This is a genomic window from Bradyrhizobium sp. th-b2, from assembly GCF_000426785.1.
Taxonomy (GTDB): domain Bacteria; phylum Pseudomonadota; class Alphaproteobacteria; order Rhizobiales; family Xanthobacteraceae; genus Bradyrhizobium; species Bradyrhizobium septentrionale.
Genome location: NZ_AUGA01000033.1, coordinates 56,711 through 110,584 on the forward strand (window position 1 = coordinate 56,711; position 53,874 = coordinate 110,584).

Sequence of the window (53,874 nt, forward strand, 5' to 3'; positions counted from 1 at the left end):
GCGTTATCTCTGGACGCGCGGGCCGGCGGGTGAGTGACATCGATCGTATTGACTGACCGCAGGCAGGTCCCGGACGGGACGGAGTTTACGGTGAGGCGAAAGATCATCTGGCAATCCGCCACCTTTTGAGCACTTAATGCCTGTACCGACGAGCAAATGTACCCTTGAGCCTCGAAGCTGCGTGGTACGGACCGGAGCAACATGACGAGTCCCTGCCGCGTCCTCATGATCTATCCGAAGTTCGTTCCGGAATCGTTCTGGAACTACACGGAAGCTTGCGAACTCGTCGGCGCGAGGTATCCGGCGGCGCCACTCGGACTGATCACCGTCGCCGCCATGCTGCCGAAGCATTGGGAGATTCGTCTCGTCAACCGTAACACCGAGCCTTTGACGGACGCGGAGCTGACGGACGCGGAGCTCGACTGGGCCGATCTCGTCATGATCGGCGGTATGCTCAATCAGCAGCCTGATTTTCTCCATCTGATCGATCTCGCCCACCTGAACGGCAAGCCAGTATGCGTCGGTGGGCCTGATGTCTCCTCGAGCCCGCACCTTTACGCGGATGCGGACTTCCAGGTGATCGGTGAGGCCGAACATATCATCGCGGAATTCATCGCCGCTTGGGAGCGTGGCGAGCGCAAGGGCGTGTTCACCGCCGAGAAATTCAAGATCGACGTCACGCTAAGCCCGATGCCCCGCTACGATCTGATCAAGTTCGATCATTATCTCTTCATTGGCGTGCAATATTCGCGTGGCTGCCCGTTCACCTGCGAGTTCTGCGATATTATTGAGCTGTATGGTCGCGTGCCGCGGACCAAGACCCCCGATCAGATTCTCGCGGAGCTACAAGCGCTCTACGATCATGGTTATCGTGGGCATGTCGATTTCGTCGACGACAATTTCATCGGCAACAAGAAAAACCTCCGCATCCTGCTGCCGCGGCTCAAGGCCTGGCTGGAAGAGCGCGACTATCCGTTCGAGTTCTCGACCGAAGCCTCGATCAATATCGCTGATGACAGCGAGCTGTTGCAGGCAATGAAGGACGCGAACTTCTTCGGAATTTTCGTCGGCATTGAGAGCCCGGATCCAGAGACCCTCGTGCAGATGAAGAAAAAGCAGAACACCAGGCGCAACATCGCCGAGAGCGTTCACAAGATCTACGACTATGGCATGTTCGTCACCGCGGGTTTCATCGTCGGGTTCGATACCGAGAAAGTCTCGATGGCGCAGGCGATGATCGACTTCATCGAGGAGGCGAGCATTCCAGTCTGCATGGTTGGACTGCTCTATGCGCTGCCTGGCACACAGCTGACGCGGCGGCTGGCCCAGGAAGGCCGCCTGCACGAAGGTCATGATCTCATGAAGGTCGAGCAGGCCGGCGACCAATGCACGCTCGGCTGCAATTTCGACACCAAGCGTCCTCTTCGTGACATCCTTGTGGATTACAAGGCTGTGCTCGGGCACGTCTACAGCCCGGCGGCATATGCAGGACGGCTGTCGCGGCTTGCCGCCATGCTCGACCGCTCCGACCGGCGCCGCGACCTGCCGGATGGCGACGTGCGCACAAAGCTTGGCGGCATCGAGGGCGTGCACAAGATCATGCGGACCCTGCCGGAGGTCCGCGAGCCGTTCTGGAAGACCTTTGTCGAGGTCGCCAAGTCCAATCCAGGCGCGCTGCGCTACATCGTGATGCTGATGGCGCTGTACTTGCACTTCGGGCCGTTCTCGAAGCACGTGACCGGTGAGATCGACCGCCGGATTGCCGAGTTGGATGCTGCGCCTCCGGTGAGGGTCACTGCGCTTGCGCAGTGAGTTGTTCAAGGATGCCGTTTGATGGACGGCAGAGTTCGCTCGACTCTTGGGCGGCTGATGCAACTCAGGCAACGTCGGTAGAGAGCGAAACGCTCTTCCACGCATCGAATTCGGCCTGCAGCAGTTTCATTTTTTCCTCGACCAGCCGCACGGCATCGCTGCCGAGCAGCAGATGCGCCGGCGGATCGGCCGACATTGCGAGTTTCAGCATCGCCTCCGCGGCCTTTTTGGGATCGCCGACCTGCCAGCCACTCAGTTCCATACGACGTTTGCGGATCGGATCGATGACGGCGTCATAGTCTGCGATCGACCGTTCTGCTCGTACCATCGATCGTCCAGCCCAGTCGGTGCGGAAGCCGCCGGGCTCGACCGCGGTGACCTTGATGCCGAGGTCCTTGACTTCCTTGCCAAGGGACTCGGAAATCCCTTCCAGCGCGAACTTGCTGCCGTGATAGTAGCTAAGACCCGGCATCGTGATGATCCCGCCCATCGACGTGATGTTGAGGATATGCCCGGCGCGTCGTTTGCGCATGAAGGGCAGCACCGCCTGGATCATCGCCACCGCGCCAAACACGTTGACCTCGAATTGGCGCCGCAGATCGTCGATCGATGACTCCTCCAAGATGCCCTCGTGGCCATAGCCGGCATTGTTCACCAGAACGTCGATCGCGCCGATCCTGTTCTCGACCTCGGCGACCGCGGGCGCGATGGCTTCGGAGTTGGTGACATCAAGGATCACCGCGTGCAAGCCCGCGCCGAGCGCTTCGAACTTTTGCTTGTCGTTCTCGCTGCGCACGGTGCCGGTGACGGTATGACCGTCACGCAATGCGGCCTCGGCCAGTGCGCGGCCGAAGCCGGACGAAACGCCCGTGATGAGGAAAGTCTTTGCCATGGGAGATGCCCTTCAGAACCAGATTGCGGGCTCGATATAGTCGGTTTGATTAATGCAATAATCGGCATAGAGTGACATGACCTGATGCAGGAAATCGAACAATGCAGCATGCCGGTCTTTTCGAGCTGAACGCGGTCGTCGCGATCTCGGCGCATCGCAGCTTTCGCGCAGCCGCGACGGAACTCGGCATCTCGCCCTCGGCGTTGAGCCATGCCATCGCCGGGCTGGAAAAGCGGCTTGGCGTGCGTCTCATCAATCGGACGACGCGCAGCGTCGCGCTGTCGGAAGCGGGAGAGCGTTTCCTCGCCAGGGTCAGTCCCGCGCTGCGCGAGATTGCCGGCGCGATGGAGGATGTGAACGAGTTTCGCGACACGCCTGCGGGAACGCTGCGCATCAATCTGAAGGAGCGCGCCGCGCACCAGATCCTTCGCCCGGTCGTCGCAAAATTTCTGCGGCACTATCCTGACATGAACGTCGAGTTGACCCTGGAAGGACGTCCCATCGATATTGTCGCGGAAGGTTTCGATGCCGGCATCCGGCTGGCCGAAGCCGTGCCGCAGGACATGGTCGCGATTCCCTGCGGCCCGGAAACGCGCTTCATCGTCGTTGGCGCGCCCGACTATTTCGCACGTTGTTCGGTGCCGCGGTCTCCGCTTGATTTGCTCACCCATGAATGCATTCGCAGACGGATGCCGAGCGGCAAGCTCTATCACTGGGAGTTCGAAAAGCGCGGCGGCGAGCAGATGGTGCTGGATGTCCCGGGCAGGCTGACCCTCGACAATGACAGCTTGATGGTCGAAGCAGCCCTCGAAGGCGTGGGACTGGCGTTCGTGAGCGATTTCTGGGTAACCGGGCATCTCGCCGCCGGAACGTTGCGAGCCGTGCTGGACGCCTGGACGCCGCCATTTCCTGGCTTGCGTCTCTATTATCCGCGGCACCGGCACATGACCGCCGGGCTTCGCGCTTTCGTCGACATGATACGGGAGGAGACGAAGTTGGCCGCCAAGGGGGGCGGGGTTCATTCAACCTCAGCCAAGCCATCGGGCGATCATCGCGAACGCGCTTGAGCTGCCGGGTGCCGTCGAGGCCGCTCGGGGCGATACTTTGCGAGAGGCCGCGCTACCCGACGTCTTTTCATTCCGCGGCGGAAATCAGCGCGGATTGGTTCACCCGCGTCTCGCCCTTGAGGTTGTCGACGGTGATGTGCGTGTCGTACCAGGTCAACCGCGGCCGGGCTCCGAACCGTTCAGTCAGCTCGGCGATCTTGGCCTCGGTGAACCAGGCCTCGGCCGCCGCGCGGGTCTCCCACAGGTAAACACCGCCGGTGCCGGTCTCGCCGTTGAGATAGTCTTTGCGGATCAGCCCTGTTGTCGCGAGATTTCGATAAACAGGCGCGGAGCCCATGCCGCCCTTGATGGCTTGTTCCTCGGTTCGCTTCGGGAGGTCGAATTGAACGATGACGATGCACTGTGCCATCCTGGTTCTCCGATCTGTCACATGGTGTCAGGTTCGTTCGGCGGCACGCCGATCAGCCACGACCATACAAGATCGGCCGTATCCTTGTCCCGCATAGATCCAATCATCCCTCCGCTTCCGGCGGGGACGCGCGGGGAGGCTCGCGAAGTGCTCAACTCCCCCTGACACGGGACTTTTGGTGGACGCGTGGGAAGAGGCGGGCTAAAGCCCCACGACATTCCCTTGCATCCCGTGAATCCCGCTCGTGAGTGCCACGCAGAACAATTTCCTCGCTCAGGCGCTGCAACAAGGCGCAATGGCGTTGCGGGCGCGACAGTTTGCTCAGGCCGAGCAGATTGCCGCCAGCATCCTGAAATCCAACCGTACCGACAGGAACGCGGCGCTTCTGCTGGCGCATGCCCTGATGGGACAGGATCGGGGAGGCGAGGCGATCGGATCGCTGGAACGGATCGCGCGTCGCGGCGACGACGGCGAAGTCGAGACCCTGCTTGGCGCCCTGCTGTGCGGCGCCGGCCGCGCGGCCGATGGCATCGCGCAACTGCGCCGCACGGTCGCGCGTCGGCCGCCCTATTTTCCCTCGTTCCAGGAACTCGCGGGTCAGCTTGTCAAGGTCGGTCAACGTAGCGACGCCATCGGCATCGTCGAATCCGGCCTTGCGCTGGCGCCCGACAATGTCGACCTGAAGCTCAGCCTGGGACGCCTGTTTCACGAGAACGGTGAGCTCGGCAAAGCGCTCAGCATCCTGACCAGCGCCCGCAACAGCGCGCCGGGACGCCCTGACATCGTCAACGAACTTGGCCGGATCCTGATCCTGCACGGCGACTACGCGGCTGCGGCCGATGCTTTCCGCCAGGTGCTCGCGCAGTATCCGGACGACCGCTCGGTCCGTGCTCACCTCGCCACCTGCCTTCTCGAGCAGGGCGACCGCAATGCCGGTGAGGCGGCGTTGCGCTCGGTCACGCGTGGCCAGCCGCAACTGCTGGGCCGCGCGACATTCGTGATGGCCGCATCATCGCATGGCCGCTTCTTCTTCGACCGGAGCGCGGCGGCGAAATTCCTCGGCGTGGAATCGAGCTGAACGCTTTCTGCGACACGCTTTCGCCGCGCCTCAGGCCCGGAAGTTTCTCCGGTAGAGATTGGGCGTTCGCCGAAGCTCAGCGCGGAATTCGTCGACGCGTTTGGCTTCCTCCGCGGTGAAGGGCGATGCCTGCGCGGACCAGCTGTCGCGCTTGACTGGAATGCATTGCGCGATCGGAGTCCCTTTCGGCAGCACGCCTTTGAAATTACGGTCGTGCCAGTACGCCGGAAAGTGCACCCAGTTGTCGGCATAAAGGTCGGAATTGACCAGGCCGCTCAGCGTGGTGAACGGAAGGTCGAAGCGATTGACGGGATGCGTGAAGTAGACGGCGTAGCCTTCAGGGGCTTCGACGGTCCACAGATTGTGGAATTTGATGAAGAAGCGGCCTTCTTCAAACAACGGCGTGCCGCTGACCTGACCCGGGTCGTGGAAGCCGATCGGCGAACGCGGAAATTCGGGCGTGCCTCCCGGCGGCAGGTCCTGGTCCCAGGTGATTTCGCCGTTTTCGACCCTGAGGTCGCAAACCAGCGGCAGCAGGAATCCGCAGGTCATCGCATCCACGAACGGCGGACAGCGCTTGATGGTGTCCTCGTCGTGCAGGTTGATCGAAGAGTAGGCGGTCGCCGGCATCGTCTTGAGCCAGTCCGGAACGCCCTGCGCTGCCGGCACGGGCGGCGGTATCAGGCCTTCAAGCTCCGTGGGACAGCGAAACTTGAGCGTCAGCTTGTTGGTGTTGGACATGGGGCGCTCCGATGTCCTGACGGCCTACATGAATACGTCGCAAAGGTGAAGCGCACGATCGATCGATGGTGGGCGCGTAGAATGGGTAGAGCGCAGCGAAACCCATCACCTTATCGCGCCGAAAGACAGTTGATGGGTAGCGCTGCGCTCCACCCATCCAACCGGCGCGTGCTAGCTCACGAAATATTTCGCGACTGCCGGCTCGTTCCATTCGATGCCGAGCCCGGGACCGCGGGCGGTCATCGCGCCATCGGTGATCTCGGCGGGCTTTGCGAGGATCGCGCCGGCGAAGTCGAGGAATTCGAGCCAGTGCGCGGTCGGCGTCACCGCGAGCAGATGCGCGCTGACCTCCGCGAACAGATGGCTCGACATCGGGATCGATGCGGCATCGGCTTGTCCCGCGACCTGCATCCAGCCGGTGACGCCACCGACCTTCATCACGTCGGGCATGATGAAGTCGGATGCGCCGGCCGCGATCGCCTCGGCAAAGCCGCGCGGAAACCACCAGTTCTCGCCGGCCTGGATCGGGGTCGGTGAGGTCTCGCGGACTTTTGCGTGACCGGAGAGGCTCTCCTGCGGCACCGGCTCCTCGATCCAGTGCAAATCGTACGGCGCAAGCCGCGCGATGCGTCGTGTGGCCTCCGCTGGATCGAGCGACTGGTTGAAGTCGATCATCAGCGCGATGTCGGGGCCGAGCAGGGCGCGCACGCCCTTCACGACGCGCTCGTCATTGGCGGCGTCGCCGTCGCCGCCCTTGATCTTGATGCCCTTGAAGCCTTGGTCGAGCGAGCGGCGCAGCGCACGCTCGTCGGCAACGGGATCGACCGCGCCGTAGCTGTCATAGGCCTTGATCGGCTTCACCGAGCCGCCAAGCAGCTCGGCCAGGGGGCGGCCGGCGAGCTGGCCGAGCACATCCCAATAGGCCATGTCGAGCCCGGACACGGCCATGCCGACCAGACCCTGCGCGCTGAGCAGCCGGAATTTGGCGTCCATCGCCTTCATCAGGTCGAACGGCGCGACCGGCTTGCCGATCAGCTCGCGGCCGATCTCCTCGATCAGATAGACAAGTGGTTTAAGTGTGAGCTTGCTGTAAGCGAAGATGTAGGTGCGGCCGGTAACGCCTTGATCGGTCTCGACATCGATCAGGATCAGCGGGCCGGAATCGATCACGCCGAACGCGGTCTTCACGGGGCGCTTGAGCGGCACCACGACGCTTCGTGCCTTCACTCCGCGAATCGCTGCAACTGTCTGGCCCATGGGCGTTTCCTCGTTCTTGTTACTGGACACTGTACCATCGGACGAGCCGCGGCGCGGCCCAGTCGGTCGCGACTTGCTCGATCAGATAGCGGCCGGGATATTCGGCGAGGAAGGCGATGCGCTGGGTCTGGCCCGGTTCGACTGCGAGCGTGTCGAGCCAGAACGGCTTCCAGCCGTCGTCGAGCCGGTCGAGCAGGCGGAAGTGATGGCCGTGCAGATGAAACACGCTGGCGATCGTGCCGCGATTGGTCAGCGCCAGCACCACCGGCCGTCCGGCTTTGGCCTGAAAGGCCGGGGCGGCTGACGGTTTGAAATCGGCCGGCCGGAACCATTCGGTCGGCGTGCCCAATGCCAGATCGAACCGCGCCGCATTCCTGAGGTCGAGCTGGGCGGGCATGTCGTTGGCCGGAAGCGGCGGAGCAGGCGGGAACGGCGCCGGCCGGAGCGGCGGATCGTTCGAGATCGCGAGCCTGCCGACCGGGCGGGCCTGCTTGCCGTCGTGCAGCAGGATCGGGAAGCTGGTTCCCGGCGTCCCGGCCGCATCGACAAAGACATCGGTGCGGCTTCCGGGCGCCAGCACCAGCGCGCCGTTCCGGGCTGAAAACGGTTCGGCAGGCTGGCCGTCGATCGCCATTACCCGGACTTCGAGGTTCTCCAACTTGACCGCCAGCACGCTGCGTTGGCTGCCATTGATAAAGCGAAGTCTGAGCCGGGCATTGGCCGGTACCGAGATCTCGTATGAGGTTTTGCCGTTAATTGTTTGAATCGCCGAGCTATCTTTTGGATCATCCCCGGGCGGGATTGCGCTCCCATCCCCCCGCAGGCGCCACTCCTCGATCAGCAAGACCTCGTCGCGATCGACCGCAACCGGCGAGGTGCCGGTCACGATCAGCGGCCGCGGCCGCGCCGGGGCCGTGCCGCCATCGCCGAGCAGCGGCTCGCACAGGAAGGTGCCGGCATGCCGAAGCGGGAGCTGGAAGGTATCCTTTGCTCCCGCGGCGAGGGGCGCCCGGGAGGCGAGAGGCTCCGCGGCCGGGACGCCATCGAGCCCCCGGCAATCGAGTGCGGCCGCGACCGGCAATTCATTCCCAAACGTCACGTCCAGCACTTCGCCGCGCTTGAAGCGGAGGTCGCCGCTGCCCAGCGACCAGACCGCCGTTTCCGGACCGTCAGGACGAAGCCGGATGTGGTCGGTTTTGGCCTGCAGCGCGACCGCCGTCCGGCCCTGCGCCGAGCCCGCGGCCGGCAGAGCCGGGCACAACGCCGCGGCGCCGAGGGCGGCCATCAGGTCGCGCCGGGTGAGGGAAAATTCGGGAGGGAATTCGGGACTTGCCATCCGGCCGATGCGGACCATTTTCAAGTGGGCCTGTCCAGTCGCGATCGGTCGCAGGGTGGGCTGCACAGCGGCCATTTTTTTGCTGCGAACCGGTGGACGCATGTTATAAGCCCGCCGCCCGCGGCACCGCGGCCGAATTGGATGCTTTTCTCGCGGGCGTGGCGGAACTGGTAGACGCGCTGGATTTAGGTTCCAGTGACGAAAGTTGTGGGGGTTCGAGTCCCTCCGCCCGCACCAAGCGCTTACAGCGTTTGCATGACGATTCCTTGGAGAACCTTTGGCCCCGAAGGGGTGACGGTTCGCCGAACCCACAGACGTTAGGCCGCCAGGCTCCGCGTCGAACAGATTGAACACTGCAACGGCCGCTCGGGCCGCGGCAAAAGCGGAAGAAGATTGATACCATGCAGGTCACCGAGACCCTCAACGAGGGACTGAAGCACGAATTCAAGATCAGCGTTCCGGCATCCGATCTCGATGCCAAGGCGGGCGCCAAGCTGGTCGACCTCAAGGACAAGGTCCGTCTCAACGGCTTCCGTCCCGGCAAGGTGCCGGTGGCGCATCTGAAGAAGATCTATGGCCGCTCGGTGATGGCCGAGACCATCGACCAGACCATCCGCGACACCAACACGGAGATCTTCACCGAGCGCGGCTTCCGCCTCGCCGGCGAGCCGAAGATCACGATGCCGACCGAGAAGGACGAGGTCGAGGAACTGCTGTCCGGCAAGACCGACCTGACCTACACGGTCGCGATCGAGGTGGTGCCGCAGATCCAGCTCGCCGATTTCAAGTCGTTCTCGGTCGAGAAGCCGGTGGTCGACGTCTCCGACGCCGACATCGACGATGCCATCAAGCGCATCGCCGAAGGCAGCCGTCCCTATAATGCCAAGGCCGAGGGTGCGAAGGCGGAGAAGGGCGACCGTGTCACCATCAGCTTCAAGGGCACCATCAACGGTGAAGCCTTCGAGGGCGGCACCGGCGAAGGCATCCAGGTCCTGATCGGCGCCGGCCAGTTCATCCCGGGCTTCGAGGAGCAGCTGATCGGTATCGGCACCAACGAGACCCGCACGCTGAAGGTCCCGTTCCCGAAGAACTACCTCAACGAAAAGCTCGCCGGCCAGCCAGCCGAGTTCGAGACCACCGCGACCCTGATCGAGGCGCCCGGTGAAACCACGATCGACGACGAGTTCGCCAAGACGCTTGGGCTCGAGTCGCTCGACAAGCTGAAGGAGGCCGCGCGCGAGCGCCTGACGGCCGAGTTCGCCGGCGCGACCCGTCAGAAGGTCAAGCGCGCGCTGCTCGACCGGCTCGACGAGAGCCACAAGTTCGAGGCGCCGCCGTCGCTGGTCGACGAAGAGTTCAAGCTGATGTGGAACTCGATCAAGGCCGAGATGGACTCGTCCGGCAAGACTTTTGCCGACGAGAACACCACCGAGGATGCGGCCAAGGAGGAGTACCACAAGATAGCCGACCGCCGCGTCCGCCTCGGCCTCGTGCTGTCGGAGATCGGCGAGAAGAACAAGATCACGGTGACCGACGACGAGGTGTCGCGGGCCGTGATCGAGCGCGCGCGCCAGATGCCCGGCCGCGAGAAGGAAGTCTGGGATTATTACCGCAGCAACGCCCAGGCGCTGGCCCAGCTCCGCGCCCCGATCTACGAGGACAAGGTCGTCGACTTCGTCCTCGAGCTCGCCACTGTGACCGAGAAGAAGGTCACCAAGGATGAGCTGTTCAAGGATGAAGATGCCGAGAAAACTGCCGCTTAATTCCGGCACCTCGCGTTAATGATGAACCGCGAAAGCGCGCCTCGCAACGGATCCCGTCGCTATGCGCGCAGATGCGAATCAGCTTGAACTTCCGCGACCTGCCCGGATGGCTAGTGCCGGTCTTGTCGGCCGGAAATTGGCCCATATCTGGGTTAAGCCTTAAAGTTCTGCATCACCCCTAACCCCTGGGTTGTCCCAATGCGCGATCCCGTTGAAACCTACATGAACCTCGTGCCGATGGTCGTCGAGCAGACCAATCGCGGCGAACGCGCCTACGACATTTTCTCGCGTCTCCTGAAAGAGCGCATCATCTTCGTCACCGGTCCGGTGGAAGACGGCATGGCAACGTTGACTGTCGCGCAGCTGTTGTTCCTCGAGGCCGAGAATCCGAAGAAGGAAATCTCGATGTACATCAACTCGCCGGGCGGCGTGGTGACGTCGGGCCTTGCGATCTACGACACGATGCAGTTCATCCGCCCTCCGGTGTCGACGCTGTGCACGGGGCAGGCGGCCTCGATGGGCTCGCTGCTGCTGGCGGCCGGCGAGAAGGACATGCGCTTCTCGCTGCCGAATTCGCGCATCATGGTGCACCAGCCCTCGGGCGGCTTCCAGGGCCAGGCCACCGACATCATGCTGCACGCGCAGGAGATCCTGAATCTCAAGAAGCGCCTCAACGAGATCTATGTGAAGCACACCGGCCAGACCTACAAGGCGATCGAGGACGCGCTCGAGCGCGACAAGTTCCTCACCGCTGAGGACGCCAAGGCGTTCGGCCTCGTCGACAAGGTCATCGACAAGCGTCCGGAAGATCCGTCGGCGGCCAAGGCTGCCTAAGGCGGCTGCCTGACAAGGCCGCCTGATCGGAACAGGCCTCTGGAGGCGTCGGTGTGATCTCCACATTGACGCCTCACATAACCGGCAAAGCAGGACGGGCGGACCCGCCGGCAGGTGCATGCGCGTGGGCGGAAAGTTCCGGTTTCGTGCTCCTATGCTGGCGTGGTAATCCCGCAACGTTCCGTGGATTTCAGCGCGTATTCCACGTGCGATCGTTGAAAATCACGGTATTGTCACGGTCTTGAGCCGGCCATCCGATTAGCGAATTCTTGATAGTCGGGTGCCAGCATGGTTGGCTGTAATGCGCCGGCCGAGATCGCGGAGATTCGAATAAACCGTGATTCGCACGGTCAGTATTGCGTAGGCTCTTTTTTGGTACGGAATTTGCTCTATCTACCCTTAAGCTCCGGTTTGGTGCCGGATTGGGTCGATCTGGCAAATGATCGAACGGCGGACGGAGATAATGAATGAGTAAGGTCGGCACGAGCGACGCCAAGAACACGCTATACTGCTCGTTCTGCGGCAAGAGCCAGCATGAAGTTCGCAAGCTGATTGCCGGACCGACTGTCTTCATTTGCGACGAGTGTGTCGAACTGTGCATGGACATCATTCGCGAGGAGAACAAATCCTCGCTGGTGAAGTCGCGCGACGGCATCCCGACGCCGAAGGAGATTTGCAAGGTCCTGGACGACTACGTGATCGGTCAGAGCCATGCCAAGAAGGTGCTGTCGGTCGCCGTCCACAATCACTACAAGCGGCTTAACCATCAGACCAAGCACAATGACGTCGAACTGGCGAAGTCGAACATCCTGCTGATCGGTCCGACCGGTTCGGGCAAGACGCTGCTCGCGCAGACGCTGGCCCGCATCCTCGACGTGCCGTTTACCATGGCTGACGCGACGACGCTGACCGAAGCCGGCTATGTCGGCGAGGACGTCGAGAACATCATCCTGAAGCTGCTGCAGTCGGCCGACTACAACGTCGAGCGCGCGCAGCGCGGCATCGTCTATATCGACGAAATCGATAAGATCAGCCGCAAGTCGGACAATCCCTCGATCACCCGCGACGTGTCGGGCGAGGGCGTCCAGCAGGCGCTGCTGAAGATCATGGAAGGCACGGTGGCCTCGGTCCCGCCGCAGGGCGGCCGCAAGCATCCGCAGCAGGAGTTCCTGCAGGTGGATACCACCAACATCCTGTTCATCTGCGGCGGTGCGTTCTCGGGCCTCGAGAAGATCATCTCCGCGCGCGGCCGCTCGACCTCGATCGGCTTCGCGGCGCAGGTGCTCGCGCCGGAGGATCGCCGCACCGGCGAGATCTTCCGCCACGTCGAGCCGGAAGACCTGCTGAAGTACGGCCTGATCCCGGAATTCGTCGGCCGTCTGCCCGTCGTCGCGACGCTGGAGGACCTCGACGAGGCCTCGCTGAAGAAGATCCTGACCGATCCGAAAAACGCGCTGGTGAAGCAGTACCAGCGGCTGTTCGAGATGGAGAACATCGAGCTCACCTTCGCCGACGAGGCGCTTGGCGCGGTCGCCCGCAGGGCGATCGAGCGCAAGACCGGTGCGCGCGGCCTGCGGTCGATCCTGGAGAGCATCCTGCTCGAGACCATGTTCGACCTCCCGGGCCTCGAAGGCGTCGAGGAAGTCGTGATCTCGCGCGAAGTGGTCGAGGGAACGGCGCGTCCGCTCTACATCTACGCGGATCGTTCCGACCGCGCCGTCGAGAGCAGCGCGAGCGCCTAAAAGCGCTCGTCTCTTTCCGCCAAAAATGCAGGGCTGCCGGGCAATCCGGCGGCCGTTGCGGCGCACCAGCAGCGCCGTTGTGGCATCGCAGTAAATGCCTGTTTAGCCTGAATTTCCGGGCACTTCTCAGACTTGACACCCCCCGGCCTGATAGCCACCTAATGCTATCGGCGAGGGACCTCATGTGTTGAGATTCGTCGCTTTACGATGCGGAATAAGCGACTGCTGACGGTAATCTCTTTCCGGATCACCAAGGCACCTTGTGGCGGTTGCGCAAGCAGGCGGACTGCGTGCAAGGGGGCAAAACAAAAGGATAAGGCCATGACGACCTCAAAACCCCGGCCAACGATCGTCCACGGCGAAAGCCATTCCTATCCGGTGCTGCCGCTCCGCGACATCGTCGTCTTCCCGCACATGATCGTGCCGCTGTTCGTCGGCCGCGAGAAATCGATCCGCGCGCTCGAAGAGGTGATGAAGAACGACGCGTTGATCATGCTCGCGACGCAGAAGAACGCGTCCGATGACGATCCGGCACCCGATTCAATCTACGAGACCGGTACGCTCGCCAGCGTCCTGCAGCTCCTGAAACTGCCCGACGGCACCGTGAAGGTGCTGGTCGAGGGCCTCGAGCGCGCGCGTGTCGAGAAGTATTCCGATCGCAGCGAGTATTACGAGGCGACCGCGGTCGCGCTCGCCGACGCTGACGCCACCTCGGTCGAAGCCGAGGCGCTGTCGCGTTCGGTCGTGTCCGACTTCGAGAGCTATGTGAAGCTCAACAAGAAGATCTCCGCCGAAGTCGTCGGCGTGGTTCAGGCGATCACCGATTTCGCCAAGCTCGGCGACACCGTTGCCTCGCATCTGGCGGTCAAGATCGCCGATCGTCAGGCCATCCTGGAGACGTTGTCCGTCACGCAGCGCCTGGAGAAGGTGCTGGGCCTGATGGAGAGCGAGATCTCGGTGCTGCAGGTCGAGAAGCGCATCCGCTCGCGCGTCAAGCGCCAGATGGAGAAGACCCAGCGCGAGTATTACCTGAACGAGCAGATGAAGGCGATCCAGAAGGAGCTCGGCGACGACGAAGGTCGCGACGAGCTGGCCGATCTGGAGGAGAAGATCTCCAAGACCAAGCTGTCCAAGGAAGCGCGCGAGAAGGCACAGCACGAGCTGAAGAAGCTGCGCCAGATGTCGCCGATGTCCGCGGAAGCGACCGTCGTGCGCAACTATCTGGATTGGCTGCTGTCGATCCCGTGGGGCAAGAAGTCCAAGGTCAAGAAGGACCTCGAGGCCGCGCAGGCGGTGTTGGACTCCGATCACTACGGGCTCGAGAAGGTCAAGGACCGGATCGTCGAGTATCTCGCGGTGCAGTCGCGCGCCAACAAGCTGACCGGACCGATCCTGTGCCTGGTCGGGCCTCCCGGCGTCGGCAAGACCTCGCTCGGCAAGTCGATCGCCAAGGCGACCGGGCGCGAGTTCGTGCGCGTGTCGCTCGGCGGCGTGCGTGACGAGGCCGAGATCCGCGGTCACCGCCGCACCTATATCGGCTCGATGCCCGGCAAGATCATCCAGTCGATGCGCAAGGCGAAGACCTCGAACCCGCTGTTCCTGCTGGACGAGATCGACAAGATGGGCGCCGATTTCCGCGGCGATCCGTCGTCGGCGCTGCTTGAGGTTCTGGACCCCGAGCAGAACTCGACCTTCAACGACCACTACCTGGAGGTCGATTACGACCTGTCCAACGTGATGTTCATCACGACAGCGAATACGCTGAATATTCCGGGCCCGCTGATGGACCGCATGGAGATCATCCGGATCGCCGGCTACACCGAGAACGAGAAGGTCGAGATCGCGCGCAAGCACCTGATCCCGAGCGCGATCTCCAAGCACGGTCTGGACTCCAAGGAATGGTCGATCGACGACGCGGCCTTGCTGTTGATGATCCGCCGCTACACCCGCGAAGCGGGTGTGCGCAACCTGGAGCGTGAGCTCTCCACACTCGCCCGCAAGGCGGTGAAGGAGCTGATGATCTCCAAGAAGAAGTCGGTGAAGGTCACCGAGGCGAATATCGAGGAGTTCCTCGGCGTTCCGAAGTATCGCTACGGCGAGATCGACGAAGAGGACCAGGTCGGTATCGTTACCGGCCTGGCTTGGACCGATGTCGGCGGCGAGTTGCTCACCATCGAAGGCGTCATGATGCCCGGTAAGGGCAAGATGACGGTCACGGGCAATTTGCGCGACGTGATGAAGGAGTCGATCTCGGCGGCGGCGTCTTACGTCCGCTCGCGCGCGATCGTCTACGGCATCGAGCCGCCGCTGTTCGATCGCCGTGACATCCACGTTCACGTGCCGGAGGGCGCAACGCCGAAGGACGGTCCGTCCGCCGGCGTGGCGATGGCCACCGCGATCATCTCGGTCATGACCGGCATTCCGGTCCGCCACGATGTCGCGATGACCGGCGAGATCACGCTGCGTGGTCGCGTGCTGCCGATCGGCGGTCTGAAGGAGAAGCTGCTGGCTGCCGCGCGCGGCGGCATCAAGACGGTGCTGATCCCGGAGGACAACGCCAAGGATCTCACGGAGATATCCGATGCGATCAAGGGCGGCATGGACATCATTCCGGTCTCGCGGCTGGATGAGGTCGTCGCCAAGGCGCTGACCCGCGTGCCCGTGCCGATCGTCTGGGAAGAGGAGGCCAGCAAGGTCGACGTCAAGCCCGATGCTTCGGACGAAGCGTCCGGCGGCCTGACGGCGCACTAAGTGAGCTCCAGTCGAAATAATAAAACGGCGCCTTCGGGCGCCGTTTTTGTTTTGGTTGCTTGCAAGTGGGGTCAGGAAGCAGACGGCCTCAGTCGCCACCGGGAGCGGGGCGGGCGCCGGACTACTTCTTCTTCTCGACGACGAAATTGCCGATCGCCCCGAGCGCCATCAGCACGCTGGTTCCCAAAAACACCGCGCGCATGCCGATATGGCCGCCGATGAATCCGCCGGCGAGCGGGCCGATCACCTGACCGGCATATTGCGCCGAGATCGAGTAGCCCAGCATGCTGCCGGTGACGGCGTCGGGCACGTTGTGCCGGATCACGCTGGCGATGCAGGGCAACAGGCCGCCGAGCGCGAGCCCCATCAGGAAGCGCAGCAGGATCAGTTGCCAGCCGCTGACCACGAAGGCCTGCGGGATCAGCAGCAATGCCGAGACCGCCAGGCAGATGATGATGATCCGCCAGTGGCCGACGCGATCGGCGAGCTTGCCGAGATGCGACGACGACAGCAGGCTGCCGAAGGCCGCTGCCGACATCACGAGGCCGGCGACGAAAATCACCTGCGGCGCCTCGACCAGCTGAGCGACATAGACCGTGATGATCGGCTCGATCGACATGTTGGCGATCATCAAGAGCAGGCCCGTTCCCCACATCGCGACCACCGGGCGCTTGTCCGGGACCAGCGACCAGCCGCCGCGCGATTTGGCGCCTTTCGCGGTCTTCGGGCGTGCCTCCTCGCGGATCAGGAAGGTGGTGCCGAGGAAGGTGATGAAGATGACGCCGCCGATCAGGAAGAAGGTCGCGCGGATGCCGATCAGCCCGGGCAGCACGCCGCCGATCAACGGACCAACCAGGCTGCCGGCCATGATGCCGGCCGACAGCACGCCGATCGCCCAACCGGACCGCGCCTTCGGCGTTTGCGCCGCGACCAGCACGGTCGAGCCCGAGGCGTAGCCGCCGAGCAGGCCGGTCAATAGCCGCAAGCCGACCAGCTCATAGACATTGTGCGCCATGCCGATCAGCGACATCGCAATCGCCATGCCGAGGCTGGCGCGGATCAGCATCAGCTTGCGGCCGTAACGATCGGCGAGCCGTCCCCACAGCGGTGCCGTCAGCGCCGCGCTGAAGAAGGTTGCGCCATAGGCGACGCCCGACCATTGCACGATGGCAGCATGATCTGTGACGCCGAGCTGCTCGACATAGAGCGGCAGGAACGGCAGCAGCAGCGTCATTCCCACGATGGTGGTGAACGAGCCGACCACGCAAACGATCAGGTTGCGCTTCCAGGGGCCGGCGTCGAGGATGGCTTCGCGATCGACTTCGGCGTCCATGATTTGAGCGTCCAATACTTTAACGTCCAACACTTTAGCGTCCATGTCAGCGCAGCCCGATCACGGCGAAGCCGCGCGCGCGCAGGCCGCGGCGATCCTCGTTCAGCGAACGCAGCAGCCGATCGCGGGTGGCGGTGATGTGATCGGCAGCCTCGCGCGCGGCAGAATCCGGATCGTTGTCCTTGATGAAGCCGAGGATGCGGCGGTGCTCGCGCCAGGCCTGCTCGCGCGAGGGTTCGGTCCACACTTCGAGCCAGCGTGCCCGCGACAGCCGGGTCATCGCACCGGCGATCGCCTTGACGATGAACGGATTGCCGGAGAGCCGCGCGATCTCGACATGGAAATCGGTGCCGACGCGGTGCCATTCCTCGCGCAGCGCGCCGGACTGGCAGGCATCCAGCATCTCCTCGACGCCGGCGATGTCGGCCGCGCTCGCCCGCGCGCAGGCGAGGCGGACGGCTGTCGTTTCCAGTGGACTGCGGAACTCGGCCAGCGCCTCCAGCTCGCCGAGATCGATCGGCGCCACGATCCAGTTGCGGCCGTCGCGACGGACCAGCTCTTCGCCTTCGAGCCGCACCAGGGCGGCACGGATCGGCGTGCGCGACCCCTCGAACCGGCTCTCCAGCCAACGTTCGGTCAGCCGCTCGCCGGGGCCCAGGTCGAGCGAGAGGATCATCTCCCGGAGCTGGTCGTGGATCTGGAGCATCTGCGACATGGGGGGCCTCGGCGGGTGCACGGGATCGAGTTTGTGGTGGTTAGCGTATCCCGGTTTGGTATCCCAAACTAGGCCGATCCGGGATACCAGCATTGCTCCCAAGGAGCAGGCCGGCAGCCGAGCCGCACACGATGGAACGGCGCCCAGGGAGCCGCTTTGTTTGACGGAATTGGGAGAACGCGGATGCACATCGACGGGCAATGCCATTGCGGGGCCGTCACCTATCAGGCCGAGATCGATCCCGAACGAGTATCGATCTGCCATTGCACGGACTGCCAGGCGCTGACCGGCTCGCCCTATCGCGTCACGGTGATCTGTGCCGCCGAGCAGGTCCGGCTGACCGGAGGTGCGCCGAAAGTGTACGGCAAGCGGGGCGACAACGGCCGGATCCGCTTCCAGCATTTCTGCGGCGATTGCGGTTCCCCGTTGTTCACAAGCAGCGAGGACGGCGGTCCCGACGATTTTGGTATCCGCTGGGGCAGCATTCGCCAGCGCGGCGGATTGACCCCGCGACGCCAGTTCTGGGGCCGCTCCGCCGCGCCATGGATCAACGATCTCAGGGGATTGCCGGCGCGGCCGACGGATTGAGGGCTTGCGACCTTGCGCCTGAGGGGCGGGCGAGGCTAAAGAGGCGCGCAGGTAAGGGCGGCTAGCTCAGCTGGTTAGAGCATCTCGTTTACACCGAGAGGGTCGGGAGTTCGAATCTCTCGCCGCCTACCAGCATTCGCACCTCACGGGCTACGGCTGGGCAAGCCAGCCTTTTGCGGCCGAAGTTGCCGCGTAATCGGTGCCGCAGGGCGAAGGCTGTCACGCCGAAGCTCGAAGAGCGGAGGCGGACGGGCTCACTACCGATCACTGCCGTTCCCTTGCGGACCAAAGTATGATTCTCGTCATCGTCGTTCTCGCCGCGCAGGTTTGGAATCGACCTCGCTGCGATGCTATTATCTCGGCCTAACCGGGAACCTGATGCATGCGCAAACTCGCCGCGATTCTTCTTCTTGCCATGATTGCCGGACCTGCCTTGGCGCAGGACCATGTGCAGCGCTATCGCGAAGAGATCGAGAAATCACCGGCGGATACCGCCAACGAACAGCGGCAGCAACGTGCCTACCAGCGCGCGCTCAGCGGCGTGCCGGATCAGAAGCCCACCGACCCCTGGGGCATCGCGCGCAGCGATGGGCAGGGCGCGCCGAAGGCGAATGCCGCCAAGGCCACCGCGAAGACGCCTGCGCCGAAGCAGGCGAAGCCCACGAGCGCAGCCGCCAAATAATCCGAGACCGCAGGCCAGGTCGATGAAGTATTACGTCTGTAAATTGACCGGCCCGCGTCCGACCTTCCCGCAGGACATGACGCCTGAGGAAGCCGCGATCATGCAGGCGCATGTCGCGTATTGCGGCGAATTGCTGCGCGCCGGCAAGGCGCTTGTGTTCGGTCCCGTGGCCGATCCCGCCGGCGTCTGGGGACTGGGCGTGCTGCAACTGTCCGACGATGCCGATCCGCAGGAGATCGTCGCCAACGATCCCGTCACCAGGGCCAATGCCGGATTCACCTATCAGGTGATGCCGATGCTGCGCGCCGCGACGCGCGAGAGCTGTTAGAGCATGATCCGGAAAAGTGTGAAGCGGTTTTCCGAAGAGATCATGCTCAAAAAAAGGTGCTAAAGCGCGATGACGATTCGACACGATCTCATCGCGCTTTAGCTTCGCCGCAAGTTTCTCAGCAAAGGTTTTGTTCGCATGAACGCAGGTCATCCGCAAAACGCCGATCAGATCGCCTATTGGAACGGGCCGGGCGGCCAGCGCTGGGCCACCAGGCAGGCTGCGCAGGACATCGTGTTGCAGCCGGTGCTCGACCTCCTGATCGATCGCGCGGCCCCGAAAGCCGGCGAGCGCGTCGTCGATATCGGCTGCGGCAGCGGCGCCTCGAGCTTTGCGCTGGCGGCGAAGGTCGCGCCCGATGGCCACGTGCTCGGCGTCGACGTCTCGGAGCCGATGCTGACGCGGGCGCGGCAGAGCGCGCCGCAGGGGTTGCCGGTCGAATTCGCGCTTGCGGATGCGACCGTCTATCCGTTCGCGCGCGAGAGCTTCGACCTGCTGGCCTCGCGCTTCGGCGTGATGTTCTTTGCCGACCCAGCGGTGTCGTTCGCCAACCTGCACAAGGCGATGCGGAAGAGCGGGCGTCTCGCCTTCGCCTGCTGGCAGGAGCCGCGCGAGAATCCGTTCTTCATGGCGCCGCTGCAGGCGGTCTACAAGCACGTGCCGAAACTGCCGCAGCTCGGCCCCGAGGATCCCGGTCCGTTTTCGTTTGCGTCCGAGGCGCGGGTGAAGCGGATCCTGGGCGAGGCCGGCTTCTCCGGCATCGCCATGGAGCCGTGCAAGGTCGAGCTCGACGTTGCTGTTAGTCGCGGCATGGATGCGGCGATCCAGGGCGCGCTCGAAATCGGGCCGGCCAGCCGTGCGCTGGAAGGGCACCCGGATGACGTGCGCGCCGCCGCCATCGCATCGATGCGCGAGGCGCTCGCGCCGTTCGCGAAGGGCGATGCCGTGCTGCTGCCGGGCGCGATCTGGATCGTGACCGCGCGGGCCTGATCAGGCCTTCTCTTCCCAGATCATCGCCAGATGGACGATGGTCTGCACGGCCTTTTCCATGTCCTGCCGGCTGACCCATTCGAGCCGCGAATGGAACGCGTGCTCGCCGGCGAAGATGTTCGGGCAGGGCAGTCCCATGAAGGACAGCCGTGAACCATCGGTGCCGCCGCGGATCGAGGTCTTCACCGGCGTCAGGCCGGCGCGCTCGATCGCCTCGATTGCATAGGCGACGATCTGCGGGTGGCGATCGATCACCTCTTTCATGTTGCGGTATTGCTGCTTGACCTCCATGCGGTAGGTCGAGCGCGGATACGCCTTCATGACGTCCTGCACGATCTCTTCGAGCAGGGCTTCCTTCTGCTTCAGGCTGGCCTCGGTGAAATCGCGCACGATGAACTCGATCCGCGCGTTCTCCAGCGCGCCCGAAATCGCGACCGGATGCAGAAAACCTTCCTTGCCTTCGGTGGTCTCGGGCGAGCAGGTATGCTTCGGCAGGCGATCGACGATCGCGGCGGCGATCTTGATCGCGTGCTCCATCTTGCCCTTGGCGAAGCCCGGATGGGTCGCGACGCCTTCGATGATGATGCTGGCGCCGTCGGCCGAGAAGGTCTCGTCCTCGATATGGCCGGCGGTCTCTCCGTCCATGGTGTAGCCGAAGTCGGCGCCGAGTTTTTTGATGTCGACCTTGTCGACGCCGCGGCCGATCTCCTCGTCCGGCGTGAACAGGATCTTGATGGTGCCGTGCTTCACCTGCGGATTGGTGATCAGGAAATGCGCGGCATCCATGATCTCGGCGAGGCCGGCCTTGTTGTCGGCGCCGAGCAAAGTGGTGCCGTCGGTTGTGATGATGTCGTTGCCGATCTGGTCGGCCAGCGCTTCATGCTCGGCGGCGCGGATCACCTGCGAGGAATCGGCAGGCAACACGATGTTGCCGCCGCGATAGTTCTTCACGACCTGCGGCTTGACGTTCTTGCCGGTGCAGTCGGGCGAGGTGTCCATGTGCGAGCAGAAGCAGATCACCGGCACCGTCTTGCCGGTGTTGGCCGGGATCGTCGCATAGACGTAGCCATGCGGATCAAGATGCGCGTCCGCTACGCCCATCGCTTGCAACTCGGCGACCAGCAGGCGGCCGAGATTCTTCTGCTTCTCGGTGGAGGGCGTGGTGGGAGAATCCGGGTTGGACTGGGTATCGATCACGACATAGCGCAGGAAGCGCTCGGTGACGGTGTGCTTGAAGTCGAGAGCCGGTGCCAGCATGAAGACCGCACTAAGGTAGGGAAGGGGGAGACAGCGCCTTGGCCAAGTCGGTTCGTGCGAGCAGACCGCGACAAGGCAAGCGCCGAGAGACAACTCTATAACAGAAAAGCGCCATTCCGGGGCCGCGTGACCAGCCGGAATGGCGCTTTGTCTTAACGGAGAGAGTTACAGGCTTCGAGCGCTTTCGAGCGAATCGGCCTAGACGGCTTCCTTCAGCTCCTTGGCGGCGCGGAAGGCGACCTTCTTGCTCGCCTTGATGTGGATCTGCTCGCCGGTCGCCGGGTTGCGGCCCATGCGGGCGGCGCGCTTGCGGACCTGGAGGATGCCGAGGCCGACGATCCTGATACGCTCGCCCTTCTTGAGGTGCTTGGTGATCCGGTTGACCATGTCGGTCAGGAACGCCTCGGCCTGCTTCTTGGACAGCTCCTGCTCTTCGGCGATGGCCGCCGCCAGGTGCTTCAGCGTGATCGTCGCCGGTGTCGCTGCTTTCTTCGCCATGTCTGGCCCTCCTCGTTGCTGAATGGCTGGATTGCTTGCTGCTTTCGCGCGAATGGCGTGCCGTTCGCGTCGGGAAAAGTGCGTCCGAAAAAGTCCTGAAACCGCCGGTTCTGGGAACGGGCAGCGCCGGGCCGGCCACAGGAAACCCAGACCTGTCAGGCCTTAGTTGATTCGGGGCTTTACTGACACCGCCGTTTTGCCTGAAAACAGCCGACAACTCGGGCCTTGAGCGCAAAAAAGCCCGTGCTGTGCAGGGATCCGGAACGTCCTTGACTAACGGGAAGAGGCCCTTTATGCCCTCGGTCCTGCGCGGATCAATCCGATGATCGGCATCCGCGGGAGTAGCTCAGTTGGTTAGAGCGCCGCCCTGTCACGGCGGAGGCCGCGGGTTCGAGTCCCGTCTCTCGCGCCATTTATTTCAATAACTTAGCTGGAATGTCGGTCCCCAAAAGTATTTCTTGGGGCGTGGCAGAAATACTTTTTGCCACTTTTTGTTCCTCAAGCAGCTTGGCCCCGATGATGCGCGCCTGGTCGAAACGGCGGGCGCTCACGACGTTCACCGGGTTGTAGGTCTCGCGCAGCTTTTCGTTGCGGTCGACCGTGTTTGCCATTTTGTTGGATTGATCCTCCACAGTCGCGCCGCCGACGTCACCCTCTACCGCGCCGGAACGTCGCATATCCTGGAGCTGGCGCATTTCGGACGGCCCGAAAGCGAGCTTCCGGACCTCCGCGAAATCCTGGTTTGCGCTGCTCTTGGTGTAGGGTCGGGAAGGGACGTGCCTGCCGCCGCCGTGATCGCCGCCCCACTGGCCGGTTTCGCCGTTTCGGCTTACGGGGCGCCCGCCGCGCGTCCAGAACAAGGGCGTTTTATCGAGCAGCTTTGCGCCGCTAAACTGCTTCGCGAGGTAGGCGCGCAGGATCGCCAGTGACCATGCCGATAGCGTCGCCGCAGCCGCGCGCCCAGTTTTCGCACGATCGAGCGCGAAGTAAACGCCGACATTATCGAGCCGCGCCTTTTCGAAGTTGAGGCTGCGCGTGTCGATCGGCGAGAGTTGGCTATCCCAAGCCACGGCCATAAGAGCCGCGAGGCCGTAATAGCCGTTCCGCCATGCGACTTGGACCAGCTTCAATACCTCTTTCCGGTACCACACCTGATCGCGGGGCTTCGGCGGCGTGTTCGGGAACGTCTTCGCGGGGTCGGCAGTCAGGTCGCAATACTTCATGCCGCCCATTTTCTTCCAGAGCGCGCGCCAAACCTTGATGACCATGAAACGTTCAGTGACGGAGACCTTGGTCTCAATCTCGACGACAAGGCCGGCCGGTTTGCCGGTTGCTTGATCGAGACGCAGGAAGTGTTCCGGCGTGATGGTGCGCGGGTCACAGTCCGCAAATTTCGGCTCGATCCACTTCCATGCGCGCGGCCAGCTATCCCGCTTCACCTGCTCGTTGGTCCAGACGATGCCCTTTGCCAGCCTAGCCGCCTTGCGGATCGCCATAGCGCGCTGGTAGCCATCGCCGACACTTCCAGGGGGATATTTGGGTGACGCCTCTACGCGCTTCTGCGGGGCCGGGAGACCCAAGCGCGCAGCATCCCACGCGGCGTTCAATTCGACCGCCTTCATTTTGTCTTCGGTGCTGGCGGTAGGATACCCCTTGCTGTCGACGCCGGGGCCGCCTAGCCCCATCTTGACCGTGAAAAACCCATGGGCGCGCATGGGCTTCGTCGGCTGCCATTTCCAGCGGCCTTTCGAGTAGACGAAATACCTGATGCTATCGCGCCCCATGGCGGCCGTGTTCTCAGCCCAGCTTTTCGCGAGCATCGCGCAGGCGCGGACTCGACGTCAACTCCGGGACGTCCGGAAACAGCCGCCTAAAGCGGGCGCGGCGCCAAATCATGATGGCGTCGAGTGCGAAATTGCCGGTGGTGGGATCCGCCGGAGGAAAGCCGCGGTCCAGCAATGCCGGCAGGCTGGCTTTGAACTGCGCGAGATCCTGGCCCATCACTTTGGCGGCCTCGGTCGGCGTGATGTCGCCGGGCTCAATGGTTCGAGTACGTCCCACTAAAGAAAAATCTCCATGATTTGCGAGTGTTTGGGCATGCTACGCAGCGACGACGGCGGGCAGCTTGCGACCATCTGGGGCTAGTCCGTGCTTTGCGAGCAATTCAGCCGAAGCGCGACAGCCAGTTAGGCCGGGCTCCGGACCAGCATGGCGAGACCAAACCCGCGTCCGCGCGTAGAACTTCACAGCGCTTTCAAGCTGGAATTCTTCGCCTTCGCCGCCGGCGATCGTTTGAAGCGCGGCGACGGCCGCATGATCCGACCAGCGCTGTTGGTTGAGCCAGGTGCAGGCCTGCGGAATGAACCGCGTCCCGACGTTGCCGCGCGCCTGCTCATCGCTCGCCAGCTTGCGGGCCGCGTCGATCAGCATTTGCGGATCTAGCCCGGTTTTCACCAGCGAGTTGAACCTGGTTTCCGCCGGCTTGCGCGGGTTCGGACCATCCCGGCGAGGATAGGCCTGCCAGAACTCGTCAAAGCGGGACGGTTCAGCGCTGCGCTTGGCCGCTATCGCCTCTTCAAGGTCGATTTGCCTTGGATCGCTCGCAGGTCGATCTTCGACCGACCGAGAATGATCCTCTTCCTTGGTCCTGGTCCTAGGTCCTAGGTCCGTAGCCGAAGCCTCGCGAACATTCGCGAGGGCTCGCGAATTCTCCACGAATGCCGGCAATCGAGATTTTGACGGCTTGTCAATCTTCTGATGTTCCAGCCAGTTAGTGATTTCGAGGTAGGTTGAACCCTCGACCACATACCGCCTCACCATTTCGCGCTGCTCAAGCTCATCGAGCCAGCCATCAATGAGAAAGTTCGCGTCGTCGTCGTAGGGGTAAAGAAGGCTCGCGAGCATTCGCGAGGATGCGCGAAGCCTCCCCTCATCGTCCGATAGCGTCCAAAGCTGGATGAACAGCAACCGCGCGTCACGCGAGAGCTTGCCGACGCTTTCGGACTGCGGAAACTCCGGTTTGATGGTGCGAATTCTTCCCACTAGGCCGCGGCTCCGCTCGATCGCTTGATCTTGTTCCAGCAGGTGCCGCAGAAGTAACGAAAGGCCCTGTCGCGGCTCCAGGGCATTTTGTCGGTCGCTACTTCCATCGCCTCTTGGACGTCGTGAACACTGAGCCGTTCCAAGAACGAGCGGATGCTCGCTAGGCGAGTGCGGTTGATCTCATCGTCACGAAACGCCCGCATGAAGATTTCAGCAATGAACCAAAGTTCGTCGTCACGTTGCTGCTTGCGCGTTTCTAAGCTGGCCCGATAGGGGCTGATCTGATCGGCTTTTTCCAAGGTCATCTCCGTTGGGCGCCCGGCCGGCCAAGGCACAGGACGCAGTGCTTCGCTATTCGCGAAACCGGGGCCCAACGAAGGCTTCTGGTTTTCGCATCCTCATCCCTCTGGCCAAGGGAATTCATTGTCTGAATTGGTTTGTAGGACCGCCCTAGTAAATTCTCAAAGCGTCATGCGGTGCACATTCACAGCACGCCCACAGAAATAGATCAGTGCAGCAAGCGTTGGCTCTAGCGCCGCGCGCAATGAAACGTTTCACGAAACGTTTCAACCCGCGCGGCTTCGCCAGTGCGTCTGTGGGACTTTCGAAAAGTTATCCCGAGAAATCGGAAAGTCGCTCACTTTCCGTTTCCGGAATTAACGCAGCCGGGAGATTGCTAGAGGCATGAGCATTGCTGATTTGCGCTCCCGAATGGCTGATGTGCCCGGTATCGAAACGCTCACTCTCGCGCTTTCGGCCGGCTATCAGCACCTCACCTGGGCCAATGGTGGAATGAGCGCCAGCGTCGGCGCGTTCGCTTCCGACCAGGACATAGAGGACGCAATCCGCAACGCGATGCGGCTCCCGGCCGTCTCGATCATCCCAGACCAACCGAAAGAGGAAACCATGAGCGTTACCGGCGCCGGCTATGCTGGCGGTTCATTCTCCACGCGCCTCCGCGCGATCCGTCAGAAGGTCGAGAACACCAGCACCAAGATGGACGCGGCCCTAACCAGGATGGAACAGGCCGCGGACGCTCATGACCAGCTCGCAACCGCCGTTGAAGGCGACGCTGATCGCCTCCTGGCGGACATCGGTCAATTCACCAACGGGGGCCAGTAAGTCTCCCTATGGCTCGCCCGTCCGATTACTCCCTCCAACTCGCTGCCCTGATCTGCGACCGGATGGCAGAAGGCGAAAGCCTGCGCACCATCTGCAAGGATGAGGACATGCCTGCGCGGTCGACCGTGTTCCTGTGGCTGGCGGCTCACAAAGAGTTCTCGGACCTATACGCGCGCGCGGTGGACGCTCGGGCGCACCTCCTGGCGGAAGAAATCCTTGAGATTTCGGACGATGGCCGGAACGACACTTACAAGGACGACGAGGGTAACGTGATGACCGATCACGACGTCATCGCGCGGTCGAGGCTGCGGGTCGATAGCCGGAAATGGCTGGCGGCTCGCCTGGCGCCGAGGAAGTACGGCGACAAGATCACGCAAGAGGTCACCGGCGCGGATGGCGGGCCGATCAAGTCGGAAGTCACTCGGATTGAGCTGGTCGCGGCTCCGATCCCAGCGAACCTCGGGGATGCATCATGACGCGCGGACCGCTCCACGGTGCCGCCCTTGTCCGGATCTCGACCTCGCCGGCGCGCGTCGACAACGAATTTTACGCCGTGTTCGTTCACGGCGAGATGAGGCCAATTCAATGGGCGTCCTGGTCGGCGGCGAGCGCCCATTTTCACGCTGAGTGCAGCACCGCTGACGTCAAAACAAGGGAGATCGCATGACCTTTATGCCGCGTTTCGTTGAGCCGCCTTGCATCCTCGATCGGCGCCAGCCGGTGCGGGCCGATTGGGTGTGGTTCCTGGATGACCTGGGCTATCGCCGCGGTGACGTTCGGAACACTTCCTCACGGATCGCGCTCGCACATGGCATCGCAACGTTTCGGGGGGAAGCATGAACGCATTTCGGATCGAGAAATTACCGGCCGGCGGCTTTGTCGTGTCCGCCGGGCATCCCCGGCCTGGGGAATGCGGAATGGAGCTGTTCGCATCCAGCACGATCGGCGAGGCGCTGGATTTCATGCGGCGCCAGCTTGAGCCTGCGGCGACAGATGCGGCGCCGGCGAACAAGCCGGCCGGGCCGTTTCGATATGACCGAAAGCCGCCGGCTGGCGTTGATCGTTGGTACGTCTGAGCCGGCAGTTTCCGGCGGGCTGAGACAAGGGGGACGATTTGAGCTCTACCGAACAACAGTTGCAGGATCGCGTACAGGAGCTAGAGGCGCTGCTCGGCGTCGGCAACGACGACGTTTCGCGGCTGTTGACGGTGCTCGATGCCACACCGCAGCAATGCGAAATGGTCGGGTTCATGCTCAAGCGGGCAGTTGCCGGCCGTGAGGCAATGTTCACGGTCCTATTTGGCGCTCGGCCTGAGTGCGACAAGCCGGAAATGAAGCTGATTGACGTGCAAATGGTCAAGGTACGGGCCGCGCTCGAAAAGGTCGGTATCCACGTCAACACCGAATGGGGCGCCGGCGGCTGGTCTATCACGCGATCGGACAAGGCCAAGCTCCGCGCCTTGATGGAAGGCCGCGAGCCGCCGCCGGCGTGCGCTACCAGCTTGCCGGCGCCTCGGCCTCCTACGCTGACGCCTGGCGCGCGGGAAGCGATCCGCGACCGCCGCTTGGCGTTCCTGGAGGGTGCGTGATGCTGCTTATGGCCTGCCTGTGCCTATTCAACGGTTGCCACGGGCTCGCGTTCATCGCGCTTTGCCTCTGGGGGCTGTCTGACTGATCTCTAACCCGAACCTGGAGCGTCGCCCATGTGGCCGCAAATCGTCTTTCTCTCGCTAATGGCTATCGGCTTCGGCATCTCGCTTGCTCTCTATGGCGAGAGGCGCCGCGGTACCTACAATTTCGGCTATGTGTTTGTCGTTCCGGTTTTCACGCTCTGGCTGCTCTATGAGGGCGGTTTCTTCGCAGCTATCGGCCTCGCTCCCTGAGGAAACGTTTCCTGCAACGTTGCATAACCGTTCCGCATGACACGCGATGATATCACAGCGCTAGCCTATCTGTCCGTCCTCTACGGCTGGCTTGCGCTGCTCGGTGTGCAGGCGGCTCGGCATTTCCTCGGCTACGCATGACCGCGGCTCAAATCCTCCTGCCTCCTAAGCTCGTCGATGTGTTCACCGGCGAGGCGATGTATCGCGGTGCCTTTGGTGGCCGCGGCTCGGCCAAAACGCGCTCGTTTGCCAAGATGGCGGCCGTACGCGCCATGATGTGGGCAACGGAAGGCCGCGAGGGGATCATCCTGTGCGGCCGCGAGTTCATGAATTCGCTGGCTGACAGCTCGTTGGCCGAGGTCAAGTTCGCAATTTCGTCTGAACCCTGGCTCGCCGATTTCTTCGACGTCGGCGAAACCTATGTCAGGACCAAATGCCGGCGGATATCGTTCGTGTTTGCCGGCCTTCGGCACAACCTCGAAAGCATCAAGTCAAAGGCGAAGATACTGCTTCTCTGGGTCGATGAGGCTGAACCGGTCTCGAATGATGCCTGGGACGTCACCATCCCGACCGTGCGCGAAGAGGGCGCCGAAATCTGGATCACCTGGAACCCTGACCGCAAGAAAAGCGCGACGCACAAGCGGTTCCGGGAAAGCCCGCCGGAAGGCTCGAAAATCATAGAGCTGAACTGGCGGGATAACCCGTTCTTTCCCGCGATCCTCAACAAGACGCGGCTCGATGACCAGAAAAACCGGCCCGATCAATACGATTGGGTGTGGAACGGCGGTTTCCGAACGGTGGTCGAGGGCGCGTATTACGCCAAGGGCCTGCTAGAGGCGAAAGAGCAGGGCCGCATTGCGTTCGTCCCGCGCGATCCGCTCATGCAGGTACGCGCCTATTGGGACATCGGCGGCACGGGCGCCAAGGCGGACGCAACAGCGATTTGGATTGCTCAATTCATCGGGCAGCAAATCAACGTGCTCGACTATTACGAGGCGCAAGGTCAGCCGCTCTCGGCCCATGTCGCCTGGCTGCGCGATCGGAAGTGGGACAAGGCGCTTTGCGTCCTGCCGCATGACGGCGCGGCCGGCGAAAAGGTCTTTGCGACGTCCTACGAAAGCGCGATCCGGGAAGCGGGCTTTGACGTGCTGGTAGTGCCGAACCAGGGCGCGGGCGCGGCCTCGGCGCGCATTGAGACCGGCCGGCGGCTTTTCCCGCGGATATTCTTCAACGGCGCGACGACTGAGCCGGGCCGCGATGCGCTCGGCTGGTACCACGAAAAGCGCTCGAACGATAAAGAGCGGGACATCGGGCTAGGGCCTAACCATGATTGGTCGAGCCACGGCGCCGACGCCTTCGGCCTGATGTGCATTCACTACGATCAGCCGGCCGGCGCACCGCCTCCGCGCGATCGGTACCGCGACCGACGCAGCTCGGGCGGCGGATCCTGGCAAAGCGTCTGAAAATTCATTTCCCGGCGGGTGGTAGCACCGATGCAGCGCTTTTCGCTCATCGGGGCTCACCATGTCGCTATACGGCAACGTCGATAGTCAGGTTTTCCAGAACATCGCGGCGACGCCGGCGGCCTTCGCGCTGAAAGGCGGCTGCTTCGGCGTCACGGTGCACGCCGATACCTGGGGCGGTGGCTCGGTCGACCTAAAGCGGCAAGCTGCTGACGGAACGACCTTCATTTCCGTCCTGTCGGCTCCTTTCACCGCGGACGCATACCAGGTCGTCAACATCCCGCCGGGCACCTATCAGTTGGCCGTTGCGACGGCGACCGGCGTCGATGCCGACGTGACGTCCGTGTTTTCGACCACGGGCTAGGGCGGTGCGGGCGGTCAAGAAATTCTTCGGAAGCGGCGCCTCGATGGGGCAGAGCGCGGCTGCGTTCGCGCCATCACCGGCCCCGGCCGGCTTCCATTGGGAATTTGTCACATCAAACGGCGAGCGGGTGACGGCGGCAACCGCTGGATCGCCCGCTGAACCCGTCGTTGTTCTCGTGGGGAACTGAGCATGGATTTTAATCGCGTCACTCGCCGAAAGCTGCAAGTCGTCGCCACGCGCGGCCGTGTCGCGGGTGATTACACCCAGGGCGGCGGCACGGCGACCCGGTTTGAAAGCCGGATCAAGATGCGCTCGGCGCCGGTCTACGTGCGGGACATTTGCCTTCTGTACGGCAATTTCATTGCCAACGCGACCAGCTCGGACGCTGATGCGCCGAACGACATCACGGTAGAAGCCTGCCTTGAGTCTCTGACCGGCGTTTTTGCCCGTCGCGCCTTCATGCAGGGCAATACGACCCGGCTACTCTCGGCCGGCGCGCACTATTTCATTTCGGACAAGATCGGCGCCGATCTGGCGCCCAGCACCGATTTCGCGATCCGCACCGGCGTCACCGTGAACGCCGGCCAGTTTGTGCAGTACGGCACGCTGATACTGACCACGGCGGACGCTTTCATCGAAAACACTTCGGGAACGTCGCAAATTCAGGGCACTGGCGCACTTGTGACGAATGGCGGTGTATCGGTGGCAAAGGGCTACGGCCCGCTCGCCGTGCTCGGCTATCCCCTGACGCCAACGCCGGCGGCCGTGATCCGCGGCGATAGCATCGCGGTCGGCGTGGCGGACACCAACAACAACGTAGGCGCCAACGGTTTCCTTGAGCGCGGCCTGGTCGGCGCCACGGGCGGCGCAATCCCGTTCATGAACCTGGCGCGCGCGGGTGACAGCCTCCAGGGCGAAGGCGCGATCGGCCACGGCTGGCGGCGCGATAGCCTTATGGACTTCGCCACGCACTACATTTCCGACATGGGCAACAACGACATTGCCGGCGGCGTCTCGCTCGCCAGCATGCAAACGTTGGTGCAAGCCGCCTGGAAATCGGCGAGGGCGCGCGGCCTCAAGGTCTACCATTGCACGTTGCTTCCGCGCACCACCTCAACGGACGCCTTCGCCACGGCCGCAAATCAGACCATTGTCGCCAATTACGAAAGCAGCGGCATCCGCGGCCAGTTCAACACCTGGCTGTTCACTCAGGTAGGCGTGAATATCGACGGCGTGATTGACATCAATGCAACGGTCGAGGATCCCGCCAACCTCGGGAAGTGGCTGACGGCGGGCGGCCCGTATACCGGCGACGGAACGCACCCGAACGCCGCTGGCAACCTGCTCGCTGTCCCGGCCGTCTCCGCGGTGGTCAACACCTGGAAGTAACGCGCGCCGGGAAAATCATTTCCGGCCCGATGGTAGCACCGAAGATCAATCCAAACGGATGATTTTTGATGCTGAACGACGCGGGCGGCTACGGGCAGGGCGAAGAGGGCGAGCGCGAGGCGCCGGCCGATGCCGAGCAGACTTTCCAGAAGCTCCAGAAGTGGTGCAAGCTGGATTTCAACAGCAAGGGCCAAGTCCGCTGGCGCACCGATGCCCGCGAGGATTTCGACTTTGAGGCCGGCGAGCAGCTAACCGAGGATGACAAGTCGATTTTGAAGGACGCCAAGCGTCCTATCGTCATTTTTAACCGCGTCGGGCCCGTGATTGACAGCGTGGCAGGACAAGAGGTCGGCAACCGGCAGGAAGTCCAATATCTGCCGCGCTCCGAGGGTGACGTCAAAGTCAATGAGATCCTGACGGCCGCGGCGAAGTGGTTTCGGCAACAGTGCGACGCCGAGGACGAGGAAAGCGACGCTTTCCGCGACATGGTTGTTTGCGGCATGGGGTGGACTGAAACCCTGCTGGATTACGAGGACAATCCCGAGGGCGATCCCAAGATTGAGCGGCGCGACCCGCTCGAAATGGTCTGGGATAGCGGCGCATCGAAGCGGAACCTAAAGGACATGCGCCGGGTGTTTCACATCCGCCGCGGCGTCCCGCTCGATGAGGCCAAGGCGCTTTGCCCTGGTGATCCCGATCGGCCGTTTGAGGACTGCGATTATCACGCCTCATGGGTCGATAGCGTCGGCGAGAAGGACGAGGACAAGCCGCACGAAAACAACAATCGTTTCTATGACAAGGGCGACACTAACAACGGCGAGGACGGCGACGAGGGCGTTACGCTGGTCCGCGCTCAGTGGTGGGAGCGCGTCCCGGTCTACCTGGTGGCTGATCCGACCAATCCTGACAACATCCTGACGCTCGACAAGGACGATTTCGAGCAGTTGAGCGCAAAGGCGAAGCTCGCCGGCGGCGCGCTGCGCTTCACCAAGTCGACGCGCAAGGTCTACCGGCAAGCCTATCTCGGATCGCGCACCAGGCCGAAAAAGGTATTCCGGTTGCGATCGCGCTTGCCGGTCATGCCGCGCGATGAAGGATCCGGCGCGCTGGTCGAATAAATGGATGTCGCAGACCATGCACATCATGAACACGACCGCGAAGGGCGGAATTGCTGCAGAGCGCGGCCAGTTCTTCGACAATGACGCCGACGGCGAGGCTTCATGGGCGAAGCAAGACACGGTTACGATGCTCAAGCCCGGCGCGCTGTCGGGCGCCGCTCCTAAGTTCGTCGTCAAGCCAACCTCACAGTTCCCGCAATCGTCTTTCGAGCTGATGCAGTACGCGGTCTCATCGCTGCCGCAGGTTACGGGCGTGAACGCGGAAGCGCTCGGCATGTCGCCGGTGGGTGACCAGGCGGCGCGGCTCGATCTCCAGCGCAAGCAATCGGCTCTGACCATCCTCCAGCCGCTGTTCGATGGGCTCCGACGCTACCGGAAGTCACAGGGCCGGCTCATGCTGTACCTGATCGAGCATTACCTTTCGGATGGTCGCCTCATCAAGATCGAGGGCGAGGAAAACGCGCAATATGTGCCGCTGGTCAAAGACCAAGTGTTCGGCAACAAGTCCGAGTATGACGTCATCGTTGACGAAAGCCCGACCTCGGCGAACCAGAAGGAACAGACCTGGGCCATTCTGCAACAGCTCTTGCCCGTCATCGGCAAGATGCTCCCGCCGGCAACCTGGATGGCGCTGCTCAAGTATTCGCCGCTCCCGATGTCAGCACAAAAGGACATCGGAGACAGCATCAAGGAAAGCCAGTCCCAGCCCGATCCGGAGCAGCAAAAGCGCGACGCCGAATTGAAGCTAGAGAACGACAAGGCGCAGGCGAAAATCGCCAACGACAAGCAGGCCTCGGACGCCAAAGTCCAGACCATGCAGCAGGAAAGCGCGGCAAAGATGAAGCTCGCCGCGGATGAAGCGCAGCATAGCGCCATGCTCAAGGCTTTGACCGCGCCTCCCGCGGTCGACCCAGCGACCGGCCAGCCCGTGCAGGGCTCGGGCGGCGGTGACACGGCCGCGCTGATTATGGCCTTCATGCAGGAAATGCGGCGCGACATGAACACGCTCGCGACCGCCTTCAACACGCCGAAAAAGCTGATCCGCGATCCGCAGACCGGCGAAATCGTCGGCATCGCACCCGTAGGGACCAACTAAATGGCCGCTTTCAACAAGTTCAACGTTTTCATGGGTGACCTTGGCAGCAAGGTTCACAACCTGACCGCCGATGCGCTGAAAATCCTGCTTTCGGACGTCGCGCCGGTGGCAACCAACACGGTCAAAGCGAACCTCACGGAAATTGCCGCGGGCAATGGCTACACGGCCGGCGGCGGCGCTGCCTCGTTCACGTCCTGGTCGCAAGTCGCTGGCGTGTGGAAGCTGGTTTTGAACCCGGTCCTGTTCACGGCGACCGGCGGCAATATCGCGCAGTTTCGCTATGCCGTTCTCTACAATTCGACGCCTGGCGCTGGCCCGCTGATCGGGTTTTGGGACTACGGCGCCGAAGTCAACCTCACCAACGGTAATAGCTTCACCGTTCAACTCGACACCACTAACGGCGTGTTCACGCTCACCTGATGGCAAGCTCATTCCTAGACGTCTGTCGCTTCAATCCGACCGCTGGCGGTACTACGGATTGGACCTATTCTAGCGCGGTCACGGGCTATCAAAGCCCGGCTGCGGCTGGCGCTGTCAACGGCGCGGCCTACAGCTATCGGGCCGAAAGCTCCGATCTGTCCCAATGGGAGATCGGAACTGGCACCTACAACACGTCGACCGGCGTTCTGACGCGCGGCGCGGTTCTGTTCAACTCGGCCGGCACGACCGCGAAAATCAACTTCTCGGCCGCGCCACAGGTCGCGATCGTAGCGCTTGCCGAGGACATCAGGGCGTTCAAGGTCTCGATCGACCAGGGCAATATTCCGCAAACGGCGAATTTCGATATCGCGCTTCCGGCCGGTTACGATGAAATCGAAATTGAACTGTACGGCTTTGGGTGTACGGTCTCAGGCTCGGGCCTGGTCATGCTGGTGTCGACCGATGGAACGACGTTCCCAACAGCCAACTACAGTTACACCGGGCGGTTCACGACGACCGCGGACACGACCTATCATGCTTTCGTGAGCACGTCGGCGGCCAATATCCTCTCAAGTCTGACGTTTCCCGTTGGTGGCATGTCCACTCTTCGCGTGAAAGTGCAGAGGCCCGACGATACGACGACCCACAAGGTTATCATGGGTCGCCTTGAACAGGCGGACGCCAATGGCTTCCCGGCCGAATTGAGCGTAGCGGGAATGTATCTTGGCTCCGCTTCCGCTCTGCAAAAGCTTCGCGTGAATTGGAGCGGCGGCACGAGCCCGGCCTTTGCCGCCGGTGGCACTTACGCCGTGTGGGGCGTAAAAAAAAAGTCGTAGATCCTTCGCCCTTCTATTTCTTGAATGGCTTTGGGATCGACGGCAGTTACGACCTCTACAGGTTCGATCGCTTTGGGTTCGCCAATCCACCGAACGCCGTGATTGGTCCGCTGGCCGGGAACGCAGGTTCCGGCATAACCCTTGTGGCGCAGCCTTCCGCCGTCAAGTTGAGCGATCGTATTCGCGTTTTCGCGACCCGCTTCAACGGCACTCTTTGGACGGATATCGCCTATTGGGACAGCTTCGACGGCGGCGTGACGTTCGGGGCCGCGACGTCGGTCATTACGGCGGCGTCCATCGGAGCGACATTCGGCCTGGTCGACGCAACCTTGTACGTGGTGCCCGGTGATGCAACGCCGTTCAAGATGATCTTCGGTATCCGGGCATCCAACGGCGTGCCAGCGACGCTAACGCTTGCGACGAGCGCGAATTGCGCCAGTTGGACGGTGCAAGGAACCGTGTTCACAAAGGGTGCAGACACCTGGCAGGTCGGCGGCATTGTCCCGAGCTACGTCTATAAGCGCCCGAATGGGAATTGGGCCGTGATGCTCAACACCTACAACGCATCGCTCGCGCAAGCCGCTGCGGCCTTTGCGGAGGCAACTTCGCCAAACGGCCCGTTTGGCGCTGCGACGCTCATTGCATCGCCGTTCACAACGCAGGTTGGAACGCTGACGGGGACCGCCGGGCAGAACACCGGGACGAGCAGCCTAACCGTGCGTCTGAACGAGCCGTATCTGGTCTACAAGTCCGGCGACCAGGCCGCCAACATCGTCACGCCGATTGCGCAGGCCGGAACGACGATCACTTTCGATCTGCCGCTACCTGCGACGGTCTCCGGGGTTGAATTCGCGCACGTCGCAGCCAACACGATTGACCCATCTCTGATCACCGAGAACGCCGATGGATCGTGCACCGGCATATTTACCACCTACAAGGCGTTTTCTGACGTGCTCTGCGAGTACACGGTTTCAATGAGCGCGCCGGCGCTCGCTGGAACGTGGTCGATTACCTCGGGGAAGGTCGTTTTTCAGCCGACCGGAACCGGAAATCACCATATCAATTCGACCGAAAACCCGGCTCCAATCATCGACGCAAGCGGGATAATTTAGGGCATGTCTCTTCTCGGTTTCGACGCGATCGGCCGGCTTGCCCTCGGGCAGGTCCGGCAAAATGGTCCGGTCAATATCAGCCTGCCGGCGGCGCCGGGCAGTTTCGCGCTCGCCGGTGTCGCGATCACGTTCAAGGCGGTCGAGGCTGTCACGGTCGGCGGCTACGTCCTGGCCGGGGTCTCGGCGCCGGGCGCGATCGTCGAGGCGACCGCGGCCGGGGCTTTCACGCTCTCGCTAAAATCAGCGGTGCTCAATCCGGCGCTAAACGCCGCGCCGGGCGCGTTCACTCTCACGGGCCGGCCGGCAAATGAGCCCGTGGTTGAGGATGCCGACCCGGGCGCTTTCGTTTTGACGGGCAATGACGCGCCGCTGGTCCGCACTGGCTATGACTATGAAGTCCAACAGGGCGGCATCGGCCATTTCCTCGAGGAAATGGAGCGCGCGCGCCAACTCCAGCGCATCACGCGCAATCCGGGTGCGCCGATCGACCGCCGATCTCGGCCTCGTTTCCAGTCCATAGGGAGGCCGCTGGTTGCGCCTCCAGCGCCCGGCCCGGATATGCAGGCGATCGAGCGCCAGCGCATGGCGGCCCAAATGGCGGCCTCGGCTGCACAGAAAAAGCGGCGGGACGAGGAAGCGCTCTTACTTCTCGCTTGCTAGGTGCGGATAACGCTTGATCCGCGCGCACGGCGTTTCCCGTGTTCTCTGAGGCGGCAGCACCGCCAGAAAGCGACCAATGACCGATTTTGAAACGACGGAAGGCACTGGCGGCCCGTCACTCTCGGCGGATGAAGAGGCTTTTTTTTCGAGCGGCGGCGAAAAGGAGATCCCGACCGGCGATGGCGGCGGGTCCGATGCTGGCGGCGTCGCTGGCGGTGGCGACGACGGCGCGGGAAAGCCCGCCGGTGGTGAGGCCAAGCCCGGCGACAGCACGCCGAAAAACGATCACGTTCCGCTCGCAACCTTCCTGGAAGAGAAGAAAGCCCGCAAGGAGATCGACCGGCAGTTTCGCGAGACGCAGCAGCAGCTCGCCGAGCTGAAAGGCAAATTCGCGATCATCGACCGGCTAAAGCTCGCCGGCGCGGATCCCGGCACCGAGCAGCCGGCCGCGCCTCCGACGCCCGAAGAGGACATTTTCGGCGCCGTGAAGCATGTCGGCGAGACGGTCGCCCAGATGCAAAAGCGGCTCGATGACCAGGCCGCGGCCGAAAAGACGGCGCGGGAGACTGCGGCGGCTCAGACCGAATTCGTAAATCGTTACCGCAACGACGCGGAAACGTTTCAAAAGACGAACGCGGATTATCGAACCGCTTATGACTTCCTCCTACAGTCACGCGCAGCCGAGTTGCAGGCGATCGGATACGACACTCCGGAAGCTCTGCACCAGGCTTTGATCGCTGATGAAGCGGCTATTGCGGAAATGGCGTTCGCTAAGGGCAAGAGCCCGGCCGAAATGCTGTATTCGCTGGCGAAGCAGCGAGGTTACAAGGCGGCCGCGGCTGATCCCTCCAAGGGCAAGGCGGCGGAAAAGCTCGATACCATCGAGCGAGGGCAGGCGGCCAATAAGAGCCTGTCCAGTGCTGGCGGCAACGCAGGCGACGCGGATATGACCGCGGAGGCTTTGATTGCGATGCCGGCGGAAGAGTTCGAGGCCTGGTGCAACAAAAACCCGGCCAAGGCGAAACGCCTGTTCGGCGGCTGATCGCCTCTAGTGAGTGAGTAAAGGCCCGCGGAGCCTCAATCCGTTTTCGAGTGGCGCCCGTCATCGCGCCACGCCTCCACCGAAGGCGGGAAATCTCGGTGTTGCGCTCGATCGCGGCGGCTCGCGGTCAAAACCCAGCACCGAGAACCCCCCTTTTTAGAGGCTCGAAATGTCCGTCACTTCCTATGGTATCAACGACACGCTTTCGAACAAGCTTTGGGCGAAAAAGCTCAACGTCGAAGCGCTGAAACAGACCTATTTCGGCAAGTTCATGGGCGAGGCTTCCTCGAACATGATCCAGCTCAAGACCGACTTCGAAAAGTCGGCCGGCGACGAGCTGACCATCGGTCTCCGCGTCCAGCTCAAGGGCGATGGCACCACCGAGGGCCAGACCTTGCAGGGCAACGAAGAGGCTCTGTCCACCTACTCGGACAAGTTCAAGATCAACGAGCTGGCGCATGCCGTCCGTGTTCGCAACAAGAACACCATCGACGCCCAGCGCGTGCCCTTCAACCTGCGCAGCGAGAGCAAGGACGGTCTGAACGACTGGTTTTCCGATCGCTTTGACACCTGCATGGCGAACCACCTGACCGGCAATACGCTGGTCGTGGATCCCCGGTTCTCGGGTAACAACGCGATCACGGCGCCGACCAATATCGTCCGCAAGGGCGCCGCGACCGACGACGCGACCATCAACGCAGACACCACCGCGACGTTCAATCTCGGCATCATTGATGCTTGGGTCGAGCGCGCTGGCGTGGCCTCGCCGCTCGTCCGCCCGATCATGGTTGGCGGCGAAAAGAAGTTCCTGGCATTCCTCCACGACTTCCAGGTGACCGACCTCCGCACCAACACCAACTCGGGCCAGTGGCTCGACATCCAGAAGGCCGCGCTTGCCGGCGGCATCGGCTCTAAGTCGCCGATCTATACCGGTGCGCTCGGTGAGTACAACAACACCATCCTGCACAAGTGGAACCGCCTGCCGATGGGCATCTCCAACGCTGGCGTGCAGCAGACCAGCACTCGCCGGGCCGTGTTCTGCGGTGCGCAGGCGGCTGCGGTCGGCTTCGGCAAGGAGTTTTCGAAGGGCTCGCACTTCAAGTGGGTTGAAGAGCTATTCGATTACGAGCGCGAGCTTGGCGTTTCCGCACAGACCGTGTGGGGCATCAAGAAGAGCGTTTTCAACGGCAACGACTTCGCGGCCCTGGTCGCCACCACCTACGCCGTCGCGCACTAAGCGCGGCGGTACCACCTTTCCCGAAACCTAAAGAAGGCTTGGCGACATGACGACCAACACCCTGGGGACCACGGCCCGCAAAAATGCCGCGCAGATGGTCCACTATCTGCGCTTCGCGGTGAATTTCAACGATGCCGGCATTGCTGCCGGCGTCCGGAAACAGACGCTCCCGGCCGGTGCGCTTATCATCGGCACGGATATCCACGTTGGAACGGCCTTCAACGCTGCGACCACCAACGTTTTGACGGTGGGCTCGGCCGCGGGCTCGAATGCCGACATTATCAGCGGCGCGGCGGCCAACGAGGGCGCTACCGGCCTGACCCAGAATATCGCTCCGTCCGGTGCCATGCTCGGCCCGATCGCCGCCGATACTCCTGTGTTCGTCCAGTACACCCAGACCGGCACCGCGGCGACCGCAGGTCAAGCAACCGTCGTTATCAAGTACATTCCGAACAACGATCTCTGATCGGTGGACGTTTGGCTGCACTACGCGGGCGCGGCGCTGGTTCTAAACGAGCCGGCGCCGCTTCCGTCTCCTGTCATCTATCAGCGCCCGGCGGTGGACTATGGCGAACTATTTGGACCTCCAAACCAGGATCGCGGGCGATCTGACGCGCGACGATCTCGGAAGCCAAATAAGGGACGCGATCGGCGACGCGATCAAAAACTACGAAACTGACCGCTTTTATTTCAACGTCACGCGCTCCAAGACGTTTCAAACCGTCGCGTTGCAGTCGGCCTATACCGGCGCCGATCTCGCCGAAATCCCCAACATCATCCGGATTGATCACCTGTTCTTGCGGGACACGGTGTCGACCTATGAGCTGGAGCGATACGAGCCCGACGAATTCGAGTGGTTGCAGGGCAACAACACGGGGCCCGGCAAGCCCAACGTGTTCACCTACATCGACGGCCAAATCATGCTCTGGCCGGTGCCGATCACGGTCTACACGATCCGGCCGCACATGCATTACCGCTTGCCGGCGCTCTCGGCGGACACGGACAGCAACGCATGGACGAACGACGCGGAACAGCTCATCCGCAGCCATGCGAAATTGCTGCTCTACACCGACCTCATCGAGGACACGGACGGCATGCAGCGGATGCAAATCAAAATCCCGGCGCTAAAGGGGAAGCTCGATTATGAGACCTCTGCGCGCACCGCAACGGGCAAGATCTGCGGGACGTGCTTCTGATGCCGCTCATTCCCTTCGGAGAGTACAAGCCCGACCTGTCCGACTATGAGGCGCAAACCGGCCGCAACGTGCTGAACGTGGTGCCGCGCGGCGATGGCTACGGGCCGTTTCCAAGCCTGGCCGCTATGTCTCAATCGCTCGGCGATCAATGCCGCGGCGCGTTCGCGGCCTACAAAACGGACGGCTCGGTGGTGGTGTTCGCCGCGACCGCCGGCGACCTCTGGAAGATGGATAACACCACCTATGCGTGGTCGAAAGTGTCGCTCGGCGGCGGCCCTTATGCCTCGATCTCGGCCAACGATAGTTGGCAGTTCGTCCAGTTCAACAACCTGGTGATTGCGGTGCAGTCGAACGTTGCACCGCAGGTTTTCGATATTTCGAGTTCTACGGCCTTTGCGAACCTCGCCGGCAGTCCGCCGCAGGCGCGCTATATCGACGTCGTAGGCCGGTTCGTAGTGCTGGGCGGCCTTCTCTCCAATCCGAACCGCGTCCAGTGGTCCGGCCTCAATGATGTGAACGGCGCGAATTCATGGACGCCTGGCATCAACTCGGCTGACTTCCAGGATCTCGCGGACGGCGGCTTTTGCCGTGGCATCGCCGGCGGCGAAACCGGCGTCATCCTCCAAGACAGCATCATCCGGCGCATGATCTACCTGCCGGGCGATCCGCGCGTGTTCCAAATCCAGAAGATCGCCGAAGGGCTCGGCATCTACGGGCCGTCGAGCCTTGTTCGCTCCGGATCCAGCATCTTTTTTTACTCGTTGAAGGGCTTTCACCGGATCGACCCCGGCGGGGTACCGGTGCCGATCGGCCGCGAGCGCGTCGACCGCACGTTTTCGGATGATCTCGACGCGACCAACCCGCAACTCTTCCAAGGCTTCTCCGATCCACGCAGCTCGCGCGTGATCTGGGCCTATAAGTCGGTCAACGGCGTGGTCAACCAATTCGACAAGGCGCTTTGCTACGATCAGGTTTTAGACAAGTTCACGCCGCTGCAAGTCTCGGGCGAGTTCCTATTCAGGATGGGGCAACCCGGCATCACGCTTGAGGCTGTTGATACGCTGATCGGCTCGAACCTAGATGCAATCGTCCAGTCGTTTGACAACCTGTCAACGGTCATTGTTCCGGAACTGGCGGCGTTCTCAATCGACCACAAGGCATCGTTTTTCCGCGGGCCGAACCTTGAAGCAACGCTTGAGACCGCCGAACAGGGAACGGACGGCCGCCGGGTAAAGCTCAAGATCGGTTTTCGGCCGGTTTCGGATGCGCCGGCCGTCTTTGGCTCGGCGTCGCGGCGCGAAAACCTGCAAGCGGTTGCGCAAGCCGGCGTTGAAAAGCTGGTCAATGCAGTGACCGGCATTTGCAACATGCTTTTGGACACTCGTTATAGCCGTTTCCGATGCCGGATCCCCGCTGGCTCGGTGTGGACGTTCATCAACGGGGTTGAGCCGGTCGACCTGGCGGCAAAGGGCAAGCGATGACGGTCTTTGTCCCCGATACCAACGAAAAAGACCTCTCAATATATGCGCTCTCGCTCCAGCAATTGGCGTCCGGCCGGTCGAACGCGACGGGCTCGGTGACGCTCGCCGCCGGCGTGACGTCTACGACGGTTTCAGCGGCCAACTGTGCGCCCGGGAGCGCGGTTTTCCTCTTCCCACGAACTGCTAACGCCGCGGCGGCATTGTCGGGAACGTTCGTTGGGACTGTCGGCAAGCAGTCTTTCACGATCACGCACGCCAGCAACGCTCAAACGGATCGAACCTTCTTTTATGTCTGCCTTGGCTGATCTTATCTGCGTCCCGCCGCAGCGCGTCCGTGAAATCTGGCCGCGCGTCGAGGCGATGCTTGGGCGCGCGGTGCTGCGCACCGATCTGAGCCACACCGCGGACATTGCGCGCGACGTCCTGGAGGGTGACGGCCTTTTGTGGCTGGCGATCGACGGCGAGAAGATCGAGGCCGCGGCGATCACGCTCCTTGTGCACACCGATCGGCATTTGGTCTGCCTGATTACCGCGCTCGGCGGCGAAAACCGGGATCGCTGGGTGCCGCTGCTCTCGCAAATCGAGGATTGGGCGAGGGCCGAAGGCGCCAAGCGGCTGCGGCTGATGGGCCGCGCCGGCTGGGCGCGCGTCCTGAAAGGCTACCACGTTTCTAATATCGTCATGGAAAGGGCGCTCTGATGGGCGGCACGTCGACCACCAAGCAAACCCAGACGCAATCGCTGTCGCCCTATGATCCGGCGTCGGGCGCGCTGACTGGCCTCCTGGGCGGCTTGACCAACCTGGCTGGCTCGGCCGGGAGCCCCACGACGGCGCAAACGGGCGCGCTCAATTCGATCGAGGCGAACGCGAACAACAACCCGTTTTCCTCGCCGATCACGTCGGGGACGCTCGGCCTGCTCAATGGCGGCGGCGCGACCAGGTACGATCCGGCTATCACCGCGAACCTTGGCACCCTCGCGAACGGCATTCTCGGGCAGACCGCGAGCGGCGCGAACATCGGCAACAATCCCGCGCTGAAAGCCCAGCTCGATCAGATCACGACGGACGTCACCAACCAGACGAACGGGGCATGGGCCGCGGCTGGCCGCGACGGCTCTCCAGGAAACACTCAGGCGCTCGCGCGCGGCATCGCCTCGGGCGTCGCGCCGGTCATTGCCGCTCAGTACAACACGGACACGACGAACGCGCTCAATGCCGCGAATACGCTCTACGGCGCCGGAAACACGACTTACGGCATGCTGAACGCCAACAATGCGAACGCAAACACCAATTTCACCAACGGTGTAGGCGCCTCGGGAACGGCTCTCGATAACCAGAATTGGGGCGCCAACGCGACCCTTGCGGCGGAAGCGCAGCGGTTCGGAATTCCGGCCTCGCAGCTTACGACGCTGCTAGGCGCCGTCGCGCCGGTGGCCGCGCAGTTCGGCACGCAATCCGGGCAGTCGACGGGCCAAAGCACGATGTCGGGCGCGCAGCAGTTCGCCACGATCGCGGGCGGCATCGGCTCGCTGTGGCCGAAGGGTAATATTTCTTTCGGGAGTTAATTGAATGCCGGGCCTTCTCGATCTTCTCACGGGGCAAACTGGTCCCTGGAGCCTGCTTTATCCGGATCGGCTACCGATCACGGATGTGAACCAATCGAGCCCGCTTGATAGCGCGGCTTGGCCGTCAGGTCCGATCGGAGCGCCAACGGCCGCAAACGCTGCGCCCGTGACGGCGCCTGCCAATATCCCGGCGGCGTGGAACGCGCTCTATCCGTCGCCGGTGCCCGGCGCGCTCCCTCTGTCGAAGGGCCAAGCGCCGAATTCGACGGATGCGGCGGCCTATGGCTCGCTCGGTGTAGACCCTTCCGCACTGGCGATGCCGACGCCTCCTGTTGATCCCTTCGCGCCGAAACCGCAAGCGGCGCCGATCGCGCCGGCCGATGGCTTCGGCAAGGGTGCGGTTCCGTTTAGCTTCGCGGGCCCTGGCTCGAACGTTGTCAATCCGTCGCAGATCATGCGGCCGGCGCCCCCGGTGGCCGCGCCCGTTGCGGCCGCAACTCCCACGGATGCATCATCGCGCAACCGCGCGCCGGACGATTTTATTCCGGTTGGGAATTACCAGATGCCGGCTTTCCGCGGCGGTGCGCCGGCTCTCGCTGCGGTCGCGGATGACGAGGAAAGCGCGCCGGCAGCTGCTCCAGCTGCTCGCGCGCCGATCGCAGCTGCTCCCGCTGCGCCGGCCTCGGCGCCGTTCTCTCTGGCCGGTGCTGGCGCTGGTGTCGGCGATCGGTTCGGGAAGGCAACGCGCGGCTTCCTCGGCAATCTCGGAAACGGGCCTATTGGCGCGCTGGCCGGCGGCCTTGGCGCGCTCATCACCGGGCAGAACACGGATCCATCCTCGATCGCCGCGGAGCAGAACAGCTTGACGGCTCAAGCCCTGCTGAAAAAGGGCGCATCGGCGGCCGAAGTGCAGGCCGCGCGCTACAATCCGGCGCTGCAAAAGGCGCTCATCGACCAGTATTACGGCAAGGACAAATGGGCTGTGGTGCAGGTCGGAGAGGATGGCGACGGCCGCAAGCAGTTCATGCAGCAAAACCAGGTCGACGGCACGTTGCGGCCGATCGCGGGCGCGTCTGTGGGCGCGGGTGGCGGCGCGAGCGATACTGTCACGGGGCCTGATGGCAAGCCGATCCAGATCCCGCCGGGCCTCACTGGCGCGGCTCGCAAGGAGTTCGTCAAGCGTGTGGCCGAGGCCTCGGCGGACGCGGCGACCGGCAAACAGAATGGAGAGCAAGCCAAATCGGCAAAATTTGCCACGATCGCAACGCAGGCCGATAGCGTCATCAAGCAACTAGAAGCGCAGGGGCAAAGCGTATGGGGGCCGATTTCCGACAAGCTTCCATTGGGCAGCGCCTATCTCCAATCGCCTGAATATCAGAAGTACAAGGCCGCAAAGGAAGCGTTCTTGGGCGCCCATCTTCGCGACGTTTCCGGCGCCGCGATCGGCTCAAATGAATATGTCCGCGCCGAAAAGACGTTCTTTCCGCAGCCTGGCGAGGGTCCGGAAGTTGTGGCGCAAAAAGCGGCGCTCCGGGCTCAACTGTTGCATGAAATGGGCCGGTCCGCCGGGCTTGGCTACAAGCCGCCGGCGGCGCCGGCGGCGAGCGGCAAGACTTCAAGCGGCGTTTCCTGGAGCGTGAACTAAATGGCTGTTCTCACGATCGGCGACAAGTCGGTGACGGTTGGCGACGAGTTCTTGAAGCTCTCGCCTGACCAGCAAAACGCGACGGTTGAGGAAATCGCGGGCTCGATCGGTGCGAAGGCGCCGGCGCCGGCCGCACCGCCGGCGGCTCCCGTCACGCTCAACAACGTTGCGCGCTCGGCCGCGACCGGCGTCCCGATCATCGGTGGCGCGCTGAACAAGCTCGATGCTGCGACGAATGCCGCGCTCGCGCCGCTGCTCAATCGGTTCTTTGATGAAAAGGACCAGCTCTCGGAAGCAACGTTTTCGGAACGTTACGCGCATTCGCTGCGCGACCAGGAGGGCGCGGACAAGAAATTTGGGGCAGAGCATCCGATTGTTGACACGGCGGCCCAGCTCGCCGGCGGTGTCGCCTCGATGGCGCCGGCGGTCACGGCGGCTCCGAAGGCCTTCGGCGTCTCGGGCTCGCTCTGGCAAATGGCAAGGAATGGGGCGCTCTCTGGCGCGGCTCTGTCCGGCGCTGATGCAGCGGTGCGAGGGGAAGATATTGCCCCGGCGGCGGGTATCGGTGGCTTCATCGGCGGCGCTGCCGGTCCGGTCGGTAAGGGCGTCGGCAAGGTGATTGCCGCGGTCGCTGATCGCTTCAATCCGGCGGCGGCGACGCCTCGGAACGTCGTCAACGTTGGCGGCGTCGATGTGCCGCTGTCGCAGTCGCAGCTCACGCAAAACCCTGCGCTCTCGGCAGAGGAGCAGGTTTTGCTTCGCGGTGGTCGCGGCGAGCCGGCCCAGGCGCGCGCGCAGTCGTTCAAGGATCTTCAAGACGAGCGGGTAGGGCAGGCAAGCGACCAAATCGCCGCCGGCCTCGATCCGACCGGCGCCGCGGCGCGCACCACGCCGAACGAGGCCGCGGAGCGGGTCGCGGCCGAATTGATCGCGCAGGAACAGGCGCAGCAAGCGGCCGCGGCTGGCGTTCATGCCGGGCCGATGTCGCCAGCGCAACAGGGCGAAGATCTGGCGCGTGCGCTAGGGCCTGCCGGCTCGACCACCGACCAGGCAGAGCGGATCGCCGCGGAATTGCTTTCGCAGGAACAGGCGCGTCAAGCGGCTGAGGTCGCAAACCGCGCGGCGGTCGCGCACGAAGGCGGCGACTTGGCCCGCACCCTGACGGGAAGCCGGAACGTGCTCGCGCCATTCGACGCGGCGGAAAGCCTCTCGGATCGCTTCGCTGCCGCCCGTAATGCGGCCAAGGATGACTGTCGCGGGAAATATGCGGCAGTCGACGCGGCGCCGGGCGAATTTGCGCCGGGCTCGGCCGGCGGTTTCGGCAACGACGTTCAACAGGGCTTGCGCTCGGCGGCGGTTTCGCTCGATCGGACCAACACGCCGAAGGCGCTGAACGCGCTTCGCGTCATTGATGAGCATTTGAACGGGGTGGCGCCGGGACAGCCTCGCGAATTGCCGGGTGTCTCTCCGACGCACGCGCAGGACGTCGCGGACATTCGCGCGAAATTCGGTGATGACGTCGCCGCGGCTTACGATCGGCAGAAAGCCTCGGCGGACGTTCCGATTATGACGCAGCTCCCAGACGGATTGACGTCAATTACCGGCGTCGACTGGCGGAACGACATTCCCGGCGGTCGGCAGTCGCCAAAGGCGCAAAGCCTGCTCGAATTCATCGCCTCAAAGGGCGGCTTGGGGCCTGATGCTGAGCTTGAGGCGATCGGCGGCCACGGCCACACGGTCAACGTCGAGGGCGTCGGGCGCCGCAAGCTGGTTCGGCAAGGCGGCTGGCCGCTCGATTACGCGCGCGAGGCGGCAGAGGAAGCCGGCTATCTGAGCGGCAACCACAACGGGACTTCAACCGTCAGCGATCTGCTCGACGCGATAGACGCGGAAATGCGCGGCCAAAAGCGCTATCCGGCCGGTTTCGAGGGCCACATCGGCAAGCGCGAGGTCGTCGCGCGTTCGGAGCGCGAGCAGCACGAATTTGACGCGCACATGCGCGGCCTCGAGGATGATCTGGCCGCGGCCGGTCATGGCGAATTGGGTCCGGAGGTCAAGAGCCGCGCCATTCGCCTGATGGCTGATGAAGGCATGGGCGCCGACGACGCGGTAGAGCGCGCCCTGCACCGTCTGGAGCAAGAGGACGCGGCGCGCGCGGCGGTGCGCGGCTCTGACTTCCCGGGCGATCGGGCGCCAGCTGCGGCGGCGCCGCAAGCCGGCTCGGGCTTCACTATGCGGGATGTCGAACAGGTCCGAAAGCAGATTTCGACGCTGTACGGCGATGCGCGCCGGGCGATGCTCGGCGGCGGCTCGGGCTCGGATCTTCACGCGCTGGAGCATATCCGCGACCAATTCGAGGCGCGGGTAGAAAAGATGATCGCCGAAGGCAAGTTCTCCGGTGACGGGCCGGCGGTCTTGAAGATGCAGCAAGAGGCGCGCGCGGCCTTCGCGGACTACAAGCAGAAATTCGCGAAACGCGGCGCCGGTGATGAGGTCGGCGCGGCCGTCGAAAAAATTCTGGGGAAATTCTCCGATACGAAGGCCACGCCGGACACGATCGTAAAGCTTGCCTATGGTTCGGGCTCGGTGCCCGGCGGTCAAATGCCGGTGCAAATCGCGCAGCGGATCGAGCGGATTTTCGGCCGCAACTCGGAAGAGTTCGCGACCTATAAGCAGGGCCTTTTCGCGCAACTGATGGCCGGCGAGCCTGAGAATGCGGCGGCGAGGATTGACGAGTTCCTGACTGGTACAAAGGGCCGGCTCCTGGCGCAAACCGTGTTCGGTGCTGACGAGCGCGCGGGCATGGCGGGCTATGCGGAACGGTTGCGCTCCACGGTGCCCGGCGAGGCGAGCCCGACGCCTTCTGCGAACAAGATCCTCCGCGATCTCATGGGCGCGAATGGTGCCGGAACGGGCGTCAATGCGCCGGCGACCGCGCAAGAGCTGAAACAGCGGCTTTCGCCGGAAGGCTGGAGCCGGGTCAAGACGATGGCCTTTCGCGAGTTGACGCAGGGCGACCCGGCGGACGCCGCCGCTCGAATGGATGCGTTTCTGCACAGTTCAAATAGCAATGTGCTGGCTCAGACGATGTTTTCGCCCGGTGAGCAGAAATCACTCGCTGCCTATGCGGAACGGTTGCGCTCGAACAGTGCGAAGATTGAGCCAGAAACCGGCCCGGCGGCTGCGGCACTGCGGCGCTACAGCGGCGCCGACGGCGCGCCGGCGGTGTCCTCGAACAAGATCGTCAACGATCTGATGGGCGCTACCGGCAAGGGCAACGGCGTCAACGCGCCGCTGATCGCCTCGGCGCTGAAACAGCGGCTTTCGCCGGAAGGGTGGACTTCGCTGCGGCAAGGCGTGTGGGAAAAGCTCACGAACGCCGGCGAGGGGAAAATTCAGTACGAGGCGCAAGCGCTCTCGCAACGGCTGCACGAATTCTTGAACGGCTCGGGCTCGCAGCTCGCCGGCGTGCTCTATTCCGACCAGGAACGCGCGCTGATGAAACAGCTTGCGGCTGTCTATAAGCAGATGATCCCCGTCAAGGGTACCACGAACCCGTCAGGGACGGCGCCGATGCTGGCAAGGATCGCCAACGGTGCGCGATCGTCGCTGTTACCGCTGCTCGGCTTCAACGCTGGCGGCCTTCCTGGCGCGGCTGTGGCGCTCGGCGTCGACAAGGGCTTGAGCAAGATCGCGAACGCCAACCAGGCGCGCAAGGCAACGGAGTTGTTTTTCGGCGAGCAGCCGCGGCCCGCGGTTGATCCGCGGTTTGAGCAGCGCGCGGGGCTGCTGTCTCAGGGCTCGTTGCCGACGATTAATCAAGGGCGGTCGCGGTGACGTCCATCGTACAAATAAGCAGCACACAACAACACAGCGAGCGCCGCAAATATGCCTACGGTTCCGAAGTTGTCGACGATACCGTGGGCAACTAAACGGACGCAGGCCATGGCGATGGCAAAGGCGACGATGCAAACCAAAATCAAAGGGCGGGGCATAGTCCGGGATCATGCCAGTTCTTGCGCAGCTGTCTATCCACAGCAGCGTCATACAACTTAGCATCCAGAGGATTTGTGCGGACTGGCCTTTTTGATCGTCCGATGCGCGTGGTTTGCGGAATAGGCGCCGGCGTTCTGGCGGTCGCCATTCAGCGCGCGATTGATGAGGCGAAGAGTAAAATCAGCTACTTACCTGCCAAAACATAACATATCGCTTGACCGGTAATCCGAACTCGAACCAATCGGGCCGATCAGCGCATTGATCGCTCCAGCTCACGCTACCTTTGCGACCTTGGGTTCGGCATGAAGCTCCACGCCGAGAGACCCAAGAACTTTCATTACGGTGCTAAATTCCGGATGTCCTTCGGAGCTGAGCGCCTTGTAGAGGTTTTCGCGAGATAGTCCGGTTTCCTTGGCAAGGGCAGACATGCCGCGGGCGCGAGCAACGGTGCCGATGGCTTCTGTGATGAAGCCGGCATCGTGAGTGGAGAAAGCTTCGCTTAGGTATGCGGCGATTGCCTCGGCGCTATCGAGATATTCAGCCGCATCGAAAGGTCTAGTCTTGGCCATCGCTCAATCCTCCAGCTCGCTCGCGATCTTCTTTGCTTCGGCTATGTCCGCGTCTTGTGTGTCCTTGTCGCCGCCGCAAAGAAGAACGATCAGTTCTTCGCCCCGTTGGATGTAATAGATCCTGTACCCGGCGCCGTGATGTATGCGCATTTCGCTGACACCTTCGCCGACCGGTTTGACGTCTCCCGGGTTACCGTCAGCCAGCCTTTGGACCCTAACGAGGATCTTGGCTCTAGCTACGTTGTCGCGTAACTTACTGATCCACCTAGAGAATTCATCGGTTTCCCGAATTGCTGGCATGTGTATTTTATAAGATACACTTTGTGGGGTGTCAACAGATAATTGAACTGATGGTTCCAGTTGCGTCTCACAAACGGTTAGCGCTGGCGCGCGATAGATGGCGCTATGGCCCTCGTTGATCAAATCCTCCAGGTGGAGAGCGGCGGCAAAGCTGACGCCAAGAACCCCAATTCGTCGGCCTCTGGGCCCGGTCAATTCATCGATGCTACCTGGCTCGACATGCTGGCGAAGCATCGACCTGACCTCACCGGCTCACGCGATGAATTGCTTGCGCTCAAGACTGATCCAGCCCTCTCTCGCGAAATGACGGCGGCATACGCCGCGGACAACGGCGGGATACTCAAGGGAGCCGGGCTTCCTGTCACGGCCGGAACGCAATACCTCGCGCATTTTGCCGGGCCAAAGGGTGCTATCGGGATCTTGAGCGCCGATCCGTCGACGCCCGCCGGCGCGGTGCTCGGCGCCGGGGTGGTCAAGGCAAACCCGTTTGTCGCCAATATGTCGGCCGGCGATCTCGCCGCCTGGGCGGATCGCAAGATGGGCGGGAAGGGCGCGGCGCCCATGTCGATGGCAGGGCCGGCCGCGGCTGCTGTGCCCAGCTCGGCGCCGGCGGTCCCTGCTGGCGCGAGCGCGTCCGCTGATGCGGCTCCCACGCAACCGTCGTCTCCTGCGGTCCAAATCACCGGCTCGGGTGCCAGCGCGCCGGCAATGAACCTCGCGCAGCTTACGGCTGTGCCGCAGCTTACGAACCTCTTGCCGGCTCGCCCTAATGTCTACGGCCTAAAGCTAGCGCCGTTTTCGTTTAGGGGGTAGCAGCTTCCTCTCGCGGAAGGATAGGCGCACGATACCAACGTTGTGTACGTCCCGGCTCAGATTTCAGATGAGCTTCATCGTGATCATCCCATCGCACGGCCGATGGTCGGGCGATCTGATAGAAATGAGCTTCGTAGAAGCCTGATTTCTGTTAGCGGCCTGTGGATGCCGCCGGTTGTCATTTCGCAGATTAGGAAACGCAGGCCTACACATCTCACGTCAGTTGAAAACTCCGCCTCTGGCAGGGCGGATGAGGAGCGCGAAATTCGAGAGCTTCATCAGCGCTCGGTTTCGCTAACGCGAACCCTTGCGCTCGGGCCTGCCAGGACCGAGCGCTGATGGAGATGACATTGGTCAAGAAAGTAGAAACTGCAGAAGTCACCATCCAGCCGCTCAAGCGCGCGCGGATCAAACTTAGGATCATCGGTTCAACACCGATGTTCCAAAATCGAATGGCCTCCAAGGCAAAATTCCAACTGCTTACCGGCGGTCAGAAGAAGGGGAAGGCCGATCGGGCCGCGATCAAGCATGATCCGCTGACCGAATTCAGAGACAGCGCCGAGATTTTGCCCGGCGGACCGACTGCCCTCGGCCTGCGTGTCGTCGCGGTCAAAGCGGCGATGGCAACCGCCGCGCTCGAAACGCCCGGTCTGACGAAGAGTTCGGCACAGCGGCTGCTTTTTATGCCCGGCGATCACGTTCCGCTCTACGGCGTCCCGCAGCTCAGAATGGACATCGTTCGATCCGCGGATATCAACCGAACGCCGGACGTCCGCACTCGCTGCTACCTGCCGCGATGGGGTGCGGAGGTTGAGATCAACTTCATTGTGCCGCAGCTATCCATGCAGGGCGTGGTGAGCCTGCTCTGCAATGCCGGCATCCTGGTTGGCATCGGCGATTTCCGCCAAGAAAAAGGGAAGGGCGCCTTTGGATCATTCCGCGTGCTCGGCGAGGGTGAGGACGACGAAGAGTGGAGCGATCTTGTCGAAAATCATGGCCGCGCCTCACAAGAGGCTGCGCTCGCCGATCCCGAATACGCTGATCGAGACACCGAGGATCTGATGGCGCATTTCTTTGCGGAGGTGCAGAGGCGAGCTGCGTAGGCAGAGTTTGGCACGGCTGTCCAGGATTGGCGGGGTACGGTCAGGCAAGGCGGGTCACGGCCGGCGCGATAGTGTGCTTCAACATCAACAGGAATTACGAGTGTCAAAATTCACGAAAGAATTGCGGCGGAAGATCGTCGAGGACTTTTCCCGGCGACACAACGGCCAATATGATCCGGCCTTGTTTCTCAAAGAGGTCGGGGAGATCGGCGAGACGCATCCGGCCCATGGCTGGTTCGAATGGGACGGTGACAAGGCGGCGAAGGAATACAATCTCTGGCAGGCTCGCGCCTTCGTCAAAGATCTGCGGATCACGTTCGAGGTTGAAGAAGTCAGCGGTGGAAAGCCGATCAAGATCACGATAGAGGCGCCGATGATGATTTCTCCGGTCGCGGGCCGAAGCAATGGCGGCGGATATGTCTGCTTCAACCCGGATGATCCGACACACCAGGCCGAGCATTGCAATCAGGCGGCGGCTGCGCTCCGGTCGTGGCTCAACCGCTACCAGGCAGCACTGATCCACGCCGGTTTCGGCGTAAAATCAGTGGAGATGATCGCCGTCGCGCTTGAAGCGGTGCATCCGCCGGCGGTAGAGCAGGCCGCAGCGTAAACGAGTTGGCACGGTAAGGCTGGCAAGGCGAGGCGGGGCACGTCCGGGCGGCCCATGGTATGGCGCGGCAGGCGGGGCATGGTGCGGCCCGGCTCGGCGCGGCCTGGTAAGGCGAGGCGGGCAATGCAGGAACGGCGGCTTTCGAGCCGCCGTTTTCTTTTCCAAGAACAAACGATTAGTAGCGCTCGGCGAATGTGCCCTCAATGGAGGGTGCTAAGCAATGACGTTTTGGAAATGGTCTCGTACCGCTGCGAACAACGCCACGGCGGACTCAACCTGTCCTTTTCCGGAAGGAATGGCGCCAAGCGCTTTGAACGACGGCACAAGAGCGATGATGGCCGCGGCGGCGAAGTATCGCGACGACATTAGCGGAGCGATTATCACTACTGGCACGTCGACGGCTTACGCCGTCGCCAGCAACCAGGGCTTTGATACTCTCGCGCATCTTGGCGGCGCCATGATTGCCTTTTCGCCACACGTCGCCAACACTGGATCTTGCACGCTCAACGTAGATGGGCTGGGCGCAGCGGCGTTGCGCTCTGCTCCTGGCGTAGACATTACCGCCGGAACCATTCTCCAAGGTACGCCATATCTGGCCGTCTACAACAGCACGGATAATGCGTTCTATTTGCATGGTTTCTTCGGCAATCCGTACAATGTGCCGATCGGAGGCAGCTTAATCTATTGGGGGAGCGTTGCCCCAAACAGCTCGTTTGTGCTTTTGAATGGGTCGCAGCAACCCAGTCGCACGGTATTCTCAACGCTGTTCTCGATCCTCGGCACCACCTATGGTCCAGGCAACGGGACTACGACCTTTGATCTGCCCGACTGTCGAGGCCGCGTTGTGGCCGGTCCAGATGCCGGCCAAGGTCGGTTGACCGGCGCGACAATGAATTTCCTCACGCCCGGGGGCACTGGCGGCTCCGAAACTCGATCGCTCGCGACGGCCAACATGCCGCCTTACACGCCAGCCGGTTCGGTCGCGAATGGTGCGATTACAGTCTCTGGCAACGCGGCAGCCAATATCGGAGGGGCAAGCACCGGCGGTGGTCAGTTCGGCCTCAACTCGCCTGGCGCCGCTACCATCACCGCTTCGCAGGCCGCTTCTTCGTTCACCGGTTCGCCGCAGGGCGGTTCAAGTCAGGCATTCGGCATCGTGCAGCCGACGATCATTGGCAACTACATCATGCGGATCATCTGACCGCACAATCCACTAACTGCGCCGCGGTAGCCCTTTTCGAGAACGCAATTCCTCTCGGAAACGGGTGCCATGTGAAGTTCGCCGCCAATTTGAACGCATACCGCCGCCGGCATGGTCGGCGCATCGCGATTGAACAGGCCGTGTTCTGGAGCGCTGTGGGCGGCCTCCTGATGATCTGGCCGCATCTGTCCGAAAGCCGTATCCCTCCATTGAGGGCCGCCTTGTTTGACGGACGCGAGCGCTGCAGGTCCTAGGGGTAATCCTAGGAGAAGCGCTATGACGATTTCGCGGGCAGAGGTGATCACATCGGTCGAGCGGCGGCGTCGGTGGTCACAGGATGAGAAGGAACGGCTAGTTGCAGCATCGTTCGAGCCCGGAGCCACTGTTTCCGAGGTGGCTCGCATGGCCGGCCTTCATGTGAGCCAGCTGTTCAGGTGGCGCAAAGAGCTTTGCAAGCACGGTGAAACGAGTGTAGCGCCGTTGGTGCCGGTCGAGATTGGGCCGTCTGTGCCGCCGCGGGATGTGGCCGAAGCGCCATT

Annotated in this window: 56 protein-coding genes and 3 tRNA genes (1 of these 59 running past the window's edge); 43 read left to right on the forward strand and 16 right to left on the reverse strand. The window is 62.7% G+C overall.

Annotated features, from left to right (window positions below):
* Both K359_RS0131350 and K359_RS0131355 read left to right on the forward strand, forming a co-directional pair.
* On the forward strand, nt 1-37 hold the 3' end of the coding sequence (locus tag K359_RS0131350) for an N-acetyltransferase (protein ID WP_035977452.1). The gene continues 431 nt to the left of window position 1, outside the view; only the last 37 of its 468 coding nucleotides appear in the window; the start codon falls outside the window, past its left edge; its stop codon occupies nt 35-37.
* 164 nt (nt 38-201) lie between these two features.
* A complete protein-coding gene (locus tag K359_RS0131355) occupies nt 202-1,812 on the forward strand; it encodes a B12-binding domain-containing radical SAM protein (protein WP_029082863.1) in 1,611 nt (536 codons plus the stop codon).
* Between the two features lie 64 nt (nt 1,813-1,876).
* Here the strand turns inward: K359_RS0131355 and K359_RS0131360 are convergent, their stop codons facing one another.
* Nucleotides 1,877-2,704, reverse strand: coding sequence for an oxidoreductase (locus K359_RS0131360; RefSeq protein ID WP_029082864.1), 828 nt, complete (start codon nt 2,702-2,704; stop codon nt 1,877-1,879).
* 101 nt (nt 2,705-2,805) lie between these two features.
* On the opposite strand from K359_RS0131360, the gene K359_RS0131370 reads away from it, so the two are divergent.
* The gene (locus K359_RS0131370) at nt 2,806-3,771 is read left to right on the forward strand and encodes a LysR family transcriptional regulator (protein ID WP_029082865.1); all 966 of its coding nucleotides are present in this window, start codon (nt 2,806-2,808) and stop codon (nt 3,769-3,771) included.
* A 67-nt stretch (nt 3,772-3,838) separates the two neighbouring features.
* Here K359_RS0131370 and K359_RS0131375 read toward each other — a convergent pair whose 3' ends face one another.
* Nucleotides 3,839-4,180, reverse strand: a complete 342-nt coding sequence (locus K359_RS0131375; protein WP_029082866.1) for a hypothetical protein — start codon at nt 4,178-4,180, stop codon at nt 3,839-3,841.
* A gap of 295 nt (nt 4,181-4,475) precedes the next feature.
* On the opposite strand from K359_RS0131375, the gene K359_RS0131380 reads away from it, so the two are divergent.
* A complete protein-coding gene (locus K359_RS0131380; protein ID WP_029082867.1) occupies nt 4,476-5,258 on the forward strand; it encodes a tetratricopeptide repeat protein in 783 nt (260 codons plus the stop codon).
* A gap of 30 nt (nt 5,259-5,288) precedes the next feature.
* Here the strand turns inward: K359_RS0131380 and K359_RS0131385 are convergent, their stop codons facing one another.
* The 3 genes from K359_RS0131385 to K359_RS0131395 form a co-directional block, all read right to left on the reverse strand.
* Nucleotides 5,289-5,999, reverse strand: coding sequence for a hypothetical protein (locus K359_RS0131385; RefSeq protein ID WP_029082868.1), 711 nt, complete (start codon nt 5,997-5,999; stop codon nt 5,289-5,291).
* A gap of 171 nt (nt 6,000-6,170) precedes the next feature.
* Complete coding sequence (locus K359_RS0131390) at nt 6,171-7,256, reverse strand: enolase C-terminal domain-like protein (protein ID WP_029082869.1); 1,086 nt, start codon at nt 7,254-7,256, stop codon at nt 6,171-6,173.
* 19 nt (nt 7,257-7,275) lie between these two features.
* Nucleotides 7,276-8,610 (reverse strand): multicopper oxidase family protein, encoded by a 1,335-nt coding sequence (locus K359_RS0131395; protein WP_084518562.1) that lies wholly within the window; start codon nt 8,608-8,610, stop codon nt 7,276-7,278.
* Between the two features lie 134 nt (nt 8,611-8,744).
* Between K359_RS0131395 and K359_RS0131400 the strand changes: the two genes are divergently transcribed.
* The 5 genes from K359_RS0131400 (at nt 8,745) to lon (ending at nt 15,682) form a co-directional block, all read left to right on the forward strand.
* Nucleotides 8,745-8,829, forward strand: a tRNA-Leu gene (locus K359_RS0131400).
* 164 nt (nt 8,830-8,993) lie between these two features.
* Nucleotides 8,994-10,355 (forward strand): trigger factor, encoded by a 1,362-nt coding sequence (gene tig, locus K359_RS0131405; protein ID WP_029082871.1) that lies wholly within the window; start codon nt 8,994-8,996, stop codon nt 10,353-10,355.
* Between the two features lie 198 nt (nt 10,356-10,553).
* Nucleotides 10,554-11,189, forward strand: a complete 636-nt coding sequence (locus tag K359_RS0131410; protein WP_029082872.1) for an ATP-dependent Clp protease proteolytic subunit — start codon at nt 10,554-10,556, stop codon at nt 11,187-11,189.
* 467 nt (nt 11,190-11,656) lie between these two features.
* On the forward strand, nt 11,657-12,931 hold the full coding sequence (gene clpX / locus K359_RS0131415; RefSeq protein ID WP_029082873.1) for an ATP-dependent Clp protease ATP-binding subunit ClpX: 1,275 nt from the start codon (nt 11,657-11,659) through the stop codon (nt 12,929-12,931).
* A 321-nt stretch (nt 12,932-13,252) separates the two neighbouring features.
* On the forward strand, nt 13,253-15,682 hold the full coding sequence (gene lon / locus K359_RS0131420; protein WP_029082874.1) for an endopeptidase La: 2,430 nt from the start codon (nt 13,253-13,255) through the stop codon (nt 15,680-15,682).
* Nucleotides 15,683-15,803: 121 nt separating this feature from the next.
* Here lon and K359_RS0131425 read toward each other — a convergent pair whose 3' ends face one another.
* Together K359_RS0131425 and K359_RS0131430 are read right to left on the reverse strand one after the other, a co-directional pair.
* On the reverse strand, nt 15,804-17,015 hold the full coding sequence (locus tag K359_RS0131425) for an MFS transporter (RefSeq protein ID WP_035977453.1): 1,212 nt from the start codon (nt 17,013-17,015) through the stop codon (nt 15,804-15,806).
* A 46-nt stretch (nt 17,016-17,061) separates the two neighbouring features.
* Nucleotides 17,062-17,730, reverse strand: coding sequence for a GntR family transcriptional regulator (locus K359_RS0131430; RefSeq protein WP_029082876.1), 669 nt, complete (start codon nt 17,728-17,730; stop codon nt 17,062-17,064).
* A gap of 183 nt (nt 17,731-17,913) precedes the next feature.
* Here K359_RS0131430 and K359_RS0131435 point away from each other — a divergent pair, with 183 nt between their 5' ends.
* The 5 genes from K359_RS0131435 to K359_RS0131455 all read left to right on the forward strand — a co-directional run bounded on the left by K359_RS0131435 (nt 17,914) and on the right by K359_RS0131455 (nt 20,318).
* Nucleotides 17,914-18,318: a GFA family protein gene (locus tag K359_RS0131435; protein ID WP_029082877.1), complete on the forward strand. Its 405-nt coding sequence runs from the start codon at nt 17,914-17,916 to the stop codon at nt 18,316-18,318.
* 55 nt (nt 18,319-18,373) lie between these two features.
* Nucleotides 18,374-18,450 (forward strand) — tRNA-Val (locus K359_RS0131440).
* Nucleotides 18,451-18,700: 250 nt separating this feature from the next.
* Nucleotides 18,701-19,000, forward strand: a complete 300-nt coding sequence (locus K359_RS0131445) for a hypothetical protein (protein WP_029082878.1) — start codon at nt 18,701-18,703, stop codon at nt 18,998-19,000.
* Nucleotides 19,001-19,022: 22 nt separating this feature from the next.
* On the forward strand, nt 19,023-19,328 hold the full coding sequence (locus tag K359_RS0131450; protein ID WP_029082879.1) for a YciI family protein: 306 nt from the start codon (nt 19,023-19,025) through the stop codon (nt 19,326-19,328).
* Nucleotides 19,329-19,466: 138 nt separating this feature from the next.
* Entirely contained in the window at nt 19,467-20,318 is an 852-nt protein-coding gene (locus tag K359_RS0131455) for a class I SAM-dependent methyltransferase (protein WP_029082880.1), read from the forward strand.
* On the opposite strand, the gene pepT is transcribed toward K359_RS0131455, so the two are convergent.
* Nucleotides 20,319-21,575 carry a peptidase T gene (pepT, locus tag K359_RS0131460; protein WP_029082881.1) on the reverse strand — a complete coding sequence of 419 codons (1,257 nt, stop codon included), beginning with the start codon at nt 21,573-21,575 and terminating at the stop codon, nt 20,319-20,321. It abuts the gene before it with no gap.
* A gap of 198 nt (nt 21,576-21,773) precedes the next feature.
* Nucleotides 21,774-22,097, reverse strand: a complete 324-nt coding sequence (locus tag K359_RS0131465; RefSeq protein WP_256375183.1) for an HU family DNA-binding protein — start codon at nt 22,095-22,097, stop codon at nt 21,774-21,776.
* Nucleotides 22,098-22,408: 311 nt separating this feature from the next.
* Here K359_RS0131465 and K359_RS0131470 point away from each other — a divergent pair.
* Nucleotides 22,409-22,485, forward strand: a tRNA-Asp gene (locus tag K359_RS0131470).
* Between the two features lies 1 nt (nt 22,486).
* Here the strand turns inward: K359_RS0131470 and K359_RS0131475 are convergent.
* From K359_RS0131475 to K359_RS0131490, 4 genes are read right to left on the reverse strand one after another with little or no spacing between them, the layout of a single operon-like run.
* Nucleotides 22,487-23,893 (reverse strand): hypothetical protein, encoded by a 1,407-nt coding sequence (locus K359_RS0131475; RefSeq protein ID WP_029082883.1) that lies wholly within the window; start codon nt 23,891-23,893, stop codon nt 22,487-22,489.
* Nucleotides 23,871-24,134 carry a hypothetical protein gene (locus K359_RS53475; protein ID WP_051346507.1) on the reverse strand — a complete coding sequence of 88 codons (264 nt, stop codon included), beginning with the start codon at nt 24,132-24,134 and terminating at the stop codon, nt 23,871-23,873. Before K359_RS53475 ends, K359_RS0131475 begins: the two co-directional genes overlap by 23 nt.
* 39 nt (nt 24,135-24,173) lie before the next feature.
* Entirely contained in the window at nt 24,174-25,115 is a 942-nt protein-coding gene (locus tag K359_RS57445; RefSeq protein ID WP_029082884.1) for a hypothetical protein, read from the reverse strand.
* Entirely contained in the window at nt 25,115-25,414 is a 300-nt protein-coding gene (locus tag K359_RS0131490) for a hypothetical protein (protein ID WP_156928750.1), read from the reverse strand. The genes K359_RS57445 and K359_RS0131490 overlap by 1 nt, the downstream gene beginning before the upstream one ends.
* A 385-nt stretch (nt 25,415-25,799) precedes the next feature.
* Between K359_RS0131490 and K359_RS0131495 the strand changes: the two genes are divergently transcribed.
* The 22 genes from K359_RS0131495 (at nt 25,800) to K359_RS0131615 (ending at nt 44,743) form a co-directional block, all read left to right on the forward strand.
* Complete coding sequence (locus K359_RS0131495; protein WP_156928751.1) at nt 25,800-26,237, forward strand: hypothetical protein; 438 nt, start codon at nt 25,800-25,802, stop codon at nt 26,235-26,237.
* An 8-nt stretch (nt 26,238-26,245) separates the two neighbouring features.
* Nucleotides 26,246-26,713, forward strand: coding sequence for a hypothetical protein (locus K359_RS53485; RefSeq protein WP_035977455.1), 468 nt, complete (start codon nt 26,246-26,248; stop codon nt 26,711-26,713).
* Nucleotides 26,714-27,073: 360 nt separating this feature from the next.
* Nucleotides 27,074-27,313: a hypothetical protein gene (locus tag K359_RS61735; protein ID WP_029082888.1), complete on the forward strand. Its 240-nt coding sequence runs from the start codon at nt 27,074-27,076 to the stop codon at nt 27,311-27,313.
* A 38-nt stretch (nt 27,314-27,351) separates the two neighbouring features.
* Nucleotides 27,352-27,825: a hypothetical protein gene (locus K359_RS0131520; RefSeq protein WP_156928752.1), complete on the forward strand. Its 474-nt coding sequence runs from the start codon at nt 27,352-27,354 to the stop codon at nt 27,823-27,825.
* 114 nt (nt 27,826-27,939) lie between these two features.
* Nucleotides 27,940-28,119, forward strand: a complete 180-nt coding sequence (locus K359_RS0131525) for a hypothetical protein (protein ID WP_029082890.1) — start codon at nt 27,940-27,942, stop codon at nt 28,117-28,119.
* Nucleotides 28,120-28,256: 137 nt separating this feature from the next.
* Nucleotides 28,257-29,582 (forward strand): PBSX family phage terminase large subunit, encoded by a 1,326-nt coding sequence (locus K359_RS0131535; RefSeq protein ID WP_029082891.1) that lies wholly within the window; start codon nt 28,257-28,259, stop codon nt 29,580-29,582.
* A gap of 61 nt (nt 29,583-29,643) precedes the next feature.
* The gene (locus K359_RS0131540) at nt 29,644-29,946 is read left to right on the forward strand and encodes a hypothetical protein (protein ID WP_029082892.1); all 303 of its coding nucleotides are present in this window, start codon (nt 29,644-29,646) and stop codon (nt 29,944-29,946) included.
* Nucleotides 29,947-30,135: 189 nt separating this feature from the next.
* A complete protein-coding gene (locus K359_RS0131545) occupies nt 30,136-31,335 on the forward strand; it encodes a GDSL-type esterase/lipase family protein (protein ID WP_029082893.1) in 1,200 nt (399 codons plus the stop codon).
* 68 nt (nt 31,336-31,403) lie between these two features.
* Nucleotides 31,404-32,453: a hypothetical protein gene (locus tag K359_RS57450; RefSeq protein ID WP_051346508.1), complete on the forward strand. Its 1,050-nt coding sequence runs from the start codon at nt 31,404-31,406 to the stop codon at nt 32,451-32,453.
* Nucleotides 32,425-33,549: a hypothetical protein gene (locus K359_RS57455; protein ID WP_051346509.1), complete on the forward strand. Its 1,125-nt coding sequence runs from the start codon at nt 32,425-32,427 to the stop codon at nt 33,547-33,549. The genes K359_RS57450 and K359_RS57455 overlap by 29 nt, the downstream gene beginning before the upstream one ends.
* Nucleotides 33,550-33,969 (forward strand): hypothetical protein, encoded by a 420-nt coding sequence (locus K359_RS0131555; RefSeq protein WP_029082894.1) that lies wholly within the window; start codon nt 33,550-33,552, stop codon nt 33,967-33,969. It abuts the gene before it with no gap.
* Entirely contained in the window at nt 33,969-34,805 is an 837-nt protein-coding gene (locus K359_RS63495; RefSeq protein ID WP_051346510.1) for a hypothetical protein, read from the forward strand. The genes K359_RS0131555 and K359_RS63495 overlap by 1 nt, the downstream gene beginning before the upstream one ends.
* Nucleotides 34,781-35,917 carry a hypothetical protein gene (locus K359_RS64730; RefSeq protein ID WP_156928754.1) on the forward strand — a complete coding sequence of 379 codons (1,137 nt, stop codon included), beginning with the start codon at nt 34,781-34,783 and terminating at the stop codon, nt 35,915-35,917. Before K359_RS63495 ends, K359_RS64730 begins: the two co-directional genes overlap by 25 nt.
* 3 nt (nt 35,918-35,920) lie before the next feature.
* On the forward strand, nt 35,921-36,577 hold the full coding sequence (locus K359_RS0131570; protein ID WP_029082896.1) for a hypothetical protein: 657 nt from the start codon (nt 35,921-35,923) through the stop codon (nt 36,575-36,577).
* 76 nt (nt 36,578-36,653) lie between these two features.
* Nucleotides 36,654-37,619: a hypothetical protein gene (locus K359_RS0131575; RefSeq protein WP_029082897.1), complete on the forward strand. Its 966-nt coding sequence runs from the start codon at nt 36,654-36,656 to the stop codon at nt 37,617-37,619.
* A 169-nt stretch (nt 37,620-37,788) separates the two neighbouring features.
* Nucleotides 37,789-38,856: a N4-gp56 family major capsid protein gene (locus K359_RS0131580; protein ID WP_029082898.1), complete on the forward strand. Its 1,068-nt coding sequence runs from the start codon at nt 37,789-37,791 to the stop codon at nt 38,854-38,856.
* 46 nt (nt 38,857-38,902) lie between these two features.
* A complete protein-coding gene (locus K359_RS53500; protein WP_051346511.1) occupies nt 38,903-39,322 on the forward strand; it encodes a hypothetical protein in 420 nt (139 codons plus the stop codon).
* A 100-nt stretch (nt 39,323-39,422) separates the two neighbouring features.
* Nucleotides 39,423-40,052: a hypothetical protein gene (locus K359_RS0131590; RefSeq protein WP_029082899.1), complete on the forward strand. Its 630-nt coding sequence runs from the start codon at nt 39,423-39,425 to the stop codon at nt 40,050-40,052.
* Entirely contained in the window at nt 40,052-41,533 is a 1,482-nt protein-coding gene (locus tag K359_RS0131595) for a hypothetical protein (RefSeq protein ID WP_029082900.1), read from the forward strand. The genes K359_RS0131590 and K359_RS0131595 overlap by 1 nt, the downstream gene beginning before the upstream one ends.
* Nucleotides 41,534-41,749: 216 nt before the next feature.
* Entirely contained in the window at nt 41,750-42,232 is a 483-nt protein-coding gene (locus tag K359_RS0131605) for a hypothetical protein (protein ID WP_245284774.1), read from the forward strand.
* Nucleotides 42,232-43,098 (forward strand): hypothetical protein, encoded by an 867-nt coding sequence (locus tag K359_RS0131610; RefSeq protein ID WP_029082903.1) that lies wholly within the window; start codon nt 42,232-42,234, stop codon nt 43,096-43,098. The genes K359_RS0131605 and K359_RS0131610 overlap by 1 nt, the downstream gene beginning before the upstream one ends.
* A gap of 166 nt (nt 43,099-43,264) precedes the next feature.
* Complete coding sequence (locus K359_RS0131615) at nt 43,265-44,743, forward strand: hypothetical protein (RefSeq protein WP_029082904.1); 1,479 nt, start codon at nt 43,265-43,267, stop codon at nt 44,741-44,743.
* Here K359_RS0131615 and K359_RS61740 read toward each other — a convergent pair.
* Complete coding sequence (locus K359_RS61740) at nt 44,740-45,003, reverse strand: hypothetical protein (protein WP_156928755.1); 264 nt, start codon at nt 45,001-45,003, stop codon at nt 44,740-44,742. The genes K359_RS0131615 and K359_RS61740 overlap by 4 nt on opposite strands.
* Nucleotides 45,004-45,157: 154 nt before the next feature.
* On the opposite strand from K359_RS61740, the gene K359_RS57465 reads away from it, so the two are divergent.
* Complete coding sequence (locus K359_RS57465) at nt 45,158-48,580, forward strand: hypothetical protein (protein WP_156928756.1); 3,423 nt, start codon at nt 45,158-45,160, stop codon at nt 48,578-48,580.
* 431 nt (nt 48,581-49,011) lie between these two features.
* On the opposite strand, the gene K359_RS0131630 is transcribed toward K359_RS57465, so the two are convergent.
* Together K359_RS0131630 and K359_RS0131635 are read right to left on the reverse strand one after the other, a co-directional pair.
* Nucleotides 49,012-49,308, reverse strand: coding sequence for an addiction module antidote protein (locus tag K359_RS0131630; RefSeq protein WP_029082905.1), 297 nt, complete (start codon nt 49,306-49,308; stop codon nt 49,012-49,014).
* A gap of 3 nt (nt 49,309-49,311) precedes the next feature.
* The gene (locus K359_RS0131635; RefSeq protein ID WP_029082906.1) at nt 49,312-49,608 is read right to left on the reverse strand and encodes a type II toxin-antitoxin system RelE/ParE family toxin; all 297 of its coding nucleotides are present in this window, start codon (nt 49,606-49,608) and stop codon (nt 49,312-49,314) included.
* Nucleotides 49,609-49,713: 105 nt separating this feature from the next.
* Here K359_RS0131635 and K359_RS57470 point away from each other — a divergent pair, with 105 nt between their 5' ends.
* From K359_RS57470 to K359_RS59260, 5 genes are all read left to right on the forward strand, one after another.
* The gene (locus K359_RS57470; RefSeq protein ID WP_051346514.1) at nt 49,714-50,421 is read left to right on the forward strand and encodes a lytic transglycosylase domain-containing protein; all 708 of its coding nucleotides are present in this window, start codon (nt 49,714-49,716) and stop codon (nt 50,419-50,421) included.
* A gap of 338 nt (nt 50,422-50,759) precedes the next feature.
* Nucleotides 50,760-51,524 carry a hypothetical protein gene (locus tag K359_RS0131645; protein WP_156928757.1) on the forward strand — a complete coding sequence of 255 codons (765 nt, stop codon included), beginning with the start codon at nt 50,760-50,762 and terminating at the stop codon, nt 51,522-51,524.
* Nucleotides 51,525-51,624: 100 nt separating this feature from the next.
* Complete coding sequence (locus tag K359_RS0131650) at nt 51,625-52,134, forward strand: hypothetical protein (protein WP_029082908.1); 510 nt, start codon at nt 51,625-51,627, stop codon at nt 52,132-52,134.
* Between the two features lie 220 nt (nt 52,135-52,354).
* Nucleotides 52,355-53,335 (forward strand): phage tail protein, encoded by a 981-nt coding sequence (locus tag K359_RS0131655; protein WP_029082909.1) that lies wholly within the window; start codon nt 52,355-52,357, stop codon nt 53,333-53,335.
* Nucleotides 53,336-53,611: 276 nt separating this feature from the next.
* On the forward strand, nt 53,612-53,874 hold a 263-nt coding region (locus K359_RS59260; protein WP_029082911.1), incomplete at its 3' end, for a transposase.

What these genes read in the sequence shown, in the direction of transcription:
- K359_RS0131355 (WP_029082863.1), top strand. Translation starts at nt 202, where the DNA reads ATGACGAGTCCCTGCCGCGTCCTCATGATCTATCCGAAGTTCGTTCCG.
- K359_RS0131360 (WP_029082864.1), bottom strand. Translation starts at nt 2,704, where the DNA reads ATGGCAAAGACTTTCCTCATCACGGGCGTTTCGTCCGGCTTCGGCCGC.
- K359_RS0131370 (WP_029082865.1), top strand. Translation starts at nt 2,806, where the DNA reads ATGCAGCATGCCGGTCTTTTCGAGCTGAACGCGGTCGTCGCGATCTCG.
- K359_RS0131375 (WP_029082866.1), bottom strand. Translation starts at nt 4,180, where the DNA reads ATGGCACAGTGCATCGTCATCGTTCAATTCGACCTCCCGAAGCGAACC.
- K359_RS0131380 (WP_029082867.1), top strand. Translation starts at nt 4,476, where the DNA reads ATGGCGTTGCGGGCGCGACAGTTTGCTCAGGCCGAGCAGATTGCCGCC.
- K359_RS0131385 (WP_029082868.1), bottom strand. Translation starts at nt 5,999, where the DNA reads ATGTCCAACACCAACAAGCTGACGCTCAAGTTTCGCTGTCCCACGGAG.
- K359_RS0131390 (WP_029082869.1), bottom strand. Translation starts at nt 7,256, where the DNA reads ATGGGCCAGACAGTTGCAGCGATTCGCGGAGTGAAGGCACGAAGCGTC.
- K359_RS0131395 (WP_084518562.1), bottom strand. Translation starts at nt 8,610, where the DNA reads ATGGTCCGCATCGGCCGGATGGCAAGTCCCGAATTCCCTCCCGAATTT.
- tig (WP_029082871.1), top strand. Translation starts at nt 8,994, where the DNA reads ATGCAGGTCACCGAGACCCTCAACGAGGGACTGAAGCACGAATTCAAG.
- K359_RS0131410 (WP_029082872.1), top strand. Translation starts at nt 10,554, where the DNA reads ATGCGCGATCCCGTTGAAACCTACATGAACCTCGTGCCGATGGTCGTC.
- clpX (WP_029082873.1), top strand. Translation starts at nt 11,657, where the DNA reads ATGAGTAAGGTCGGCACGAGCGACGCCAAGAACACGCTATACTGCTCG.
- lon (WP_029082874.1), top strand. Translation starts at nt 13,253, where the DNA reads ATGACGACCTCAAAACCCCGGCCAACGATCGTCCACGGCGAAAGCCAT.
- K359_RS0131425 (WP_035977453.1), bottom strand. Translation starts at nt 17,015, where the DNA reads ATGGACGCCGAAGTCGATCGCGAAGCCATCCTCGACGCCGGCCCCTGG.
- K359_RS0131430 (WP_029082876.1), bottom strand. Translation starts at nt 17,730, where the DNA reads ATGTCGCAGATGCTCCAGATCCACGACCAGCTCCGGGAGATGATCCTC.
- K359_RS0131435 (WP_029082877.1), top strand. Translation starts at nt 17,914, where the DNA reads ATGCACATCGACGGGCAATGCCATTGCGGGGCCGTCACCTATCAGGCC.
- K359_RS0131445 (WP_029082878.1), top strand. Translation starts at nt 18,701, where the DNA reads ATGCGCAAACTCGCCGCGATTCTTCTTCTTGCCATGATTGCCGGACCT.
- K359_RS0131450 (WP_029082879.1), top strand. Translation starts at nt 19,023, where the DNA reads ATGAAGTATTACGTCTGTAAATTGACCGGCCCGCGTCCGACCTTCCCG.
- K359_RS0131455 (WP_029082880.1), top strand. Translation starts at nt 19,467, where the DNA reads ATGAACGCAGGTCATCCGCAAAACGCCGATCAGATCGCCTATTGGAAC.
- pepT (WP_029082881.1), bottom strand. Translation starts at nt 21,575, where the DNA reads ATGCTGGCACCGGCTCTCGACTTCAAGCACACCGTCACCGAGCGCTTC.
- K359_RS0131475 (WP_029082883.1), bottom strand. Translation starts at nt 23,893, where the DNA reads ATGCTCGCGAAAAGCTGGGCTGAGAACACGGCCGCCATGGGGCGCGAT.
- K359_RS0131495 (WP_156928751.1), top strand. Translation starts at nt 25,800, where the DNA reads ATGAGCATTGCTGATTTGCGCTCCCGAATGGCTGATGTGCCCGGTATC.
- K359_RS53485 (WP_035977455.1), top strand. Translation starts at nt 26,246, where the DNA reads ATGGCTCGCCCGTCCGATTACTCCCTCCAACTCGCTGCCCTGATCTGC.
- K359_RS61735 (WP_029082888.1), top strand. Translation starts at nt 27,074, where the DNA reads ATGAACGCATTTCGGATCGAGAAATTACCGGCCGGCGGCTTTGTCGTG.
- K359_RS0131525 (WP_029082890.1), top strand. Translation starts at nt 27,940, where the DNA reads ATGTGGCCGCAAATCGTCTTTCTCTCGCTAATGGCTATCGGCTTCGGC.
- K359_RS0131535 (WP_029082891.1), top strand. Translation starts at nt 28,257, where the DNA reads ATGACCGCGGCTCAAATCCTCCTGCCTCCTAAGCTCGTCGATGTGTTC.
- K359_RS0131540 (WP_029082892.1), top strand. Translation starts at nt 29,644, where the DNA reads ATGTCGCTATACGGCAACGTCGATAGTCAGGTTTTCCAGAACATCGCG.
- K359_RS0131545 (WP_029082893.1), top strand. Translation starts at nt 30,136, where the DNA reads ATGGATTTTAATCGCGTCACTCGCCGAAAGCTGCAAGTCGTCGCCACG.
- K359_RS57450 (WP_051346508.1), top strand. Translation starts at nt 31,404, where the DNA reads ATGCTGAACGACGCGGGCGGCTACGGGCAGGGCGAAGAGGGCGAGCGC.
- K359_RS57455 (WP_051346509.1), top strand. Translation starts at nt 32,425, where the DNA reads ATGAAGGATCCGGCGCGCTGGTCGAATAAATGGATGTCGCAGACCATG.
- K359_RS0131555 (WP_029082894.1), top strand. Translation starts at nt 33,550, where the DNA reads ATGGCCGCTTTCAACAAGTTCAACGTTTTCATGGGTGACCTTGGCAGC.
- K359_RS63495 (WP_051346510.1), top strand. Translation starts at nt 33,969, where the DNA reads ATGGCAAGCTCATTCCTAGACGTCTGTCGCTTCAATCCGACCGCTGGC.
- K359_RS0131570 (WP_029082896.1), top strand. Translation starts at nt 35,921, where the DNA reads ATGTCTCTTCTCGGTTTCGACGCGATCGGCCGGCTTGCCCTCGGGCAG.
- K359_RS0131575 (WP_029082897.1), top strand. Translation starts at nt 36,654, where the DNA reads ATGACCGATTTTGAAACGACGGAAGGCACTGGCGGCCCGTCACTCTCG.
- K359_RS0131580 (WP_029082898.1), top strand. Translation starts at nt 37,789, where the DNA reads ATGTCCGTCACTTCCTATGGTATCAACGACACGCTTTCGAACAAGCTT.
- K359_RS53500 (WP_051346511.1), top strand. Translation starts at nt 38,903, where the DNA reads ATGACGACCAACACCCTGGGGACCACGGCCCGCAAAAATGCCGCGCAG.
- K359_RS0131590 (WP_029082899.1), top strand. Translation starts at nt 39,423, where the DNA reads ATGGCGAACTATTTGGACCTCCAAACCAGGATCGCGGGCGATCTGACG.
- K359_RS0131595 (WP_029082900.1), top strand. Translation starts at nt 40,052, where the DNA reads ATGCCGCTCATTCCCTTCGGAGAGTACAAGCCCGACCTGTCCGACTAT.
- K359_RS0131610 (WP_029082903.1), top strand. Translation starts at nt 42,232, where the DNA reads ATGGGCGGCACGTCGACCACCAAGCAAACCCAGACGCAATCGCTGTCG.
- K359_RS57465 (WP_156928756.1), top strand. Translation starts at nt 45,158, where the DNA reads ATGGCGCCGGCGGTCACGGCGGCTCCGAAGGCCTTCGGCGTCTCGGGC.
- K359_RS0131630 (WP_029082905.1), bottom strand. Translation starts at nt 49,308, where the DNA reads ATGGCCAAGACTAGACCTTTCGATGCGGCTGAATATCTCGATAGCGCC.
- K359_RS0131635 (WP_029082906.1), bottom strand. Translation starts at nt 49,608, where the DNA reads ATGCCAGCAATTCGGGAAACCGATGAATTCTCTAGGTGGATCAGTAAG.
- K359_RS57470 (WP_051346514.1), top strand. Translation starts at nt 49,714, where the DNA reads ATGGCCCTCGTTGATCAAATCCTCCAGGTGGAGAGCGGCGGCAAAGCT.
- K359_RS0131645 (WP_156928757.1), top strand. Translation starts at nt 50,760, where the DNA reads ATGGAGATGACATTGGTCAAGAAAGTAGAAACTGCAGAAGTCACCATC.
- K359_RS0131655 (WP_029082909.1), top strand. Translation starts at nt 52,355, where the DNA reads ATGACGTTTTGGAAATGGTCTCGTACCGCTGCGAACAACGCCACGGCG.